General features: G+C 64.5%; 60 protein-coding genes and 2 tRNA genes (2 of these 62 only partly in view). 32 read left to right on the top strand and 30 right to left on the bottom strand.

Annotated features, from left to right (window positions below; genetic code table 11):
- The 7 genes from M0209_RS03690 to smpB all read right to left on the bottom strand — a co-directional run.
- Positions 1-540 carry the 5' portion of a Xaa-Pro peptidase family protein gene (locus M0209_RS03690; RefSeq protein WP_258886953.1) on the bottom strand. It extends 687 nt beyond the left edge of the window, so the window shows 540 of its 1,227 coding nt (coding positions 1-540); it begins with the start codon at positions 538-540; its stop codon lies beyond the left edge, outside the window.
- The gene (locus M0209_RS03685; RefSeq protein WP_258886952.1) at positions 537-1,373 is read right to left on the bottom strand and encodes an arginase family protein; all 837 of its coding nucleotides are present in this window, start codon (positions 1,371-1,373) and stop codon (positions 537-539) included. The genes M0209_RS03690 and M0209_RS03685 overlap by 4 nt, the downstream gene beginning before the upstream one ends.
- Complete coding sequence (locus tag M0209_RS03680; RefSeq protein ID WP_258886951.1) at positions 1,370-2,218, bottom strand: trans-aconitate 2-methyltransferase; 849 nt, start codon at positions 2,216-2,218, stop codon at positions 1,370-1,372. The genes M0209_RS03685 and M0209_RS03680 overlap by 4 nt, the downstream gene beginning before the upstream one ends.
- 160 nt (positions 2,219-2,378) lie before the next feature.
- On the bottom strand, positions 2,379-2,720 hold the full coding sequence (locus M0209_RS03675) for a VOC family protein (RefSeq protein ID WP_258886950.1): 342 nt from the start codon (positions 2,718-2,720) through the stop codon (positions 2,379-2,381).
- A gap of 3 nt (positions 2,721-2,723) precedes the next feature.
- On the bottom strand, positions 2,724-3,800 hold the full coding sequence (gene recA, locus M0209_RS03670; protein ID WP_258886949.1) for a recombinase RecA: 1,077 nt from the start codon (positions 3,798-3,800) through the stop codon (positions 2,724-2,726).
- Between the two features lie 857 nt (positions 3,801-4,657).
- On the bottom strand, positions 4,658-7,039 hold the full coding sequence (locus M0209_RS03665) for an ATP-binding protein (protein ID WP_258886948.1): 2,382 nt from the start codon (positions 7,037-7,039) through the stop codon (positions 4,658-4,660).
- On the bottom strand, positions 7,036-7,515 hold the full coding sequence (gene smpB, locus M0209_RS03660) for an SsrA-binding protein SmpB (RefSeq protein ID WP_258886947.1): 480 nt from the start codon (positions 7,513-7,515) through the stop codon (positions 7,036-7,038). Before smpB ends, M0209_RS03665 begins: the two co-directional genes overlap by 4 nt.
- A 137-nt stretch (positions 7,516-7,652) precedes the next feature.
- On the opposite strand from smpB, the gene M0209_RS03655 reads away from it, so the two are divergent.
- Entirely contained in the window at positions 7,653-8,087 is a 435-nt protein-coding gene (locus M0209_RS03655; RefSeq protein ID WP_258886946.1) for a hypothetical protein, read from the top strand.
- On the opposite strand, the gene dapA is transcribed toward M0209_RS03655, so the two are convergent.
- Positions 8,084-8,959, bottom strand: a complete 876-nt coding sequence (gene dapA, locus M0209_RS03650; RefSeq protein ID WP_258886945.1) for a 4-hydroxy-tetrahydrodipicolinate synthase — start codon at positions 8,957-8,959, stop codon at positions 8,084-8,086. The genes M0209_RS03655 and dapA overlap by 4 nt on opposite strands.
- Positions 8,960-9,065: 106 nt before the next feature.
- Here dapA and M0209_RS03645 point away from each other — a divergent pair, with 106 nt between their 5' ends.
- Complete coding sequence (locus M0209_RS03645; RefSeq protein WP_258886944.1) at positions 9,066-11,045, top strand: lytic transglycosylase domain-containing protein; 1,980 nt, start codon at positions 9,066-9,068, stop codon at positions 11,043-11,045.
- Positions 11,046-11,055: 10 nt separating this feature from the next.
- On the top strand, positions 11,056-11,526 hold the full coding sequence (locus M0209_RS03640; RefSeq protein WP_258886943.1) for a GreA/GreB family elongation factor: 471 nt from the start codon (positions 11,056-11,058) through the stop codon (positions 11,524-11,526).
- Positions 11,527-11,551: 25 nt separating this feature from the next.
- Here the strand turns inward: M0209_RS03640 and M0209_RS03635 are convergent, their stop codons facing one another.
- Entirely contained in the window at positions 11,552-12,322 is a 771-nt protein-coding gene (locus M0209_RS03635; RefSeq protein ID WP_258886942.1) for a polyphosphate kinase 2 family protein, read from the bottom strand.
- A gap of 47 nt (positions 12,323-12,369) precedes the next feature.
- On the opposite strand from M0209_RS03635, the gene M0209_RS03630 reads away from it, so the two are divergent.
- Complete coding sequence (locus M0209_RS03630) at positions 12,370-12,735, top strand: DUF393 domain-containing protein (RefSeq protein WP_258886941.1); 366 nt, start codon at positions 12,370-12,372, stop codon at positions 12,733-12,735.
- A gap of 4 nt (positions 12,736-12,739) precedes the next feature.
- Here M0209_RS03630 and M0209_RS03625 read toward each other — a convergent pair whose 3' ends face one another.
- Entirely contained in the window at positions 12,740-13,459 is a 720-nt protein-coding gene (locus M0209_RS03625; protein ID WP_258886940.1) for a sterol desaturase family protein, read from the bottom strand.
- Positions 13,460-13,586: 127 nt separating this feature from the next.
- Between M0209_RS03625 and M0209_RS03620 the strand changes: the two genes are divergently transcribed.
- Positions 13,587-14,165, top strand: coding sequence for a Uma2 family endonuclease (locus M0209_RS03620; RefSeq protein WP_258886939.1), 579 nt, complete (start codon positions 13,587-13,589; stop codon positions 14,163-14,165).
- A 23-nt stretch (positions 14,166-14,188) separates the two neighbouring features.
- Here the strand turns inward: M0209_RS03620 and M0209_RS03615 are convergent, their stop codons facing one another.
- Positions 14,189-14,776: an energy transducer TonB gene (locus M0209_RS03615; RefSeq protein ID WP_258886938.1), complete on the bottom strand. Its 588-nt coding sequence runs from the start codon at positions 14,774-14,776 to the stop codon at positions 14,189-14,191.
- Between the two features lie 27 nt (positions 14,777-14,803).
- Complete coding sequence (gene ettA / locus M0209_RS03610; RefSeq protein WP_258886937.1) at positions 14,804-16,483, bottom strand: energy-dependent translational throttle protein EttA; 1,680 nt, start codon at positions 16,481-16,483, stop codon at positions 14,804-14,806.
- Positions 16,484-16,766: 283 nt separating this feature from the next.
- Here ettA and M0209_RS03605 point away from each other — a divergent pair, with 283 nt between their 5' ends.
- The 4 genes from M0209_RS03605 (at position 16,767) to M0209_RS03590 (ending at position 19,308) form a co-directional block, all read left to right on the top strand.
- On the top strand, positions 16,767-17,354 hold the full coding sequence (locus M0209_RS03605; protein WP_258886936.1) for a hypothetical protein: 588 nt from the start codon (positions 16,767-16,769) through the stop codon (positions 17,352-17,354).
- A 110-nt stretch (positions 17,355-17,464) separates the two neighbouring features.
- Positions 17,465-18,859, top strand: coding sequence for a M20/M25/M40 family metallo-hydrolase (locus M0209_RS03600; RefSeq protein WP_258886935.1), 1,395 nt, complete (start codon positions 17,465-17,467; stop codon positions 18,857-18,859).
- Positions 18,860-18,923: 64 nt separating this feature from the next.
- Complete coding sequence (locus M0209_RS03595) at positions 18,924-19,181, top strand: hypothetical protein (RefSeq protein ID WP_258886934.1); 258 nt, start codon at positions 18,924-18,926, stop codon at positions 19,179-19,181.
- A 50-nt stretch (positions 19,182-19,231) separates the two neighbouring features.
- A tRNA-Pro gene (locus tag M0209_RS03590) sits at positions 19,232-19,308 on the top strand.
- Between the two features lie 105 nt (positions 19,309-19,413).
- On the opposite strand, the gene M0209_RS03585 is transcribed toward M0209_RS03590, so the two are convergent.
- The gene (locus M0209_RS03585) at positions 19,414-19,797 is read right to left on the bottom strand and encodes a hypothetical protein (protein WP_258886933.1); all 384 of its coding nucleotides are present in this window, start codon (positions 19,795-19,797) and stop codon (positions 19,414-19,416) included.
- 175 nt (positions 19,798-19,972) lie between these two features.
- On the opposite strand from M0209_RS03585, the gene M0209_RS03580 reads away from it, so the two are divergent.
- From M0209_RS03580 to M0209_RS03570, 3 genes are read left to right on the top strand one after another with little or no spacing between them, the layout of a single operon-like run.
- A complete protein-coding gene (locus tag M0209_RS03580) occupies positions 19,973-21,865 on the top strand; it encodes a DUF3604 domain-containing protein (RefSeq protein ID WP_258886932.1) in 1,893 nt (630 codons plus the stop codon).
- Positions 21,862-22,677: a peptidylprolyl isomerase gene (locus M0209_RS03575; RefSeq protein ID WP_258886931.1), complete on the top strand. Its 816-nt coding sequence runs from the start codon at positions 21,862-21,864 to the stop codon at positions 22,675-22,677. Before M0209_RS03580 ends, M0209_RS03575 begins: the two co-directional genes overlap by 4 nt.
- Entirely contained in the window at positions 22,677-23,657 is a 981-nt protein-coding gene (locus tag M0209_RS03570; protein ID WP_258886930.1) for a HupE/UreJ family protein, read from the top strand. The genes M0209_RS03575 and M0209_RS03570 overlap by 1 nt, the downstream gene beginning before the upstream one ends.
- 184 nt (positions 23,658-23,841) lie before the next feature.
- On the opposite strand, the gene M0209_RS03565 is transcribed toward M0209_RS03570, so the two are convergent.
- From M0209_RS03565 to M0209_RS03540, 6 genes are all read right to left on the bottom strand, one after another.
- Complete coding sequence (locus M0209_RS03565) at positions 23,842-24,654, bottom strand: sterol desaturase family protein (RefSeq protein WP_258886929.1); 813 nt, start codon at positions 24,652-24,654, stop codon at positions 23,842-23,844.
- Complete coding sequence (locus tag M0209_RS03560; RefSeq protein ID WP_258886928.1) at positions 24,651-25,310, bottom strand: 2-hydroxychromene-2-carboxylate isomerase; 660 nt, start codon at positions 25,308-25,310, stop codon at positions 24,651-24,653. The genes M0209_RS03565 and M0209_RS03560 overlap by 4 nt, the downstream gene beginning before the upstream one ends.
- Complete coding sequence (locus M0209_RS03555) at positions 25,307-26,215, bottom strand: haloalkane dehalogenase (RefSeq protein WP_258886927.1); 909 nt, start codon at positions 26,213-26,215, stop codon at positions 25,307-25,309. The genes M0209_RS03560 and M0209_RS03555 overlap by 4 nt, the downstream gene beginning before the upstream one ends.
- Positions 26,216-26,296: 81 nt before the next feature.
- Positions 26,297-26,920 (bottom strand): TetR/AcrR family transcriptional regulator, encoded by a 624-nt coding sequence (locus tag M0209_RS03550; protein WP_258886926.1) that lies wholly within the window; start codon positions 26,918-26,920, stop codon positions 26,297-26,299.
- Between the two features lie 39 nt (positions 26,921-26,959).
- Positions 26,960-27,036 (bottom strand) — tRNA-Ile (locus M0209_RS03545).
- Between the two features lie 55 nt (positions 27,037-27,091).
- Positions 27,092-28,738, bottom strand: coding sequence for a HAMP domain-containing sensor histidine kinase (locus tag M0209_RS03540; protein ID WP_258886925.1), 1,647 nt, complete (start codon positions 28,736-28,738; stop codon positions 27,092-27,094).
- Between the two features lie 182 nt (positions 28,739-28,920).
- On the opposite strand from M0209_RS03540, the gene M0209_RS03535 reads away from it, so the two are divergent.
- A complete protein-coding gene (locus M0209_RS03535; RefSeq protein ID WP_258886924.1) occupies positions 28,921-29,406 on the top strand; it encodes an Lrp/AsnC family transcriptional regulator in 486 nt (161 codons plus the stop codon).
- A 16-nt stretch (positions 29,407-29,422) separates the two neighbouring features.
- On the opposite strand, the gene M0209_RS03530 is transcribed toward M0209_RS03535, so the two are convergent.
- Entirely contained in the window at positions 29,423-30,664 is a 1,242-nt protein-coding gene (locus M0209_RS03530) for a hypothetical protein (RefSeq protein WP_258886923.1), read from the bottom strand.
- A gap of 115 nt (positions 30,665-30,779) precedes the next feature.
- Between M0209_RS03530 and M0209_RS03525 the strand changes: the two genes are divergently transcribed.
- The 5 genes from M0209_RS03525 to M0209_RS03505 all read left to right on the top strand — a co-directional run bounded on the left by M0209_RS03525 (position 30,780) and on the right by M0209_RS03505 (position 36,745).
- Positions 30,780-31,460 carry an SDR family NAD(P)-dependent oxidoreductase gene (locus tag M0209_RS03525; RefSeq protein WP_258886922.1) on the top strand — a complete coding sequence of 227 codons (681 nt, stop codon included), beginning with the start codon at positions 30,780-30,782 and terminating at the stop codon, positions 31,458-31,460.
- 100 nt (positions 31,461-31,560) lie between these two features.
- Positions 31,561-34,350 (top strand): DNA gyrase subunit A, encoded by a 2,790-nt coding sequence (gene gyrA, locus M0209_RS03520; protein WP_258886921.1) that lies wholly within the window; start codon positions 31,561-31,563, stop codon positions 34,348-34,350.
- Positions 34,347-35,282, top strand: coding sequence for a cation diffusion facilitator family transporter (locus tag M0209_RS03515; protein ID WP_258886920.1), 936 nt, complete (start codon positions 34,347-34,349; stop codon positions 35,280-35,282). Before gyrA ends, M0209_RS03515 begins: the two co-directional genes overlap by 4 nt.
- Entirely contained in the window at positions 35,279-35,584 is a 306-nt protein-coding gene (locus tag M0209_RS03510) for a DUF952 domain-containing protein (protein WP_258886919.1), read from the top strand. The genes M0209_RS03515 and M0209_RS03510 overlap by 4 nt, the downstream gene beginning before the upstream one ends.
- A 30-nt stretch (positions 35,585-35,614) precedes the next feature.
- Positions 35,615-36,745: a DUF3089 domain-containing protein gene (locus tag M0209_RS03505; RefSeq protein WP_258886918.1), complete on the top strand. Its 1,131-nt coding sequence runs from the start codon at positions 35,615-35,617 to the stop codon at positions 36,743-36,745.
- Here M0209_RS03505 and M0209_RS03500 read toward each other — a convergent pair.
- On the bottom strand, positions 36,742-37,383 hold the full coding sequence (locus M0209_RS03500) for a lysoplasmalogenase (protein ID WP_258886917.1): 642 nt from the start codon (positions 37,381-37,383) through the stop codon (positions 36,742-36,744). The genes M0209_RS03505 and M0209_RS03500 overlap by 4 nt on opposite strands.
- 74 nt (positions 37,384-37,457) lie before the next feature.
- Here M0209_RS03500 and M0209_RS03495 point away from each other — a divergent pair, with 74 nt between their 5' ends.
- The 7 genes from M0209_RS03495 to trmFO all read left to right on the top strand — a co-directional run bounded on the left by M0209_RS03495 (position 37,458) and on the right by trmFO (position 43,684).
- On the top strand, positions 37,458-39,200 hold the full coding sequence (locus M0209_RS03495) for a DEAD/DEAH box helicase (protein WP_258886916.1): 1,743 nt from the start codon (positions 37,458-37,460) through the stop codon (positions 39,198-39,200).
- Between the two features lie 6 nt (positions 39,201-39,206).
- Positions 39,207-39,659, top strand: coding sequence for a YaiI/YqxD family protein (locus tag M0209_RS03490; RefSeq protein ID WP_258886915.1), 453 nt, complete (start codon positions 39,207-39,209; stop codon positions 39,657-39,659).
- A gap of 182 nt (positions 39,660-39,841) precedes the next feature.
- Positions 39,842-40,612, top strand: a complete 771-nt coding sequence (locus M0209_RS03485; RefSeq protein WP_258886914.1) for a ceramidase — start codon at positions 39,842-39,844, stop codon at positions 40,610-40,612.
- 114 nt (positions 40,613-40,726) lie between these two features.
- Positions 40,727-41,221, top strand: a complete 495-nt coding sequence (locus M0209_RS03480) for a GbsR/MarR family transcriptional regulator (protein WP_258889552.1) — start codon at positions 40,727-40,729, stop codon at positions 41,219-41,221.
- Positions 41,222-41,303: 82 nt separating this feature from the next.
- Entirely contained in the window at positions 41,304-41,684 is a 381-nt protein-coding gene (locus M0209_RS03475; RefSeq protein WP_258886913.1) for a hypothetical protein, read from the top strand.
- A 29-nt stretch (positions 41,685-41,713) separates the two neighbouring features.
- The gene (locus M0209_RS03470; RefSeq protein WP_258886912.1) at positions 41,714-42,094 is read left to right on the top strand and encodes a hypothetical protein; all 381 of its coding nucleotides are present in this window, start codon (positions 41,714-41,716) and stop codon (positions 42,092-42,094) included.
- Positions 42,095-42,319: 225 nt separating this feature from the next.
- Complete coding sequence (gene trmFO / locus M0209_RS03465; RefSeq protein ID WP_258886911.1) at positions 42,320-43,684, top strand: methylenetetrahydrofolate--tRNA-(uracil(54)-C(5))-methyltransferase (FADH(2)-oxidizing) TrmFO; 1,365 nt, start codon at positions 42,320-42,322, stop codon at positions 43,682-43,684.
- On the opposite strand, the gene M0209_RS03460 is transcribed toward trmFO, so the two are convergent.
- Both M0209_RS03460 and M0209_RS03455 read right to left on the bottom strand, forming a co-directional pair.
- Positions 43,629-44,123 carry an EF-hand domain-containing protein gene (locus M0209_RS03460; RefSeq protein WP_258886910.1) on the bottom strand — a complete coding sequence of 165 codons (495 nt, stop codon included), beginning with the start codon at positions 44,121-44,123 and terminating at the stop codon, positions 43,629-43,631. The genes trmFO and M0209_RS03460 overlap by 56 nt on opposite strands.
- Before the next feature lie 44 nt (positions 44,124-44,167).
- Positions 44,168-44,779: a squalene/phytoene synthase family protein gene (locus M0209_RS03455; RefSeq protein ID WP_258886909.1), complete on the bottom strand. Its 612-nt coding sequence runs from the start codon at positions 44,777-44,779 to the stop codon at positions 44,168-44,170.
- 107 nt (positions 44,780-44,886) lie between these two features.
- Between M0209_RS03455 and M0209_RS03450 the strand changes: the two genes are divergently transcribed.
- Genes M0209_RS03450 through M0209_RS03440 form a run of 3 tightly spaced genes read left to right on the top strand, consistent with a single transcriptional unit; the run spans position 44,887 to position 48,247 of the window.
- Entirely contained in the window at positions 44,887-46,893 is a 2,007-nt protein-coding gene (locus tag M0209_RS03450; RefSeq protein WP_258886908.1) for a TadE/TadG family type IV pilus assembly protein, read from the top strand.
- Complete coding sequence (locus M0209_RS03445; protein ID WP_258886907.1) at positions 46,890-47,507, top strand: TadE/TadG family type IV pilus assembly protein; 618 nt, start codon at positions 46,890-46,892, stop codon at positions 47,505-47,507. Before M0209_RS03450 ends, M0209_RS03445 begins: the two co-directional genes overlap by 4 nt.
- Entirely contained in the window at positions 47,504-48,247 is a 744-nt protein-coding gene (locus tag M0209_RS03440) for a TadE/TadG family type IV pilus assembly protein (protein ID WP_258886906.1), read from the top strand. The genes M0209_RS03445 and M0209_RS03440 overlap by 4 nt, the downstream gene beginning before the upstream one ends.
- A 3-nt stretch (positions 48,248-48,250) precedes the next feature.
- On the opposite strand, the gene M0209_RS03435 is transcribed toward M0209_RS03440, so the two are convergent.
- From M0209_RS03435 to eno, 4 genes are all read right to left on the bottom strand, one after another.
- Positions 48,251-49,597 carry a pyruvate dehydrogenase complex E1 component subunit beta gene (locus M0209_RS03435; protein ID WP_258886905.1) on the bottom strand — a complete coding sequence of 449 codons (1,347 nt, stop codon included), beginning with the start codon at positions 49,595-49,597 and terminating at the stop codon, positions 48,251-48,253.
- Positions 49,597-50,664 (bottom strand): pyruvate dehydrogenase (acetyl-transferring) E1 component subunit alpha, encoded by a 1,068-nt coding sequence (gene pdhA, locus M0209_RS03430; protein WP_258886904.1) that lies wholly within the window; start codon positions 50,662-50,664, stop codon positions 49,597-49,599. The genes M0209_RS03435 and pdhA overlap by 1 nt, the downstream gene beginning before the upstream one ends.
- A gap of 101 nt (positions 50,665-50,765) precedes the next feature.
- On the bottom strand, positions 50,766-51,077 hold the full coding sequence (locus M0209_RS03425; RefSeq protein WP_258886903.1) for a septum formation initiator family protein: 312 nt from the start codon (positions 51,075-51,077) through the stop codon (positions 50,766-50,768).
- 31 nt (positions 51,078-51,108) lie between these two features.
- Complete coding sequence (gene eno / locus M0209_RS03420; RefSeq protein ID WP_258886902.1) at positions 51,109-52,395, bottom strand: phosphopyruvate hydratase; 1,287 nt, start codon at positions 52,393-52,395, stop codon at positions 51,109-51,111.
- 159 nt (positions 52,396-52,554) lie between these two features.
- On the opposite strand from eno, the gene M0209_RS03415 reads away from it, so the two are divergent.
- From M0209_RS03415 to M0209_RS03400, 4 genes are read left to right on the top strand one after another with little or no spacing between them, the layout of a single operon-like run.
- The gene (locus M0209_RS03415) at positions 52,555-53,028 is read left to right on the top strand and encodes a hypothetical protein (protein WP_258886901.1); all 474 of its coding nucleotides are present in this window, start codon (positions 52,555-52,557) and stop codon (positions 53,026-53,028) included.
- Positions 53,029-53,031: 3 nt separating this feature from the next.
- Positions 53,032-53,412, top strand: a complete 381-nt coding sequence (locus M0209_RS03410) for a phage holin family protein (RefSeq protein WP_258886900.1) — start codon at positions 53,032-53,034, stop codon at positions 53,410-53,412.
- 4 nt (positions 53,413-53,416) lie between these two features.
- On the top strand, positions 53,417-53,710 hold the full coding sequence (locus M0209_RS03405; protein WP_258886899.1) for a hypothetical protein: 294 nt from the start codon (positions 53,417-53,419) through the stop codon (positions 53,708-53,710).
- A gap of 16 nt (positions 53,711-53,726) precedes the next feature.
- A complete protein-coding gene (locus M0209_RS03400; protein ID WP_258886898.1) occupies positions 53,727-53,945 on the top strand; it encodes a DUF4170 domain-containing protein in 219 nt (72 codons plus the stop codon).
- Here M0209_RS03400 and M0209_RS03395 read toward each other — a convergent pair.
- The 3 genes from M0209_RS03395 to carB all read right to left on the bottom strand — a co-directional run.
- Positions 53,942-54,547 carry a rhomboid family intramembrane serine protease gene (locus tag M0209_RS03395; protein WP_258886897.1) on the bottom strand — a complete coding sequence of 202 codons (606 nt, stop codon included), beginning with the start codon at positions 54,545-54,547 and terminating at the stop codon, positions 53,942-53,944. The genes M0209_RS03400 and M0209_RS03395 overlap by 4 nt on opposite strands.
- Before the next feature lie 20 nt (positions 54,548-54,567).
- A complete protein-coding gene (greA, locus tag M0209_RS03390; RefSeq protein ID WP_258886896.1) occupies positions 54,568-55,044 on the bottom strand; it encodes a transcription elongation factor GreA in 477 nt (158 codons plus the stop codon).
- Positions 55,045-55,124: 80 nt separating this feature from the next.
- Positions 55,125-55,543: the 3' end of a carbamoyl-phosphate synthase large subunit gene (carB, locus tag M0209_RS03385; RefSeq protein ID WP_258886895.1), read on the bottom strand. 2,917 nt of this gene lie beyond the right edge of the window; 419 of the gene's 3,336 nt are visible here — the last part of the coding sequence; its start codon lies off the right edge, out of view; its stop codon occupies positions 55,125-55,127.

Raw genomic sequence — 55,543 nt, 5'->3', positions numbered from 1 at the left:
CATCCGGCACCCGCGCACAACGGGGTTGGCGGAGACAAGCTTCGCGGCGGGGAGCGCGTGCGCGAGGCCATCGCTGGCGAAATAGCGCACGGTTTCCTCGATACCGATGGGCCGCTTGGCCAGCCCGCGCGATTTCAGGAACGCGGCGACCAGCGCGACGGGGCTTTCATCCTCCTGCCAGACCTTCACATCCGCAGACACCCCAAGCGTTTCGTGAATCGAGGGTTCCTCGAAAAACGGCGTTACGATGCAGGGCGTCCCCTCGACAGGGATGACGACGCAGGTCAGCCGCTCGCTGCGCCACCATTGCACACCAGTGAAATAATCGAGGCTCGACCCCGCCTCGATCAGGATCGCGCCAATGCCCGCGCGCCGCATCAGGCCCTGTGCCTTGGCAATCCGCGCCGCGCGATCGGCGGGGCCGATGCGGGGGACGTCACCGGTAATCGACGCGAGTTCGGGTGCGGCGGCCCATGCGGGGAATGCGGCAAGCGCCAGCCCTGCCCCACCCGTTGCCAATATCTGTCGCCGGTTGATCATGAGCCACCTCCGTTACGGACATAGAGCGCCGCGAGTTCGCGCACCAGCTTGGCAGCGAGGATCGCGGTGACTCCTGTCGGGTCGCGCGGCGGGCACAGCTCGACGATATCGGCTCCGACCAACGGCGCGGTCTGGCGGTCGAGCACCGCCAGCACTTCGCGCACCGTCAGCCCGCCGGGTTCGAGGTGGGCGACGCCGGGCGCGACGCTCGGGTCGAACCCGTCCATGTCGATGCTGATGTAGAGCGGGCCGTCGAGAATGGGGACGGCATCGACCGAAAAGTGCCGCATCTCGATAACCTCGACACCGAAACGCGCCGCTTGCTCGCGGCAGTGGCGGTTCAGCGTGCGGATGCCGACTTGCACGAGGCGCTTGGCGTGTCCCGCCTCCAGAATGCGCGCGAACGGCGACGCGTGGCTGCGCGGGTCATCGCCGTAACTGTCATAGAGATCGGGGTGCGCGTCGAAGTGCAGTATAGTCAGCGGACCATGCGCGGTATCGAGCGCGGCCACGACCGGAACCGTGATGGCATGGTCGCCGCCGAGCACGAGCGGCATCGCATTCGCGGCCATTGCGTCGATGACCGCGTTGAACAGCAACGCGTCGTCGGTGGCGGTCGATGCCAATGTGTCGGCAAGCGGCACATCGCTCCGGTCGTCGATCTGCAGGTCTATACCGAGTTCGACGCCCGATTCAGCGGCGGCATTGCCATGATCGCTGGAGAGCGCCGCGCGGATCGCTGCCGGCGCCAACGCGGCGCCGCGAATGAAGGACGAGTGGCAGTCGGTCGGTGCACCGATCAGCGCGACGACCGGTAACGAAAGTGACGTCATGCCGTCGCACGCCACAGCCACGCCGATGCAGGGAAACGGACTTCCCCGCCTTCGATATGCCCTTGCAGCCAAGTTTTGAGACGCGGTTCCAACGCTTGGCGCGCCGCCACGTCGAGCGTTGCGATATGCCGCGCAGCAGGTCCGATCCGCATGAAGAAATCGAGCGCGTCACCGACCGGATCGTCCCCGCCACCCGCGACATAGCGATAGTCGATCCGTTCGGATGTCGCGTTCTGCCAGCCCGATGCATCGAGTATCGCGTGCACACGATCCGCCTCGGCAAAGGCAAACGGCCCGGGTGCATAAGGATCGACCGGCAGCGGCGCGCCGATCAGTTCGGCAAGCTCGCTAGCCCAAAAATTATCCGCGCGCGCCGCGAAACAGGTGAAGGCAAGCGGGGCGTGCGGAGCCATAAGACTGCGGAGGTGGGTGAACGCCGCCACTGGGTCGTCGAAGAACATCACGCCGTGACGCGAGAGCGCGGCGTCGAAGAGAGCAGCGCCCTGCCAGTTGCTTGCATCACCTGTGGCGTAGGACAGATTGGACTGCCCCGCACCACGTTCGCGCGCTGCCGCAACCAATTCGTCCGACAGGTCGAGGCCGGTCACATCGAGATCGGGCCGCTCGCTCGCGAGCCGCAACGCGGTTTCACCCGCACCGCAACCTATATCGAGGACACTGCGCCGCGTCGTAAGGGCAAGCGGTGGGAGGGTGCTGCTAACGGCTTCGACGAGATGCCCGGTCAGTTCGGCAAAGCTGCGGTCGGTGCGGACCCATTCGGCAGCCCAGCTTCCGCCGACGCGCCCGCGCCATTCTTCGCCTGCCAGATTTTCGACCGATGTCATTATGGCTGCTCCCTCTGGAGCCGACGCCTAACACAGATCGGCGTGTTGGGCAGAGAACACGACCGCTATCGTTTAAAGGTCTCGTCATTGCGAGCGCAGCGAAGCAATCCAGCGCCTCTCGCGACGAAGTGGGTTGCTTCGCTGCGCTCGCAATGACGAGTTATTCGGTAACCCAGACCGCAAGTTCGCAGCCGCCGGGTTCGCGGAAGTGAAAGCGCCGCCCGCCGGGGAAAGCAAAGATATCACGGGTGAGTGTTCCGCCTGCCGCAATAACGTCGCTGCGAGATGCTTCGAGGTCGTCGACGCGGATTACCGCGAGCGGCGCGGTGGCGGATTCACCCGGGTCGCTGTCGAGACCGATATCGGTGTCGCCGGTTGTCGTCGCGGCATAGCTTGGACCGAATGCCGTCAGCGTCCAGCCGAACGCCGCCTCGAAGAAAGTCTTCGAGGCCGCGCAATCGGTGACCGGAAATTCGACGTAATCGAGGCGAGCTTTGCCCATGACCTAGGCGTCGTCGTCGGCGCTGGGACCGACCATCAGCGCTTCGGCAACGTCGTCGGTCTTGCTGCGGATCGCCTTTTCGATGCGGTCGGCAATCTCGGGGTTCTCGGTCAGATAGACCTTCGAATTCTCGCGGCCCTGCCCGACGCGGATCGAGTCATAACTGAACCAGGCGCCCGATTTCTCGACGATTCCGGCCTTGACGCCCAGATCGAGGATTTCGCCGACCTTGGAGATGCCCTGCCCGTACATGATGTCGAATTCGACCTGTTTGAACGGCGGCGCTACCTTGTTCTTGACGACTTTCACGCGCGTGGTGTTGCCGACGATGTCCTCGCGGTCCTTGATCTGGCCGGTGCGGCGGATGTCGAGGCGAACGCTCGCATAGAATTTGAGCGCATTACCGCCGGTCGTCGTCTCGGGCGAGCCGTACATCACGCCGATCTTCATGCGGATCTGGTTGATGAAGATGACGGTGCACTTCGACCGGCTGATCGACCCGGTGATCTTGCGGAGTGCCTGGCTCATCAGGCGGGCCTGCAGGCCGACATGGCTGTCGCCCATCTCGCCCTCGATTTCGGCGCGCGGGACGAGCGCGGCGACCGAATCGATCACCAGCACATCGACCGCGTTCGAACGGACGAGCGTGTCGCAAATCTCGAGCGCCTGTTCGCCGGTGTCGGGCTGCGACACGATCAGCTCGTCGATGTTGACGCCGAGTTTCTTGGCATAGACCGGATCGAGCGCATGTTCGGCGTCGATGAACGCGGCGGTACCGCCCGCCTTTTGCGCCTCGGCAATCGCGTGCAGCGCCAGCGTGGTTTTGCCCGAGCTTTCCGGCCCGAAAATCTCGACGATACGTCCCTTGGGCAAGCCGCCGATGCCGAGCGCGATGTCGAGGCCCAGCGACCCGGTCGACACTGCCTCGATCTGCATCGCCTCACGCGAGCCCAGCTTCATCGCCGAGCCCTTGCCGAACGCGCGGTCGATCTGCGCGAGCGCCGCTTCCAGCGCGCGCTGCCGGTCGGTGGGTGCTGTTGTTGCCATATCGCCGCTGATTACCTTGAGCTGAGCCGCCATTGCCGTTCCTCCTAACCGGTCGGCGCATCGGGTCAACGCGCCATTTCGGTCGTGTATCGCGTTTGTTCTTGCGGAACAAGAGGGGAACTCGGATTTTTGTGCAGCGTGATCTGCAGCGGTGCCTAGCTGCCCCTCTCGCCCTAGTAAAAACTATGCCCCCGATTGTCGGGAAGCAGAATTTTATGGATCGACGCCGGTCGTACCTCCTCGGCTTCGAGTTCCAATCTGGCCAACCCGTTTGCGATCCAGCCGGTTTGTCGATCCAGATTCTCCCGCACGCGACGGAACGCCGTCATACTGGCCGACTGTTCGGTCCGGGCCATAATATACCTGTGGCAGTAAAATCCGGACGCGCGACTTGCGCCGGATTCGACCGCATCGGCAATCCATTCCAGTTTTCCGTGAACGAATACGTAAAAACAGCGCATTTTCAGTATCTCAACGAGTGCGGCGATGTCCGCAGGCAGATCGAAGCATCGTCTTCCTTTGCGCCTTACCTTCTTCTTTGCGTCTTCGCGTTAAATCGTTGCTCTCCTTCGGGCGAGCACCGGTGCTGCGACGGTGCGCCGTTGTTTCACGCGAAGGCGCAAAGAAGAAGGAAAAGACGCGAAGAGGAAGGGGGCTTCGCCCGGACCAGCCGCACCGGGTCGGGTTTCACAAAACGGGGCGAGGCAGCCGTTGCAGCAGGGTGGGGTTCACCCGAAGCCCCTGAAAATTCAGTTCTTGCCGCTTCATTCCCGCGAAAGCGGGCACATGGCTCGTGCCGGTCCTTCGGGAGTTGGGTTCCCGCTTACGCGGGAATGACGGGGGACGGGCTGCCCTTTTCGGGGCTTCGGGTGAACCACCCTTCTTCCCTTCTACAACGCCAGCGTCGCCTGCACCGCTTCGGCCAGCGCCTTCACCGAGAACGGTTTCGGGATGAACCCCATCCGGTCGAGGTCGATCGTTTTCCGCAGCTGTTCCTCGGCATAGCCCGACATGAACAGGATCGGCAGGTCGGGGAACTCCGCCCGCGCCGCGCGGCCCAGCGTCGGGCCGTCCATCGTCGGCATGACGACGTCGGAGACGATCAGGTCGATCTTCGTGCCGGTGCCCAGGATCGCCATCGCTTCCTCGCCGTGCGCGGCGGTGAGTACCGTGTAGCCGTGGCGCACGAGCGCGCGTTCGGCGACCGCGCGGACCATGTCTTCGTCCTCGACGAGCAGGATCGTGCCGGTGCCCCAGAGCTCGGCGGGCTTGGCGGCGGGGGTGGCGACGGGCGCGGGTTTGGCTTCGGCCTCGAAATGGACGGGCAGGAACACCGAAAAGGTCGTGCCCTGCCCCAGTTCGGAATCGGCGAAGATGAACCCGCCCGATTGCTTGACGATGCCATAGACGGTGGAGAGGCCGAGGCCCGTTCCCTTCCCCACGTCCTTGGTCGTGAAGAAGGGTTCGAAGATTTTCGAAAGGTTTTCGGGTGCGATGCCGGTGCCGGTGTCGGACACGCTGAGCGCGGTGTAATCGGCGACGGGCAGGAAGTCGCTGTCGAGCTTGCGGACTTCGTCGGCGGTGACGCGGTAGGTCTTGAGCGTCACCTTCCCGGCCTTGTCGCCCTTGGCCTGAATGGCGTCGCGGGCGTTGACGACCAGATTGACGATGACCTGTTCGATCTGGCCCGGGTCGGCGCGCACCGCGCCCAGCGCGCGGCCGTGGTTGATGACGAGGTCGACGGTCTCGCCCAGCAGGCGCTGGAGCAGGTTCGAAACTTCGGACACTACGTCAGGTAACTGAAGCACTTGCGGGCGTAACGTCTGTTGCCGTGAGAAGGCGAGCAATTGCCGCGTCAGCCCCGCCGCGCGGTTCGAATTGTTGCGGATTTGCTGGATATCGTCGTAATCGCTGTCGCCCGGCGTGTGGCGCATCAGCATCAGGTCGCAATGGCCGAGGATGCCGGTCAGGATATTGTTGAAATCATGCGCGACGCCGCCCGCGAGCTGGCCGACCGCCTGCATCTTGGTGGCTTGGGCGACTTGGCGCTGGAGTTTCGATTCCTCGCTATTGTCCTTGAGGCTTAGCAGCACTGCCGCCTCACCCAGCCCGCGCGCGCCCGCGATAGTCAGCGCGACGGGGTCGTCGGGCCGGTCCTTCAGACGCACCGCAATGTCGCCCGAAACCGCTTGTCCATTGGCAAAGCGGCGCACGGCGTCGGCGACGGCGGCCTTGTCCTCGCGGATGACGAGGTCGCCGGGATAGACGGGGGTGGCATTGGGTGCGACGCCCGCCGCGCGAACGAAAGCGTCGTTCAGATAGAGAAACCGCCCGTCGCGGTCGGCAAGCGCCAACCCGAGTGGGAGCATCGACAACAGCATCTGCAGTGGAACGTCGGTGCCCGTGCCGCTGCCCCCCTCATCGTCGATCAGCACGATGATGCGGTCGCCGTCCTCGCGGCCCGTATCGAGCGGAATCTGGAGCAGCCGCAGCGGCAGGCCTGTCAGCCCTTCCTGCGCAAACCGGATCGCGCCGTCGCTCGACGAAGTCAGCAGGGTCACGAAATCGCGGCCCGCAATCGGGGCATCGGTGCGGCCGGTGGCACGCAGGATCATCACGCGATTGGCGGCGCGCACCCGCCCCTCGCCGCCGATCAGCGCAATCATGATGCCCGCCGCGCCCAGCCTGTCGCCCCAGCCGGTGTCGAGCAGCGCGGGCAGAGCGGCGGCGGGATTGCCTTCGACCCCCTCGCGGAACCGCCAGACGAGGCAATCGTCGCCCTGCCCGCTGCGCGCGATGTCGAGCGTGACATTGCGGGTGGCGATGCGGGCGGTGAGCGCGAGATGCCCGTCACGCCACGCCGCGCGGCCTGCGCCGACGAGATCGGCCCGTTCGGCGCCCAGGTCAGTCGGCACCGCGCTGCCAAACCACTGGTCATAGAGCGCATTCGTGCACACCAGTCGCCCGTTGCGGTCGATGACGGCCAACGCCGTTTCGCCATTGTCGGCGGCGTCGCGGACCAGCGCCCAGTCGGTCATCCGCTCGGCGCGCGCGGGTGGGGGATAGAGATGGCGGGCGAGCAGGAGCAACACGCCGAGCGCGATCACCGTGCCGCCGAACGCGGCGGCAATGGCTGGCTGGCCGACCGCCTTGAACACGATCCAGCCCGACAGGATGGCCCCGCCCGCGACCGCCGCGCCGACGAGTCGGTCGGCAGTCTGCGCGGGGATGCGCGCGGCGATCTTGGCGAGCTGGGCGGGGGCAGCGTTCATCCGCGATCCCGCAAAATGCGCGCGGATTCGCGTTTCCAGTCCTTTTCCTTCTCGTATTCGCGCTTGTCCTGATGCTTGCGGCCCTTGCCGATGGCGAGCTCGACCTTGGCGCGCCCGCGACCGTTGAAATAGATCGACAGCGGGACCAGCGTCATCCCCTCGCGCGAAATCGCCTTGTGCAGTTTCTCGATCTCGCGCTCGTTGAGCAGCAATTTACGCGGGCGTTTCGGTTCGTGGTTTTCGCGGTTGCCGTGGCTGTATTCGGGCACGTTGGAGTTGACGAGCCACACCTCGCCGCCCTTCACTTCGGCGTAGGATTCGGCAATCGACCCCTCGCCGAAACGCAGCGATTTCACCTCGGTGCCGGTCAGCATGATCCCCGCTTCATAGGTGTCCTCGATGGCATAGTCGTACCGCGCGCGCCGGTTCTCGGCGACGGTCTTGGCTTTCACTTGTTCGGGACGGGGGCGGGCCATAGCGTGGCGGCATTTAGGGCGCTCGCGGCATTATTCAAACCAATCCGCCACGGTCGATTTATGGCGCCCGCCGGTTGATCGTGTTATTGTATTATGTCACTAATACACACTGTTCATAAACATGGCGGGGAAAACGCATGAATCCGGATCGCGAGATCGCACTGCCACCGGTCGCCCTATGGCGCATCAATGCCATGCGTTTCCTTTTTCTGCTCATGGCACTGGTCATGGGCAGCGTCGTCTGGACGCAATTGCTGTTCGAATCGACCGACTGGCCTGTGATGCGCGGACTGGCCAAGTCGATGCTTGCGGCACTGGCGCTGCTCAGCCTGCTCGGCGTCCGCTATCCGATGCAGATGCTGCCCCTGATGCTCTACGAAATCGCGTGGAAGACGGTCTGGCTCACGCTGATCGCGTTGCGCGCCTGGCTCACCGGCCATTGGACGGCGGACATCGAGTCGCTGTTCGTCGACTGCATCGGCATCGTGATCGCCTTTTTCATTGTGCCATGGCGATATGTCTGGGCGTGCTACTTTGCTCGCCCGATGGAGCCACTGCGCCGCGTCGGTTAGGCGAGACCGGCCCAGTCGAGTGCCGCATCGATAGCGGCGCGCGACGCCGCCGACGGCGGGGTCATCGGCAGGCGAAGTTCGTCCGTCATCCAGTCGACCAGTCTGGCCATCGCGTATTTCGTCGGCCCGGGCGAGGCATCCGAAAACAGCGCATCATGAAGCGGATAGAGTTTGTCGTTGAGATCGCGTGCGAGCACATAATCGCCCGCCGCGCATGCCGCCTGAAACTCGGCACAGAGTTTCGGTGCGACGTTCGCCGACACCGAAATACACCCGACGCCGCCCGCCGCATTATAGGCGAGCGCCATGTCGTCATTGCCCGACAATTGGCAGAAATCTGTTCCGCAGCTCAGCCGGTGCGCGGCGATGCGCGCCATATTGCCGCTGGCATCCTTGATACCGATAATCGTCGGAAGTTCGGCGAGCCGCGCCATGGTTTCGGGCTGGATATCGGTTACCGTCCGCCCCGGCACATTATAGACGACAATCGGCAGGTCGCTGAGCCCCGCGAGATGCGCATAATGCGCGAACACGCCGTCCTGATTGGGACGATTGTAATAGGGTGCCACGACGAGTGCCGCAGCTGCGCCCGCAGATTTCGCGAATTCCATATGGCGCACCGCCGTGGCGGTATCGTTCGACCCGCAGCCCGCGATGACCGGCACCCGGCCCGCCGCCTGTTCGATGCACAATTCGATGACGCGATAGTGCTCGTCATAGCTCAGCGTCGCGCTCTCCCCGGTCGTGCCGCAAGGGACGAGCGCCGACGAACCGTTGTCGATCTGCCAGTCGACCAGCGCGCGAAACGCCGCCTCGTCGACCTTGCCGTCCCGAAACGGCGTCACCAGTGCCGGAATCGAGCCGGAAAACATGATCTTCTCCCTTCACGCACCTGTTGCGCTGCGGCATAGCGAGCCGATGAACCGAATTTACCCCCGCCCGCACCGTTCAGCGCCTGATAAGGACGCATGTCGCAGCATGTCCAGCATGACGTATCGCTTTGTCGCCTCCGCCCTGCTCCTCGCCGCGCCCGGGATCGCCGCCGCACAGGACTTGATGGCCGCGCCGCCGACGCGCTCGCTCGCGGTCGTCAACGATTCCGCGCTGGGCGTGGCGATTTCGGAATGGAATGCGGTGCGCCAGTCCGACGCCCTGCCCTTTTCGTCCTATGCCCGCTTCCTTGTCGCGCACCCCGGCTGGCCGGGCGAAGCGGCGATCCGCAAATCGGCTGAGCGCGCGCTCCGCACCGATGCCGAAGACCCGCAGCTCGTTGCAGCCTATTTCGGACGGTTTGCGCCCGCGACGGCGACGAGCGGGCTGCGCTATGCCGAAGCGCTCGATGCCATAGGCCGTCGCGACGAAGCAAAACTTGCCGCCAAACGCGCCTGGACGATGGGCGCGCTGTCGGCCGACGACGAAAGCCGCTTTGTCACGCGCTGGCCGGGCCTGCTGTCGACCGCCGATCACGACACGCGGATGGAGCGCTTGCTGTGGAGCCGCGCGACCAGCCTGGCCGCGCGCCAACTCTCGCTGACCAGCCCCGTGCGCCAGCCGCAGTTCGATGCGCGCGTGGCGATGCAGGCGAAAGCGCCGGATGCGGCGACCAAATTGTCCTATGTCGCCGCCAGCGCCACCGGCGATCCCGGCTTCCTGCTCGACCGCGTGACGTGGTTGCGCCTGTCGGGACAGGAATATGCCGCGCAGAGTCTGCTTGCCGCACCGCGGCGCCTCAACGCGCCGCCGCTCGATGCCGAAAAATGGCTCGATGTGATCGTCGCCGTCGCGCGCAACGCGGCGGCACAGGGACAGCTCCAGACCGCGTACGACATCGCGCGGCAGGTCGACGACACTTACCCCGCAGGCACGGTCGTGCGCGACCGCCCCATCGGCGAGCGCGACGAATATACCAACGCGACCTGGCTCGCGGGCACGACCGCGCTCAACAAGCTGGGCCGCCCCGCCGACGCAATCCGCATGTTCGACCTGTACGCCAAGGCCGCACGCTCGCCGCAGACGCGCGCCAAGGGGCTGTACTGGGCAGGGCGCGCCGCCGAGGCATCGGGCCGCCAGAGCGATGCGAACCTCTATTACGCCAATGCCGCGACCCTTTTCGACCAGTTTTACGGACAGCTCGCCGCCGAACGCATCGGGCGCGCACCTGCCATCCCGCCGATGACCGCGCGGATCGAGATTTCGCAGAACCAGCGCGCCGCCTTTTTCGATCAGGAAATCGTGCGCGCGGTCCAGATCCTGGGCCAGCGCGGCGACCATCAGACGCAGACCTTGTTCGTCCGCCAGATTGCGCAAGCCGCGACCAGCGACGCCGACCATGTGCTGGCGGTGGAGCTCGCGAGCCGCATCGCGCGGCCCGATCTGGCGGTGATGGTCGGGCGCAGTGCCGGGATCAACGGATACAATGATTACGTCCGCGCCGGATTCCCGGTGGTGCCGGTCCCTGCCGAGGCCGCCGGCAACTGGACGATGGTCCATGCGATTTCGCGGCAGGAAAGCCAGTTCGACCGTGCGGCGCTCAGCCGGGCGGGCGCGCGTGGCCTGATGCAGCTGATGCCGGGCACCGCGCGGGACACCTCGGTCAAGATCGGCGCGAGCTACGACCTGGGCGGGCTGACTGCCGACCCGCAGTATAACATCCGGCTGGGCAGCTGGTATTTCTCGCGACTGATGGACACCTACGGCGGCAGCTATCCGCTCGCGGTGGCGGCGTACAACGCGGGGCCGGGCAATGTGAACAAGTGGCTGCGCGCCAATGGCGACCCGCGCAACGGCAGCATCGACATCCTGCAATGGATCGAGGCGATCCCGCTGACCGAAACGCGCGGCTATGTGCAGCGGGTGCTGGAGAATGCGGTCGTGTACGACCTGATCGACCCGACCAAGGCGCGGGTGCGGAGCACGACGCCGCTGTCGATGTATCTGGGCAAACGGGTACCCGGTTGAGGCACGCGGGTTGAGCGACCCCATCACGCCCGCCGGGTTCGAGGCCCTTCGCGCCGAATATACGCAACTCATGTCGGTCGAGCGCCCCGCGACCGTCGATATCGTCAGTTGGGCGGCGGGCAACGGCGACCGCAGCGAGAACGGCGATTACATCTACGGCCGCCAGAAACTGCGCGCCATCGACCGGCGTGCGGGCTTTCTTGCCAAGCGGATGAAGGCGGTGACCGTGGTCGACCCCGCCGCTCAGACCGACCACAGCCGCGTCTGGTTCGGCGCGACGGTGACCTATGCCGACGCGGACGACAACGAACGCACCGTCACGCTGGTCGGCACCGACGAAGGCGACCCTGCGGCAGGCCGGATCGGCTGGACCAGCCCCATGGCGCGGGCATTGCGTGGCGCGGCAGTCGGCGATGTGCGGCGGGTAGCGTTGCCGGGCGGCGAGATCGAGGTCGAGGTCGTCGGGATCGACTATCCTTAAGCCCCTCCCCTTGAGGGGAGGAGCGTTAGACGCCCGCCGCCTTTGCCAGCGCCACCACCTCGGGATCGGCCTCCTTCGGCGTCATATCCACCGCCGCCTCCAGCCGGTCCGCGACATAGGACATCACCGCGATTCGCGCGGCTTTCTTGTCGTTCGCATCGATCACTTTCCACGGCGCCCAGCGGGTGTCGGTGCGCTCGAACATGGTGTGATAGGCCTTGAGGTAGTCGTCACGGCGCGCGCGATTGCGGTAATCGTCTTTCCCCGTCTTCCACCGCTTCCACGGATCGTCGAGGCGGTCGCGGAACCTTTTGTCCTGTTCCTTTTGCGTGATGTGCATAAACAGCTTCACCACGGTGACATTATTGTCCTTTTGCTGCGCCTCGAACTCGTTGATCTCGTCATAGGCGCGCTTCCAATCGGTCTCGGTGCAATAGCCCTCGACCCGCTCGACCAGCACGCGCCCGTACCAGGTGCGGTCGAAGATGTTGATCTCGCCGCGTCCCGGCAGCCGCTTCCAGAAGCGCCACAGGAAATGGCGCACGCGTTCTTCCTCGCTGGGGGCGGCAATCGGCCAGACCTCGTACCAGCGCGGATCCCAGCTCGCGGTCAGCCGCTGGATCGCCCCGCCCTTGCCCGAAGCGTCCCACCCCTCGACCGCAATGATCGCCGATTTGCCGTGGATGATATGCGCGGCCTGAATGCGCTCCAGCCGCGCCGACAGCTTCGCCAGATCGGCGTCATAGTCGCCGGCATAGTCCGCGCCGGTCTCGAAGTCTTTCAGATCGATAGCCATGCGCGACAGCCTAGCGCGGTGCCGGTTAAGGTTCCATATCGTGCGGCATGGCCGCTGTAACAGTCTGGTACGATGGTGCCTGCCCGCTGTGCATCCGCGAGATCGCGCTGATGCGGCGGCTCGACCGCGCGCGGGCCATCGCGTTCGTCGATGTCGCGCCGGAGGGAGCGGCCTGCCCCATCGACCGCGACCTGTTGCTTGCACGGTTTCACGCACGCGAGGGTAGCGGCCCGATCCTCGACGGTGCCGCCGCCTTCGCCGCGATGTGGCGCGCGGTCCCGCTGTTGCGTCCGCTGGGGCTGGTGGCGCGGAACGGCGTCGCGCTGGCGGCGCTTGAGCGGCTGTATCTCGCGTTTCTGAAAGTCCGGCCCGTGCTGCAACGCTGGGCGAAACGAGAACGCGACGCCCGCTGACCCGTCAGCTGATCTTTCGGAACGCCAGCATCGCCGGAATTTGCGTCGTCGATCCGTCATGGAACCCATTCTCGCCCTCCCACGCGCGCGGGTTTTTGAACGTGCCGAAGATCATATCGGGCAGCGGAATGTCGCCGTAGTTGTAAGCATGCACGCCGCGCTGGTGGTGGATCAGGTGGCTTTCGGGACGCTGGATAAAGTAGCCCAGCCAATGCGGCGTCCGCATATTGATATGCTGGAAAATGCCCGGGATCGTCGTCAGCACCGCGACGATCAGCGCCGCCTCCGCGCTCAGCCCGAAGATCCAGACGAGGCACAGCGACCCGAGTAGCGACCAGCCCAGCATGTCGAGCGGATGGAAATAATAGGCGCCCCAGATGTCCACCCGCTCGGCGCTGTGGTGCATCTGGTGTGTCGCGCACCACAACGGGTCCCAGCCGTGCATCGCGCGGTGCCAGAAATAAATGCCGAACTCGAGGATCAGGAACCCGCCGACGACCTGCGCCCAGAACGGCAGCACCGAGCCGTCGATCAACTGGTGCGCGCCGAAAAACGCGTCCCACACGAACGGCGCGAAGGTCGCGATAGTGAAATAGAGGATGGTCGAGACGACACCCATGATGCGCCAATAGCGGATATCGGGGAATTGGGTGCGCCGCCCAACGAAATCCGCCAGCGCAAAGAGGGCGAACAGGGCGATGACGATGTAATGGTAGGTGGTCATCGACGCGTTCCCCGACAGGCCGGTGGTTGGCGCAGACTATCATCACGGGGGCGGCTTCACAATGTGGTCAAACCTCAACCGCTGCCATCCCCCTTACATAGCGAGCGCGATGTGATAGGTTTCCGGCATGAATGCGCCCTTCAGCCCGCCAACCGCGACCGCCGAGCCGTTCCGCTTTACGGTAGATCAGTTCATCGCGCTGCACGAACAGGGACTGTTTGACGACTATGCGAAGAGCGAGCTGATCGAGGGGGAGATCGTCGTCATGAACGCGCAGTGGAGCCGCCACGCGCGGGTGAAGACAGACTTGGCATTCGAACTAGGCAAGGCGTTGCGAGACATGGGATCGCCGCTGCGTCCGCAAGTCGAAGTCTCGATCCGGCTATCCGATGGATCGCTGCCCGAACCCGACATCACGCTGACCGATTATCGCGGCGACGGCGCGGTGCCCTTGGCGCATGTCGCGCTGGTCATCGAAGTGTCGGACTCGACGCTCGAAACCGATCTGGGCCGGAAATCGGACCTGTATGCGGCGGCGGGAATTGCGGAATATTGGGTGATCGACCTCAACGAGAACCGCGCACTGATGCACGAAAATCCTGACGCGGACGGGTATCACGGCCAACTCGACGTTTTGCTCGGCGAGCGGCTGGTGTCTGCAACCATCGAGGGGCTGGAGGTCGATACCGAGACGTTGCTCGATTGAGCGTTGCGGGGTTAGCTTGAGCGCTATTGGTCTCTGATTTCCAGTTCGTGGCGTATAATTAGCACCTTCGGCACCGGGCGACCGGCAGCATCAACATAAGGTTTGATTGGTTTACTCGCGAGAATGTCGCGACACGGGCCGGTGTTTTCGCGAATGCCCGGTGGCGATAGCGTTTCACACTTCGTGATGGCACCCTCGGCGCTGACCTCGATACGCATAGTGAAAAGATAGGGTTCGCCCACGGTACCGACAAACGGAATTATCGGGGCATTTTTCATGATGCTCCAACGGAATCTCGACGAATACTCTCCACCGAACGGTCGACCTTTAGCGTCATAGCCCGGCAGAAATTTAGCGCGCTCCATCATCAGGGAACAGGTTTTATCGTCCAGAATGGACGATCCACTGGAGGCGGTAACTGTGCAGGAAGTTACCTTGCCCGCGCGATCGACACTCAACTTGAATCCAACAACGCCCTCGATGCCTGCTCTTTGAGCGGAAGGTGGATAGTCAGCGTTGGAAACCCATGTGCCCGGACTCTCGGCCGGCCTGATCTTCGATGGATCTGCTACCAACGGTGCAGACTGTAACAACATCGCAAGAATCATCATGTCTCTCCGACAGTATCAAGCTGAATACTATCGAGTGAGTTTTTTATAAGCCAACGCCGTCGGCCGATCCGCCGCATCGCCCAGACGGCGCCTTTTGTCCTCTTCATACGCGTCGAAGTTCCCCTCGAACCACTCGACATGGCTGTCGCCCTCGAACGCCAGGATATGCGTCGCCAGACGGTCGAGGAAGAACCGGTCGTGGCTGATCACCACCGCGCAGCCGGCGAAATTCTCGATCGCTTCTTCCAGCGCGCCGAGCGTTTCGACGTCCAGATCGTTGGTCGGTTCGTCGAGCAGCAGCACATTGCCGCCGCGTTTCAGCATCTTGGCGATGTTCACGCGGTTGCGTTCGCCGCCCGACAGTTTGCCGACGTTCTTCTGCTGGTCGCCGCCCTTGAAGTTGAACGCACCCACATACGCCCGCGTCGACTGGTCGTGGCCGTTGACCTTCATATAATCGAGCCCGTCGGAGATTTCCTCCCAGACGTTCTTCTTGTCGTCGAGGTGGTCGCGGCTCTGGTCGACATAGCCCAGCCGCACCGTGCTGCCCATGTCGATGCTGCCGGTGTCGGGCTTTTCGCTGCCGATGATCAGCTTGAACAAGGTCGATTTGCCCGCACCGTTCGGCCCGATAACGCCGACGATGCCGCCCGCGGGCAGCGTGAACGACAGATTCTCGAACAGCAATTTGTCGCCGTACGCCTTCGAGATATTGTCGACCTCGATCACCTTGCCGCCGAGCCGCTCGGGCACCTGGATGACGATCTGCGCCTTGCCGGGGGTGCGGTTCTTCTGCTGCTCGACGAGCTGGTCGAACTTGGCGATACGCGCTTTCGACTTGGTCTGGCGTGCTTTCGCGCCCTGCCGGATCCATTCGAGCTCGTTCTTGATCGCGGTCTGGCGGCTCGAATCCTCGCGGTCTTCCTGCTCGAGCCGCTTGGCTTTTTTCTCGAGATAGGTCGAATAATTGCCCTCGTACGGGAAATAGCGCCCGCGGTCGATTTCCAGAATCCAGCCGACGACATTGTCGAGGAAGTAACGGTCATGGGTGATCATCAGCACCGCGCCCGCATATTCCTTGAGGTGGTTTTCGAGCCACTTCACCGACTCCGCGTCGAGGTGGTTGGTCGGCTCGTCGAGCAACAGGATCGACGGCTTCTGGATCAGCAGCCGGGTGAGCGCGATGCGGCGCTTTTCACCGCCCGACAGGTTTTCGACCGGCCAGTCGCCCGGCGGGCAGCGCAATGCCTCCATCGCGACGCCGAGCTGGCTGTCGAGCGTCCAGCCATCGACTGCGTCGATCTTTTCCTGGAGCGTGCCCATCTCCTCCATCAGCGCGTCGAAATCGGTGTCGTCCTTGGGGTCGCCCATCTCGGCCGAGATCGCGTTGAAGCGGTCGACCAGATCGGCGGTCTCCTTCGCGCCCATTTTGACGTTTTCGAGCACCGTCTTGGTCGGGTCGAGCTGCGGCTCCTGCTCCAGATAGCCGACAGTGATGTACTCGCCCGGCCACGCCTCGCCGGTGAAGTCCTTGTCGACGCCCGCCATGATCTTCATCAGCGTCGATTTGCCCGCGCCGTTCGGGCCGACGATGCCGATCTTGGCGCCCTGATAGAATTGCAGGTTGATGTTGTTCAGCACCGGCTTGGGCGCGCCGGGGAAGGTCTTCGTCATGTCCTTCATGACATAGGCGTATTGCGCGGCCATCGGTCGGGTCTTTCGGGTCTGGGTGTTGCGGAGGTTGCCGCGCCGATAGCGTTTGGCTCATGCGAAGGGAAGAAGGGGTTTAACGCAAAGACGCAAAGGAGGAGGATAAGACGCGAAGATGTGCACACCGGCGCGACCGCGCCTCTTCAGATTCAAGCACGGGATTGGGTGCCGCTATCGCGGCGTAAAGCAACGCCTTTGCGTCTTATCCTTCTCCTTTGCGCCTTCGCGTTAAACCAATCATGCCCTCGCCACGTGACAAAAGCGGCGGTAGCTTGACCCCATGGGACGCGAGGCGATCTGTACGGCGACTTGGCAAGGCGCGACTTCCGAGGCGAAGGTCTTGCTCGAATCGACCGAAATCATCCTGCGCGGCGATTTGCGCGCGCGAATACCCCGCACGGCAATCACCGGCGTGGTGGTCGAGGGCGGTGATCTGGTCGTCGATGTCTCAGGCGCGCCGCTGACGCTCGAACTCGGGGCGGCGGAAGCGGCGAAATGGGCGGCGGCGCTGCTGAAAGCGCCACCGACACTGGCCGAAAAGCTTGGCCTTGCGGACGGCAAGCGCGCGTTTGTGCTCGGCACGGTCGAGGACGACGCACTCGCGACGGCGCTCGGCGGCGCGACTGTCGGTGCGCCTGCCGATGCCGACATGATCGTGGCTGTTCTGTTCGATGAGGCCGGTCTTTCCGCCACACTCGACGCCGCCCGCGCCGCCGCTCTCCCCGTCTGGCTGGTCGCGGGCAAGGCCAAGTTCGCGACCGTCGCCGACGGCACGATCCGCGGCTTCATGCGGTCGAACGGGTATATCGACACCAAGGTCAGCGGCATTTCCGACCGGTGGACGGCGACGCGCTATTCGCCTCGCTAATTCGTCATTCCCGCGAAAGCGGGAATCCAGCTTCTTCTTCGACAAGAATGCCAAGAAAAGAAGCTGGATTCCCGCTTTCGCGGGAATGACGGGCGGGTTAGGCAGGTCGAATGAAAAGCATCGTCCTCCCCATCGCGCTCGCCGTAGCCCTCGCCACCCCGCTCGCCGCCCAGCGGCCGACACCTCCAGCCCCTCCCCCGCTCGACCCGCAGGTGGCGGCGATGCGCGATGCCGCGCTGGCAGGAGACACGGTCGCCTGGGACATCGTCGAGGGGATCACGACTGAAGTCGGACCGCGCATGGCCGGGACCGAGGCAGAGGCGCGCGCCCGCGCCTGGGGGCTGGCCAAGCTGACCGCGCTCGGCTTCAAGAACGTCCGGATCGAGACCACGAAGATGCGGACCTGGGTGCGCGGGGGCGAGACCGCCGAAGTTATCAGCCCCTTCCCCCAAAAACTCCGGCTCACCGCGCTCGGCAGTTCTGGAGCCACCCCGCCTGAGGGTCTGACGGCGGAGATCGTCTATTTCCCCACCTTCGGCGACCTGCAGGCCGCGCCTGACGGCAGTCTCAAGGGCAAGATCGCGTTCGTCTCGAACGCCATGGTCGCGACACAGGACGGATCGAGCTACGGCAGTTTCGGCTCCGCACGCTTCGTCGGCCCCAATCTCGCCGCCAAAAAGGGCGCAGCGGCGATGATTATCCGCTCGATCGGCAGCGACCACGGGCGCGGGCCGCACACGGGCCAGACCAATTTCGAAAAAGGCGTGACGCCCATCCCCGCCGCTGCACTCTCGACTTCGGACGCCGACAATCTGTCGCGCATGGTCAAGCGCGGCAAGCCGGTCACGCTGCACCTGACGCTGACGCCCCGCGATCTGGGTATGACCGAAACCGGCAATGTTATCGGCGAAGTCCCCGGTACCGATCCGGCGGCAGGCCTGATCGTCGTCGGCGGGCATCTCGACAGCTGGGATCTCGGCACCGGTGCGATCGATGACGGTGCGGGCATCGCAATTACGGCGGCGGCGGCCAAACGCTTCCTCGACGGCCCGCCTCCACGGCGCACGATCCGTGTTGTCTGGTTCGGCGACGAGGAAACCGGCGGCGCTGGCTCCGACGCCTATTTCGCGGCGCACAAGGACGAACCGCACGCGCTTGCTGCCGAATCCGATTTCGGCGCGGATCGGGTGTGGCGCTTCGCGGTTGCCCTGCCCGACGGTGCGAAAGCGGTCGGCGACCGCTTGCAGGTCGCGCTCGCCCCGCTCGGCATCGTGCGCTCGAAGGAGAAGGCGGGCGACGGCGCCGACATCGAACCGTTGGTCAAGGCGGGCGTGTCCGTCGTCGATCTCAACCAGTCGGGCACCCGCTATTTCGACTATCACCACACGCCCGAAGACACGCTGGAGCGCATCGATCCGGTGCAGCTGCGCCAGAATGTGGCGGCTTGGACAGCGATGCTCGCCGTGGTGGCGAACGCGCCGGAGGCACTCGTCAAGCCGAAATGATCGACGCGATTGACTGGCGAATTGTGGCCGCTATGTGGCAGTCAAATATTTTCGGGACGCCAACATGACCAAGACCGCCACTGCTGTTGCCACCGGCCTTGCTGCCGCTGCGCTGCTCATTCTCGCTGGCTGTGGCAAGGCGCCGGATGCGACCAATGTCGCGGACACCGAGAACAGTGCCGGGGCCGCGCTCGAGAATTCGGCGGCGGAACTTGAGGCGACGACCGACAATCTGGCCGAAAACGAAGTCGCCAACGCCGGTGCCGAGGCGAACAGTGCGGCGCTCGAGGGCAATGCCAGCGGGAATGCGGCGGCCAAGTAAGGCGCGTTGCCTGTTGCTTCTGCGCCCGCTATGCGCGGCGCGTCCGGTGTCGGGGAGTGGCGCAGCCTGGTAGCGCATCTGCTTTGGGAGCAGAGGGTCGCAGGTTCGAATCCTGTCTCCCCGACCATTGGACCGGGTAACCGGTCCTACTCGGTTTTATCGGGCAATTGTGGCGGATGCTGTAGTGATGCGCGGCGCACCCGAGCGCGCATTTCGGTTCCGCAGAGGACGATCAGTAGATCGCCTTCAGGAACACGCGACGCGCCAACAGCACGACAACGATCATCAGGGCTTCGGCGATCATCGGGGGTAAGGTCGTAGCCACCATGCCGTCGATTGCGATGCTTACAAAGCGACCCGTCAGCGCCACGCCCAAGAGCACCAGCGGGACAAGCAGCGGTTTTGAGTCCGCGCGCCACGCACCGACCAGCGCGAAGACTCCCCCGGTCAGAAAGAACGCCGGGAAGTCTGCGCGGATTGTTGCCAGACCCTGAGTCCCAATCGGGGAGAGCGCAAATCGTGCGGCCAGTTCGACAGGGTCGAACAGGAAACCCAGCCCCAGCACGACGTTGAACAAGCCGACCAACGCGACCGCGACACGCATCGTTACCCTCACATCCGTTCCCCCGTTCAGCCTGTCTGGATCATCATATTGGCATTGCTAATGCCATTACAGGGCGCGATAGTCGAACCGCATCGATAAAAGACGATTATGCAGTCGCGGAACAAGCCGATTATAGGGTTGGTCAGTATCCTCCCGTCAGCGGAGGCGCGCGAATGGGGGGCAAAAAATGAAACTGCCGATGAAGACGTCGCTGGGCCTTAGCATCGCCCTGCTCGCGCTCGCCGCTTGCCAGCGCACCGGCAGCATGAACGGCAAGACCGATGCCGATGTGAAGCTGACCGCCTATCCCGAGCGGGTCTATTGGGGCGACACGCATCTCCACACCAGCAATTCGGTCGATGCGTTCGCTTTCGGGGCGAAGCTCGGTCCGGAAGACGCACTCCGCTTTGCGCGGGGCGAGGAAGTGACCGCGACCGGTGGCCTCAAGGCAAAGCTCGACCGCCCCCTCGATTTCCTCGTCATCGCCGATCACTCGGGCGGGCTGGGGGCGACGCAGGCGTTGTACGATGCGCCGCGCCTGTTCATCCGCGACCCGACCCTGCTGCGCTGGCACGATACGATGCACGAGGGACCGCAGGGGCGACTGAAAGTCACCGCCGAGCTCATCGACCTTGCGGGGCGCAACGCGCTACCCGAGGCCTTGCGCGATGTCGAAGCGCAAAAGAAGCGCACGACCAAGATCTGGACGACGCACAGCAGCATCGTCGAACGCTATAACGAGCCGGGCAAGTTCAGCGCGTTCATCGGCTTCGAATACACGCTGATGCCGCGCGGCGACAATTTGCACCGCGTCGTTATGTTCCGCGACGGCAAGGAACGGACGGACAAGGTGCTACCCTATGATCCGGGTCAGGGCGACACGCCGGTCAGCCAGCTATGGGACTATATGGACGCCTATACCAAGGCGACGGGCGGGCAGGTGCTCGCCATCCCGCACAACAGCAATGTGTCGAACGGCCTGATGTTCGAGATGGTCGGCCCCGGCGGCGGTCCGATGACAGCGGCCTATGCGCGTAGGCGTGCGGCGCACGAGCCGTTGGTCGAGGCAACCCAGATCAAGGGTGACAGCGAGGCGCATCCTTTCCTCTCGCCCAACGACGAGTTCGCCGATTTCGGGAAAGCCGGGTGGGACATCGGCAATCTGACGATGCAGCGCAAATCGACGCCCGACATGCAGGCCGGCAATTATGTCCGCGAAGCGCTGAAGCGCGGCCTTGCCATCGAGGCGCGTACCGGCGTCAACCCGTACAAGTTCGGCCTGATCGGTTCGACCGACAGCCATACCGGGCTTGCCACCGGCGACGAGAACAACTTCTTCGGCAAACATTCGGGTGTCGAGCCCGGACCTGCCCGCGCCTCCGCCCCGCAGAATTTGGGGAACACGCAGGGGCGCTTCGGCTGGCAATATCTGGCGGGCGGCTATGCCGGGGTCTGGGCGCGGGGCAATTCGCGCAGCGCGATCTTCGACGCGATGCTCCGCAAGGAAACCTATGCCACCACCGGCCCGCGCATGACGGTGCGCTTCTTCGGCGGCTGGGATTTCGGCAAGGACGCGCTGAAAGGCGACTGGGTGAAGGCGGCCTATGCCGCAGGCGTACCGATGGGCGGCGACCTGACCGGTCCGAAGGGCGCGCCGAAGTTCATCGTCTCGGCGCTGAAAGACCCCATCGGCGCGAACCTCGACCGTGTCCAGATCGTCAAGGGCTGGATCGACGCGGGCGGCAAGCTTCACGAGAAAATCTTCAACGTCGTGTGGAGCAGTCCCGAAACGCGCAAAGCTATCGGCGACAGACTGACACCGGTCGGCGATACCGTCGACATCGCGACCGCCAGCTACAGGAACACCATCGGCGCGCCGCAACTGGCGACGGTGTGGACCGACTCCGAATTCAATCCGGCGCAAAAGGCGTTCTACTATGTCCGCGTGCTCGAAATCCCGACACCGCGCTGGGTGCTGTTCGACGTGCTGCGCTACAAGGCGAAATTGCTGCCCGGCACGCGTCTGAAGGATCAGGAGCGCGCCTATAGCTCGCCGATCTGGTATCACCCTAAGGGATGATGCTGATTGAACTGGCCAAACGGCTTGTACGCGAGCCGCTGGTCCATTTCCTCGCGGCGGGTGCGCTGATCTTCGCGGTCTGGGGCGGTGGCAGTGACGTCGCCGACCGCACGATAACGGTGACCGAGGCGCAGGTCGGTGGGCTGACCGGACAATGGGAACAGCAATGGCACCGCCAGCCGACACCTGCCGAAGTCGACGGCCTGATCCGCGACCTGATCAAGGATGAGGTCTATTACCGCGAGGCGGTACGGATGGGCCTCGACAAGGACGACATCATCATCCGCCGCCGGATGCGGTCGAAAATGGAATTTCTGGTTGCGGCGCAGGCGGAAAACGAGGTGCCGGGCGACGCGGCACTGCAAAGCTGGCTCGACACGCACCGGCGCGACTATGCGACGGCTCCAGCGCTGAGTTTCGACCAAATCTACGTCGGGAGCGATCCCGAACACGCGCGGCTGGCGCTCGCGCAGCTAAACAAGGGCGTGGACCCGGCGACATTGGCGCAGACACTGTCGGTGCCGTCAAAGCTCGATGACGCGCCGTCCGGCGATATTGACCGCCAGTTCGGCGACGGCTTTGCCAAGGCCCTTGCCGCACTGCCGCCGGGGCGCTGGGCAGGGCCGGTGACGTCGGGATTCGGCCAGCACCTCGTCCGCCTGCGAAAGCTGACCCCCGGCGCGGTGCCGCCGCTCGCCAGCGTGCGGAAAGCAGTCGAAAACGACTGGCGCGAGGCGAACCGCGTCGCGCGCGAGAACGCCGCCTATCAGGCGCTGCTCGACGGCTATACCATCCGGATTGCCAAGCCCTGATGCGCCGGTGGCTGTGGATCGCAATGATCGCGGCGTTCGCGCTGGCCGGGCCAGCCAGGGCCGACGAACTCCGGCCCGGCTATCTCGAGATCACGCAACAGGATGCGCGCATCTGGCACGTCCGGCTAAAGGCACCGGTAAAGGGCGGCCTTGCGGCGAACGCTAACCCGGCGATGCCCGCCTATTGCAAGGCCGCGCCACCGGCCCGTCACCTCGATGAAGGCTGGCTTTATTCGGACTGGCGCTACGACTGCGCGCAGTCCTTGGTTGGCGCGAAAGTCGGCCTATCGGGCCTCGACAGGACCGTTACCGACGCACTGGTCCGGATCGCGCCGCTCGGCCGCCCGGTTCAGGCCGCGCGGCTTACAGCCACGTCGCCGATGACAGAAGTTGCGGCCCGCGCGGGGTCGGCACAGGTTGCGGGCACCTATTTCGTGCTCGGCATCGAACATATCCTCAGCGGCTACGACCATCTGCTGTTCGTGCTGTCGCTGGTGCTGCTGCTCGGCGGCGGCTGGGTCGTGGCGCGCACGGTGACGGCGTTCACCATCGCGCATTCGATCACGCTGGCGGGTGCGACGCTCGGCTTCCTCGGCGTCAGCCAGCGACCGGTCGAAATCTGCATCGCGCTGTCCATCGTCTTCCTCGCAGTCGAAGTGGTGAAGCGCGACCCCTTGAAGCCACGACTCTCCGAACGCATCCCCTGGGTCGTCGCTTTCCTGTTCGGCCTGCTCCACGGCTTCGGCTTTGCCGGGGCACTTGCCGAAATCGGGATGCCGGAAGGCGAAGTCCCGGTGGCACTACTGACCTTCAATCTCGGCGTTGAGGCGGGCCAGCTCGCCATCGTCGTCGCCGCACTCGCCGTGCTCGCCCTTATCGCCCGTGCATCAGTCCCGGCGCTGGCGATGTTCCGCCGTGCCGCCGCCTACCCCATCGGCAGCATCGCCGCCTTCTGGATGATCGCGCGGATGGTGGGGTGAGAGGCGTGTAGATGGCTCCTCTCCCCTTGCGGGAGAGGAAAGCGAAGCTTGGCAGCTTGCTGCCTAGCGCAGCTTGGAGAGGGGGGCGGCGCTGCGCGCCGCGCGCGGCATGGCCGCGCACCCCCTCTCCCCGCCGCGCTGCGCGCGTGTCGCCCTCTCCCGCAAGGGGAGAGGGAAGTCGCCGTCAGCTCACCCGCGTCGCCGACGACCGGAACAGCGGCCACGCCAGTTGCTCGGCGGCGGTCACCGGCGGCAAATTCTCGACGCCGATCTCCGCCGGGTACCGCCGCGTGATCTTGGCCGTGCCGAACAACACGTCCCAGAAGAACAGCAGATTGCCGAAATTGCCTTTGTAGTTGGTGATGCCGTCCGACGCATATTTGCCGTGGTGCGCGCTGTGCGTCGCGGGCGTGGAGATCGTCCGTTCGACCAACCACATCACCGGCGACAGCCATTTGACGGCATAGAGCGGCCGGTCCCAGCGCACGTCCGAATGCGCAGCGATGATGACCAGCATCTTCACGCAAACATAGGGGATATAGACCGCCCCCAGTCCGAGGTAGATCAGCGCGCCCGAGAACCACAGGCTGGGCATGGTCAGATAGTAGAAGAAGTTGTTCCGGTAGACGATCCGCACCGACATATATTCGCCGCTGTGGTGCGCGCGGTGGAGGTTGTAGAGCCACGGAAAGCTGTGCGACGCGCGGTGCCACCAATATTGCATCATGTCGTCGAACACGAGGAACAGCGCGACCTGTGCGAGGATCGGCAGTCCGGCCCACGCGCCCGCCGCGTCGGGCACGACAAGCGCCATCAGCGTGTAGGCCATCAGAAGGATCGCAGGTTGCGTCACGGTCAGCAGGACGACCGAACCCACGACTTCGACCCAGGCATCGCCGCGCGTCTGGCCCGGCTTGTGGAAGAAATCGGTCCGCCACATCTCGACCAGCGCGAAGGCGAGAAAGATGCCGGGTACGATGAGCGCCTCGACTCTCATGCCGCCTCCCTCCGCGCCAGCCCCTTTTGTGCCATCCGCCATTTCATCTGGTCGAAGCGATCCTGCCCGAAAAAGGGCTCTTTGTCGAAAACCATCAGCGGCACGCCGTAATGGCCGCCGAGACGCTGGGCATCCTGACTGGCCTTGATAGCACGGTCGTAGCGGTTGGGGTCAGACGCAATCTGCGCGTCGAGCGTTGCGAGATCGAGGCCCGCGCGTTCGGCGGCGTGGGCTAAGTGATCGCCCAGATGCCAGTCGCGCACCGCTCCGCCGAAGATCAGCGAGCTGACCTCGTCGAGGAAGGCAAGTCCCCTGCCCGCTTCCGTCGCCGCCTGCCCCAGTTGCGTCAGGCGATAGATATAGGGCTGCTCCTTGGGGTAGGTCCGCGTCGCCATGTCCATCACCACCGGATCGGGGCTCGGCCAGCCGAACGGCAGCCCCAGGAACTCGGCACAACGAAAAATGTCGCGCATGAAGTACGGCAGCCACAGCGGATCGTTCTTGTCGAAGAATTCGGGCTGGCGAACCGCGATCGGATAGACGACGCGCACGTTGCAGGTCACGTCGAAGTCGCGTTCGAGCGCCACCAGCCGCTTGGTCACGAAATAGCTGTAGGGCGAGCGGAACGACCAGTAGAGATCGTAGGAAAGCGTCATGCGCCTGCCCCCGGCTTGGCGACCTTCAGGATGCAATCGACGAACCCGGCGGGATCGTCTTCCTGGATGAAATGCCCGCCCTTGAGCGTCGTGTGTGGCTGTCCGGCCGTCCCCGGCACCCGCCCCACGAACAGAGCTTCGCCGCCGCGCGTGATCGGGTCGCTGTCGCTGAAGCAGCACAGGAAGGGCTTGTTCCAGCGGTCGAGCACTTCCCATGCCTTCAACTGGTCGGACACCGCGACATTCGGCCCCAGCGGCACAAAGGTCGGGAAGATCCGCGCGCCTGCCTTGTAGCGACCGTCCGGGAAAGGCGCGTCATAGGCGGCGACTTCGGCGTCGGACAGGCCGCGTCGCGTCCCCGTCTTCACGATCCGGCCGATGGGGAAGAGTGGGCTGTACTTCGAGAAGGCGCGCCAGATCGCAAAGGCGCGGGGCGCGGGCTGGCCCGCCGGCAGGCCGCCGTTGGACAGCACGACGCCATTGAACCGCTCGGGCATCTCGGCAACCAGCCGGAGGCCGATCAGCGATCCCCAGTCCTGGCAGGCCAGCGTGATATTCTGGAGGTCGAGTTGCTCGATCCAGCGCCGCATCCACGCGACATGCCGCGCATAGCTGTAGTCGCCCTTGCGCGCCGGTTTGTCCGACCGGCCGAAGCCGATGAGGTCGGGCGCGACGACGCGCAGGCCCGATGCGGCGACGGGGCCGATCATGTGCCGGTAGAGATACGACCAGGTCGGCTCGCCGTGCATCATCAGCACGACCGGGGCATCGCGCGGCCCCTCATCGACATAATGAAGGCGCAAGACCGTGCCGTCGCGCGGGTCGCCGATATCGGCATAATGCGGCGCGAACGGAAAATCGGGGATCGCATCGAAAGCAGCGTCGGGCGTGCGCAGGACTTTCACCGGACACTCCCGATCCGCCAATCTATTGGCATATCCAATGTCATTTCATCGCTGCGTGGTCAACTCGCACGACCACCGCCGCTAGCCTTCGGGCAGGTCGGCGAGCGCGTTGTGCAGCAGGCGATGGACCACGGCCTGTGCCTTATCGACCGCCAATTGCTGGTCGTGGCGCAACAGGCGCCATGTCTGGAAGCTGAGGATCACACTGAGTCCGCTGGCCGCTGCCTCGTCCTCTGCCACCGATGCAGGCAACTGGGCTTCGACCGCCGCAGTCTCGAGACTCAGCATCCGCCGATAGTCCTGCATGAGAAAGGCCGATTGAAAGCGCTTCAGATTGGCCGATATCCGGTAAGGAAGGATCGTCTCGAAAACCTTGGCGCGCCGCTCGGCGATATCGAACAGTCGCTGCTTCCAGGTCGCGCCGACCGGTGCTTCCGCAATGATCGGCCGGACGCGGGCCTCGATCACTTCACCCATCTCCCGGTAAAGCGCGTCCATGTCGTCGAAATGGCGAAAGACCGAGCGAAGGCCGACTTCCGCCTGCTCTGCGACCCGCGCGGCACTGGGGTTCACATCGCCGTTGCCGACAAGGTCGAGCATGGCCGCCACGATTTTCGCGCGGCTCGACCGGCTGCGCTCGAACCGCCCGTCCGACCGGCGCTCGTGGTCGCCGCGCTCCGTTCGATGGGCCTTGCCGTTTGTCATTTCGTCCAATGTCACGGCAAATCGCCGGTATGACAAGCGTGGTGGGCCCGGCAGGACTCGAACCCGCGACCTAGCCGTTATGAGCGGCCAGCTCTAACCAACTGAGCTACAGGCCCACACACCGGGACGCGCTAGCGGAAGAGCGTCGCCCCTTGCAAGCGACGTGCAGGTTCAGGCGGGTTGCACCTCGGCACGCGCGGCGACTGCGGGAAGCGCGAGCGCGAACCGGTCGGGCAGGATAACCAGACTGCCCCCTGCCTGCGCCGCCAGCCGGGCGACGAGCCGCAGGGTAAAGCCCAGCCCGAGCAACGGGGCATCGGGCCAGTCGCCGTCGGGTCCGTAACCGGGGTCGAGCAACGTCGCCTCTTCACGTCCCGCCAACGCCGCCGGACGCGATACCGCAAACACGACGTCGGCGGCGCGCGCCTCGACGTCGGCACTCACGCTTTCGCCCGGCGTCGCCACGGCACTTGCGGCAGCGAGCAGTCGCGCGATCATGCGCTCGACAAGGGTCGATGCTGCCGCCACCGGTGCGGCAAAGGCGGGGCCGCGCATAGCCAGATCGACGCCCCGCGCCGACAGTGTCGGCCGGTGCTGCGCGCAAACCCGCGCCGCGATGCCCGCGACATCGGCTTCGTCGGGCGCGTCTGCCGCGAGCCGCCCGCTATCGAGCCGTGCGCTGGTGTCGAGGTCGTCGACCATCGCCACCAGCCGTTCGGCCTCGCTCATGATCGTGCGTGCGCGCTCGCGGTACCTGAGCGCCGCCGGACCCAGCATCTGCTTGTCGATCATTTCGGCAAAGCCCTGGATCGCGTTGAGCGGGGTCCGGAGTTCGTGAACCAGCTGGCGCAGCGAATCGGGCGCGATACCGCCGACCCGGCTGGGGCCGTCGGCACGTTCGTCCTGGCGCGGGCGGCGCGCCGTGCCACGATAACCGCAGAAGCGCCCGTCAGCGGGATTGAACAGCGGGGCGCCCGAGATCAGCCAGTCGCCGCCTGCCCCGCCGAGTCCGGCGACCACCAGCCGCGCGTCGTGGAACGGTGCGCGGCGACGCCACGCACCCGCCGCCTGTCCGTCGACACCGGCAATGCCGAACGTCGCGGCATCGGCGATGCTCATGCCGACAATGGCTTCGCGGCTCGCACCGTCGATCCAGTCGATGGTCCCGTCGGGCATGGTTTCAAAAACAAAGCCGTCGGAATGTCCGGCATCGCCCTGCCCGACCTGCGGTTCGCCGGAAACCGGCTCGCCCAAATCCGGGTCGCCCGCCTGGGGCATCGGGACGCGCTGGCGATAGGCGGCAATGCGATCGACAAGCTCGCGAATCTGGGTGACGCCCGGCGCGGCCTCATCGACCTTTGCAGCGACTGTCGAGGGCGGCAAGGTGAGGTCTGCCGCCGCGAACCGCCCGAGCATCGTCACCGCCGCCTCGGGCAGGTCGCGGCGATTGCGCAGGATGTTGCGCGCGGCCGCAGGCATCGACGGGATCGCCTGTTGCCAGTCGACGGGGCCGAGGTCGGCACGGGCCAGGAACGGGGCGGCGACGGCAGGCTCGTCGCGGGCGAACAGGACCGCCAGCGCGGGGTCGGCGGTCCGTCCGGCGAGACTTGCCGCGGTCATCCGCCGGTCGGCCACCGGCACCATGTCGCGCAACGCCGCCAGCCGTTCGAACGCCGCGCCGCGCGCATCATGGTCGAGCGCCGTACCGGCCTGCGCGACGATATCCACGATCTGGCGCCATGACGCCGCACGCGCGCCGGCATCCCCGTCGGCCAGCCGCATCGCCGTGGTCAGCATCGTATCGAATCGCCCGGACATGCGCGGCCTGAAATCCCCGAAATTCGCGCACGACAAACCCATGCCGAAACCGGATTCCCTAATGGCTGTGCCCGCCCGCGCAAGCGTCCAAAATGGCACGTCACAAGCTGGGACAGGCGCGATGCGCGAGCAACAATATTATCCTATAGCCATGTCGCGCGGAATCTTGATACAGGCACGCCATGGCACGCCCCCTCGATCCGATCGACCGACAGATTCTGCGCGAGTTGCAGGTCGACGGTCGCATGACCAACGTCGAACTTGCCGGCCGTGTCGGCCTGACCGCGCCCCCCTGCCTGCGCCGTGTCCGCACCCTGGAAGAGGAAGGAACGATCCGCGGCTATCATGCCGAACTCGACGCCGGACGGCTCGGTTACGGGATCACCGTGTTCGCAATGGTGAGCCTGAAAACCCAGGCCGAAGCGGATCTGAAGGCGTTCGAAGCCCATGTCGCGGGCCTCGACCCGGTCCGCGAATGCCATATGCTCAACGGCGAGATCGATTTCATGCTGAAAATCGTCGCGCACGACCTGCAGGAATTCCAGGCGTTCCTGACGACGCACATCACCCCCGCACCCAATGTCGCCGGGGTAAAGACGTCGCTGACGATCCGCACGGCAAAGTCGCTGTCGGGCGTTCCGGTCCGCGCCGAGGACACGTACCGGTAACGCCCGACGTTCGGCTTCAGGCGGTCGTGGCCGGCACGTCCAGGTAAATCATCCACAGACCGGCGATTTCGGCACGCGGCCCCTTTACCGCGGAAAAGGCAGCGCGTGCGCCTTCCTTGTCGCCGCTCAGCGCCAGTGCGATCCCCAGCCGAGTGTTGATCGTGTCGGCATCGGCACCCGTCTTGGTCAGCGCCGAGCGATAGAGCGGCACCGCCTTGGCGTACTGGCCATAGCTCATATAGGCGTCGGCGGTGCCCATCGACGGCCGCGCTGCGGCCGAAGCAGCGGCGGTTCTTTCGCTGGCGGGCAGGCTTGCCATATCCGCCGTAATCTTTGTCGCGGCCGCCGAGCGCAGTTCCGCGAGATTCTTGCTGGTTGCGAGCTTGGCATCGCTGCTCACGGCCAGATCGACGACCGCCTTGGTCTCGCCCGGCAGACCGCGCTCGCTGGCGATCGCGGCATAGTCGAAATAGTCGCGCTCGCCCGCAATGCTCTTCGACGCGCGCATCAGGCGATAGAGATCGAGCGTAATCTGCCCGTCCATCTGCTTGCTGTCGCGATAGAGCACCAGCACGCTGCGCCAGTTGCTTGCCGTGGGATAGGCCTTGACCAGCATCCCGCCCCATTTGACCAGCTCGGGACCGTTCTTGGCGTTATAGGCGGCACCGAGCGCCCGCTCATACCAGTCTTGCGGCACCGGCTGACCTGACGCCTTTTGCGCGGCAATCCCCTGTTCGGCATAGGCGAGGCCGGGCACATATTGTTTCTGTTTGAAGCTGATATCGGCGGCCATGATGAGCAGCTCGGGCGGCTTGTTACCCAGCCGGATCGACTCGTTCAGATAGGCCAGCGACTTGACGTAGTCCTTGGCGAAATAGGTTTCGCGGCCCAGAAGATAATTGACCTGGCCTGCCTGTTCCGGCGGTGTGGCACCGCTTGCCAGCATCGCTTCGGCACCGGCGATCGACCCCGGCGTGTCCTTCAGGTTCGCGGCGATCTGATAAGCGAACAGCCCCGCATAATATTTGTCGTCGGGCGTCGTGGCGGCGGCCTGCGCGGCACCGAGCACCGCCCTTGCGCCGGCGAAATCCTTGGCCGTCATCGCTTTTTGAACCGGCTGCGCGGCAGCGCGGAATTCCTTCGACAGGTTCGGCCCCTTGACGGGCGCTGCGGCGGGCTTTTTCTGCGCCACAACCGGGGAGGCAACGACACCGAGCGCGAGGACGGCAGCAATCGCCAGACGGGAAACGGGTTTCACTCTTCTCTCCTTGCCTTGTCCGATACGGGGCAGACTCCCCGATTACTCCCCGCGCCGCACCGACACAAGCCAAGTGCACCTTGCGGAGCCTCGGACGAGCGCTAGGGACAAGCTGATGAACGAATACCGAACCGCAAAATCTTTGGTGGTGGGCGCGGGGGGCATCGGCCTGGCGCTCGCCGACCAGTTGCGGATGCGCGGCGAAGTGACAATCTGGAGCCGATCCAGCGGCATCGACGTCACCATCGAATCCGACATTGCGGCAGCGGCGCAATTATTGGCCGGCGATCTGGCAACCGTGTTCGTCACCACGGGCATGCTCCACGACGCGACCCAGCGCCCCGAACGCGCGATGCGCGAGCTCGACGCCGGACAGCTGGCGCGCAGTTTCCTGGTCAACACCATCGCACCCGTGCTGGTCGCCAAGCACGTCCTGCCCCGCCTGCCCCGCGACCGGCGCGCCGTATTCGCGGTGCTCGGCGCGCGCGTGGGGAGCATCGGCGACAACCGCACCGGCGGCTGGCACGGCTATCGCGCGTCGAAGGCGGCGCTGGTAATGCTCGTCAAGACGCTCAGCATCGAGCTGAAGCGCACGCACCCGCACGCGGTCTGCGTGGCGCTGCACCCCGGCACCGTCGACACCGCCATGAGCAAGCCGTTTCAGGGCAATGTCGCGCCCGATAAGCTGTTCACTGCCGAATTTGCCGCGGAACGTCTCCTTGCCGTGGCTGACGCCCTGACGCCTGCGGACAGCGGCGGGCATTTCGCATGGGACGGTACGCGGATCGCCCATTGACCGGCCCCGCGCGCCCGCGCGCATGCGAGGCTGGCGTTGGCCGGATGGGACCGTTAGGGCGATTGTCATCCAACCGTAACCCGAAAGATTCGCGCGTTCCATGAGCGACGACACACCTATCGCCGACCCTTCCGATATTTCGCCGATCAACATCGTCGACGAGATGAAGTCGAGCTATCTCGACTATGCCATGTCGGTCATCGTCGCGCGCGCCTTGCCCGATGTGCGCGACGGGCTGAAACCCGTGCACCGCCGCATCCTGTGGGCCTCGCAAGAAGGCGGCTTCGTCGCGGGCAAGCCGTACCGCAAGTCGGCCAAGATCGTCGGCGACGTGATGGGCAATTACCACCCGCACGGCGATTCGGCGATCTACGATGCGCTCGCACGCATGACGCAGGACTGGTCGATGCGGCTGCCGCTGATCGACGGCCAGGGCAATTTCGGGTCGATGGACCCCGATCCGCCTGCCTCGATGCGTTATACCGAAGCTCGACTGGCCAAGGTCGCCAATTTCCTGCTGGCGGACGTCGACAAGGAAACGGTCGATTTCCAGCCGAATTACGACGCGCAGCGTGAAGAGCCGCAGGTGCTGCCCGCGCGCTTCCCCAACCTGCTCGTCAACGGCGGCGGCGGCATCGCGGTCGGCATGGCGACCAACATCCCGCCGCATAATCTGGGCGAAGTCATCGACGCCTGTTTCGCCTATATGAACGACAGCAGCGTCACGTCCGAAGACCTGTATGCCATTGTCCCCGCCCCCGATTTCCCGACAGGCGGCTTGATCCTCGGCACCCACGGCGCGAAGTCCGCCTACACGACCGGACGCGGCTCGATCATCGTGCGCTCGCGCCACATCGTCGAGGAAGGGCGCGGCGACAAACGCGCGATCGTCCTCACCGAAATTCCGTTCCAGCTCGGCAAGAACGGCCTCGTCGAAAAGATTGCCGAAGCGGTCAAGGACAAGCGCATCGAAGGCGTCGGCGAAATGCGCGACGAATCGAACCGGTTCGGCGTGCGGATCGTGATGGAGCTGAAGCGCGACGCCAGCGTCGATGTGGTGCTGAACCAGCTGTGGCGGCACACGCCCGCTCAGTCGAGCTTCCCCGCCAACATGCTGGCGATCCGTGGCGGCCGTCCGGAAACGCTGACCTTGCGCGACATGATCGAAGCGTTCGTGAAGTTTCGTGAGCAAGTCATTACGCGCCGGTCGAAATTCGAACTCGCCAAGGCGCGAGAGCGCGCGCATTTGTTGCTCGGCCTCGTCGTTGCCGTGTCGAACGTCGACGAAGTCGTGCGGATCATCCGGGGTTCGGCCAGCCCTGCCGTCGCCCGCGACGCGTTGCTTGCCCGCGAATGGCCAATCGACGAGATCTTGCCCTATATCATGCTCGTCGAGGCGATGGAGCCGCAGGCCGGCGCGTCGATTTACAAGCTGTCCGAACTGCAGGTCAAAGCGATCCTCGACCTGCGTCTCGCGCGCCTGACCGCGCTCGGCCGCGAAGAAATCGGCGATGAATTAAAGGTACTTGCGGGCAGTATCTCGGAATTGCTCGAAATCCTTGCCGACCGCATCAAGCTCTATGCCGTCATGCGCGAAGAGTTGCAGGCGGTGCGCGACGAATTCGCGACGCCGCGCCGCTCGGAGATTACCGCCGCCTTCGACGGCATCGACGACGAAGCGCTGATCGAGCGCGAGGAGATGGTCGTCACCGTCACCATGGCGGGCTATATCAAGCGTACCCCGCTCGAAGCCTTCCGCGCGCAGCGACGCGGCGGCAAGGGCCGCGCCGGTATGGCGACTAAAGACGAGGATGCGGTCACTGAATTGTTCGTGACCAGCACCCACACGCCGGTGCTGTTCTTCTCTACCCACGGCAAAGTCTATCGCAAGAAGGTCTGGCGCTTGCCCGAGGGTGGGCCGAACACGCGCGGACGACCGATGGTCAACCTGTTGCCGCTGGCCGAGGGCGAGACGATTTCGACCGTGCTGCCATTGCCCGAGGACGAGGACAGCTGGTCGGACCTGCATGTGATGTTCGCGACTGCTAAGGGAAATGTCCGGCGCAACTCGATGGATTTGTTCGCCAATATCCCGACGGCAGGCAAAATCGCGATGAAGTTCGAGGGCGACGATGCCGACGACCGGCTGATCGGGGTCGCGCTGCTGACCGAGGAAGACGATGTCCTGCTCGCCACGCGTCAGGGTCGTGCGATCCGTTTCAAGGGCGACGACGTCCGCGAGTTCCAGTCGCGCAACTCAACTGGAGTGCGTGGGATGCGGTTAGCTGACCGCGACGGAGTAATTTCGCTGTCGATCCTGCATCGTTCGGGGGCCACGCAGGAAGAGCGGGAAGAATACCTACGTCATGCACCTTGGAAAGAGCGTCGACCCGACCTTCCGCCATTGCCACAGCGTGAAATGTCGGACGAAATGTTCGACCGGATGCGCGACAATGAGCAATTCATCCTGACTTTGGCCAGCAACGGCATGGGCAAACTATCCTCGGCCTACGAGTATCGGCGAACCGGTCGCGGCGGCCAAGGCATCTCCAACATCGATATCAAGGGCGAAGTTGAGGTTGTCGCCAGCTTTCCTGCCTCTCATGGCGACCAGCTCATCTTGGTCACGGACCAAGCAAAGATGATCCGGCTTGACATCCAACTCCGTCACCTGCGGATTGATGACGAAGGATTCCGCGTCATAGGGCGCGGTACGGCGGGCGTGAAGCTGTTCGACGTGGCGAAGGACGAACATGTCGTGAGCGCCGCACGGATCGAGGAGAGCGAAGCCGAAGCCGTGCTGGTGGAGGGCGTCGAGTTCGAAACCGCGCCAGACGACGGCGCAACGATCGGCGACGACGCGGCGGAAGGGCCTGAGGACGGGCAGTGAAGCCCGGCAACAATCGCGTCCTGATCATCGCGCTCGCCGCCAATATCGGCATCGCTGTCGCCAAGTTCGTGGCTGCCGCAATCACCGGATCGTCGGCGATGCTGACCGAGGGCGTTCACTCCCTCGTCGACTCCACCAACCAGCTCCTGCTGATGTATGGGCAGAAGCGCGCGGCCAAGGCACCCGATGCCATGCACCCCGCAGGCTATGGCCGCGAGCTGTATTTCTGGAGCTTCGTCGTCGCGCTGCTGGTGTTCGCGCTGGGTGCGGGCGTGTCGGTTTACGAGGGGGTGCTGCACATCCTCGAACCGGAAGACGCCGTTTCGCCGCTTATCGCCTATGCCGTCCTTGCAATTGCCTTCGCCCTCGAAGCCGGATCGACCTTGGCAGCCTTCCGCGAATTCAATGCGGCGCGCGGGCCCAAGAGCTGGTGGCGCGCGCTCACCGACACCAAGGATGCGACGATCGTTATCGTCCTGCTCGAAAACGGCGCCGCGATGGCGGGGATTCTGCTCGCCGCCGTCGGACTCGGCCTTTCGCAAATCACCGGCGACCCGCGCTTCGATGGCATAGCGTCCGTCCTGATCGGCGTCCTCCTCGCCGTCGTCGCGATCTTCCTCGCGCGCGAGGCCAAGGGCTTGCTGATCGGCGAGGCGGCGGACCCCGAACTCGTTCTCGGCCTGCGCCGCGCAGCCACCCGTGAGGGCGTAATGGGCATCGGCGAGATCATGACGCTCCATAATGCGCCCGAACAGATCGTCGCCGCGCTCAACGTCGATTTCGACGACCGCCTCACCGCAGGCGATGTCGAGCGCATCGTCGACGAAATCGAGACAGCGGTTCAGGCGGAATTTCCGAGCGTCACCCGCGTCTATATCCGCCCGCACGAGGATGCTGGAATGAAATTCGGGCCGACGCGAGGGCGGCTGTGAACCCGATAACCGCCTACAAAATCCTCACAGCAGACCAATGGGCGACGTTCGAACGTGACGATGTGTTCACCGGTGCACCGGTCGATCTTGCCGATGGCTATATCCATATGTCGACCGCCGATCAGCTCGACGAGACGCTGGCCAAACATTTCGCGGGGCAGACAAACCTCACGATCGCCGAGATCGATCTGACCGCGCTGGGCGATACCGTCCGCTGGGAGGTGTCGCGCGGCGACCAGCTGTTCCCCCACATCTACGGTGTGTTGCCCATGACTGCGGTTCGCGGCACAGTCACCCGATAGCGGCGCGCAGCCGCACGAGGGGATAAGTCTATGATCGCTACGCTTTTGCTCGCCGCCGCCGCTGCCGCTGCCGCGACACCTGCTCCGAACGATTACAACCTCGGCCAAAACTGGCTTTGCCGCCCTGACCGCCGCGATGCCTGCACGATCCCGCTCGATGCCACCGCGATTACGCCCGACGGCACAATGACTGTGACCCCGTTTGTGCGCGCCAAAGCGCCCGAGGCCGATTGCTTCTACGTCTATCCTACCGTCTCGTTCGACCGCACCGGCAATAGCGACATGGTCGCGAACGAGGAGGAGCGCAAAGTCATCGAGGCGCAGTTTGCGCGCTTCGGGTCGCAGTGCCGGACCTTCGCGCCGCTCTATCGTCAAGTCACGCTGTCCGCGCTGCAATCGGTAATGTACGGCAGCCCGATCCCGCTCGACCGCGAGCTAGCCTATACCGACGTCCGCGCGGCGTGGCGGCATTATCTGGCCAACGACAATCAGGGTCGCCCGTTCGTCCTGATCGGCCACAGCCAGGGCTCGGGCGTGCTCAAGCGCCTGATTGCCGAGGAAATCGACGGCAAACCGCTCGCCCGCCAGATGTTGTCGGCGATATTGGCTGGCAGCAACATCCTCGTCGCCAAGGGCAAGGACACCGGCGGCGATTTCAAGACAACACCGCTATGCCGCAAAGCGACGCAGACCGGCTGCATCGTGACCTATGTCAGCTTTCGCGACACCGCTCCGCCGCCCGCCAAATCGCGCTTCGGCAAAAGCGACAAACCCGATCTGGAGGTCGCCTGCACCAACCCGGCGGCGCTCGGTGGCGGCAAGGCAGAGGCGCACAGTGCCTTTGCGGCAGGCCGCTCATGGGAAATGGCGCGCGACACCGGCCCGTGGAGCAAGACCGGCGCCGCCAAGACCGCGTTCGTCACCCTGCCCGGCCTGATCACGGCGCAATGCGCCAGCACCGACGGCGCAAACTATTTGTCGGTTCACGTCAATGCCGACCCCGCCGACCCACGCACCGACGATGTGCCGGGCGACGTTGCGGTGGGGAAGACCGTGCTCGCCGATTGGGGCCTGCACCTGATCGACGTCAGCCTCGCCTATGACGATCTGGTCGCACTGGTCCCGCAGCAGCTGGCGGCGTGGAAGGCGGGCAAACGCTAGCGCCGGTCCTGCGCCAATGTCTGGGTGATACCCCGGGCGATCAACACCTGTCCGCCGAAATACAGCGGCCAGATCAGCAGCCCCGGCACCGGCGACCCCGCCAGCGGGCCGAGCTTTGCAAAGATCAGCAGGTCCGACGCCACGAACATGACCGCGCCCAACCCCACGCGATAGCGCGGAAAGCGGCTGACCCAAGCCGTCGCCGCCATTATGCCGAGCCAAAATGCATAGGGGACGATGTCGATCCTGTAGGTAAGCACCCAAGCGATCAGCGGCGTGGCCAAAGCGAGCGTAACGGCGAGAGCCCGCTGCGTGCGGGTCCACACCGGGCGCTGATTGCGCCCATAAAGATGGGCAGCAATTAGATGCCCGAACAGGAACGCGAAGGCTCCCGCCGTCAGCCCGACCGCCTCAAGCAACACATCGCCCAGAGCCCCGAACGCCATGACGGCGGCGATCAGCCAGCCGTCGCGGTCCCTCGCCTGCAACGCGCACCATAATGCCAGCAACGCGACACCCGCGCCCTTCCACGCAATCGCCACTGGACCCGCGACGCCCAGCGGACCGGCGAGCAGATAGCTCGTCCCCGCGACCAGCGCCGCCGCGAAAATCCGGCGCAAGACCCGTTCATTCCCCATCGCCCACCCCTGCCCGCCACCCTGCTGCAACGCAACAGGCGACAAATTCGCAAAAGCCGTCTATGCGCGCCGCCATGACCTCCTTCAGCACTGTTCCCGCGCTTCTCGGCGAAGCCCTCGCCGCGCATGGCTATACCGCCCCCACCCCCGTGCAGGCCGCCGTGATCGAGCCCGAAGCCGACGGGCGCGACTTGATCGTCTCCGCCCAGACCGGCTCGGGCAAGACCGTCGCCTTCGGTCTTGCCATGGCCGCGCAACTGCTCGGCGAGGACGGCAAGGTGCCCTTCACCCTGCCGCCGCTCGCGCTGTGCATCGCGCCGACGCGCGAACTCGCGCTGCAGGTCAGCCGCGAACTGATGTGGCTCTATGGCAAGACCGGCGCGCGCATAGCGACCTGCGTCGGCGGCATGGATGCGGGCAAGGAACGCCGCAACCTCCAGCACGGATCGCATATCGTCGTCGGCACGCCCGGACGCCTGCGCGATCACCTCGAACGCGGCGCGCTCGACCTGTCGGCGCTGCGCGTCGCCGTGCTCGACGAGGCCGACGAGATGCTCGACATGGGCTTCCGCGAGGATCTCGAACAGATTCTCGACGCGACGCCGAATGTGCGCCGCACCCTGTTGTTCTCGGCAACGATGCCCAAGCCGATCGTGGCCCTTGCCAAGCGTTATCAAAGCGATGCGCTGCGTATCTCGACGGTGGGCGAAGATCGCGGGCACGGCGATATCGCCTATCAGTGCGTCACCGTGGCTCCGTCGGATATCGAAAACGCGGTTGTGAACCTGTTGCGTTTCCACGAAGCGGATTCGGCGATGCTGTTCTGCGCCACCCGCGACAATGTCCGCCATCTCCACGCGAGCCTCATCGAGCGCGGGTTCGCCGCCGTCGCGCTGTCGGGCGAGCACAGCCAGAACGAGCGCAACGCGGCGTTGCAAGCCCTGCGCGACCGCCGCGCCCGGGTCTGCGTCGCCACCGATGTCGCCGCGCGCGGCATCGATCTGCCGACGCTGACGCTCGTCATCCATGTCGAAATCCCGCGCGATCCCGACGCGCTCCAGCATCGTTCGGGCCGCACCGGGCGCGCAGGCAAGAAAGGCACCGCCGTCCTTATCGTGCCCCACCCGCGCCGCAGGCGGGTCGAGGCCATGCTCCGCGACGCCCGCGTCACCGCCGACTGGATTTCGATGCCGACGCCCGAGGCGATCCGCGCTCAGGACCACGAACGCCTGCTCCACGCCCTCCTCGAACCCGTGGAGACCGACGACGAGGACAAGGCGCTGGCCGCCCGCCTGCTCGCCGAACGCAGCCCCGAAGACATTGCCGCCGCGCTCGTCCGCATGCACCGCGCGAAAATGCCGCAGGCCGAGGAACTGATCGACGCGCGTCCGGCGAAAGCCCCCGGCCCGCGCGAGGGTTTCGAGGACACAATCTGGTTCAAGATGGACTGCGGCCGCCGCCATAACGCCGACCCGCGCTGGATTTTGCCGTTGCTTTGCCGCCGCGGCCATATCACGCGCGGCGAGATCGGCGCGATCCGCATTGCGGCGTCCGAAACCTATGTCCAGGTCAAACGCAGCGCCGCCGACAAGTTCGCCGACGCGCTGAAACGCACCAAGGGGACCGAAGGCGAGGACGGCATCCACATCGCCCCGCATCACGGGCCCACGCCCGGCGTCGATGAAGGCGGCGGCGGTCGTCCGCAGCGCAACGGCGCCAACCGCCCTGCCCGCCCGACCCTTTCGCGCGGCGCGCCCGGACCCGGCGGCGGCGGCAAGCCGCCCTACAAGGGTAAACCGCGCCACGCGTCGCGCTAACCGGTCATGGCGCTCGTCATCCTCGTCGACGCCGATGCCTGTCCGGTAAAGGACGAGATCTACAAGGTCGCGCTGCGCCACGAGGTCGCGGTAAAGATCGTCAGCAACTCACCCTTCCGCGTGCTCGTCCATCCGCTCGTCGAGCGCATTGTCGTCGGCAGCGGCTTCGACGAGGCCGATGACTGGATCGCCGAACGCGCAAACGCGGCCAGCATCGTCATAACCGCCGACATCCTGCTCGCCGACCGCTGTGTAAAGGCAGGCGCGACGGTCATTTCCCCGACCGGCAAGCCGTTCACCGCCGCCTCGATCGGCGGCGCGGTCGCGACGCGCGCGATCATGGCCGATCTGCGCGCAGGCGGAGATATCGTGGGCGGCCCGGCCCCCTTTGCCAAGGCCGACCGCTCGCGGTTCCTGCAAGCGCTCGACACCGCACTGGTGAAGCTGAAACGGGGCTGAAGGCGTCCTTCTCCCTGAAGGGGAGAGGGACAGCGCGGCGTTGCCCGCCGCGCAGGGTGAGGGCATGCGTGATTTCACAACCCCTCACCCTCGCTCGCTACGCTCGCATTTCCCTCACCCCTTCAGGGAGGGGGGCATAGAGCCTTGCCGCTGATGAGCGACCGGCCCAATGTTGTCGAAGGATGCCCGCAAAACTCGCCCTCACTGCCCTCCTCACCGCCCTCACGGCGCTCGCAACCTACGCGCTCGTCGCTACTCTCGGCCCCGACTGGACGCGCTTCCTCCCCGCGACCTGTCTCGCCACCCACTGCTTCTGCGAAGTCCCCCGCGCCGGAGAATTGATCCTCCAACCTGCCAACAGTTGGTCGTCGTTCGGCTTCGTCGCGGTCGGCTTCTGGATCATCCTCGTCGCAGGGCGCCCCAGCCCCCGCACGCCCTTTGCGGCCTTCCCCGCGATCTGGTTCGCGCTGACCGCCATATTGATCGGCGTCGGCAGTTTCCTGCTCCACGCCACGCTCACGCTGTGGGGCCAGTTCTGGGACGTCGTCGGCATGTATCTCTTCAGCGCCTTCACGCTGACATACGCCTTCCGCCGCTGGCGCGCGCTGGGCGATAGTGGCGCAGTCCTGCTCTACCTCGCGCTCTGCGCCGTCCTCATCGGCTTCCTGATCGCGATCCCCGAAACCCGCCGCTGGCTGTTCGCCGTCGTCCTCATCGCAGATATCGCCATCGAACTCACCTTCGCCCGCCCCAAACGCCCCGGCATCGAAGTCCGCTGGTATCTCTACGGCATCGCCCTGCAAGCCGCCGCCTTCGCCATCTGGATCGCCGACCTGACGCGGGTCTGGTGCGACGGCAACAGCCTGATCCAGGGGCACGCCCTCTGGCACTTGCTCAACGCGGCGGCGGTGTGGTGCGGGTATCGCTATTACCGGAGCGAGCGCCGCAGTTGACGTCGCCGTTTAAGTCTGTCATTTCTGTTTTTACAGAAATTACTGCCGAGTCGTGATCCCGTGGATATCGAACGTTTCCCCGAAGTCGAAGCCTTCATCCTCCACTGGGGCGAAATGGGCACGCAATGGGGCGTCAACCGCTCGGTCAGCCAGATTCACGCGCTGCTCTATCTCAGCGACCGGCCGCTCCACGCCGAGGAAATCGTCGACACGCTGAAACTTGCGCGTTCGAATGTGTCGACCGGCCTCAAGGAATTGCAGGGTTACGGCATCGTCCGTCGCACCCACGTCACCGGCGATAGGCGCGATCATTTCGTCGCCGAGACCGACCTGTGGGACATGCTGATGCGGATCGTTGCCGAGCGCAAGAAACGCGAGATCGACCCGACAGTGGCGCTGCTCGGCGAACTCGCCGCCCGTGCCCAACTCAACGACGCGCTGCCCAAGCACGTCCGCGAACGCATCGGGCGGATGCACGAATTCCTCGGCACGCTGTCGGGCTGGTACGAACAGGTCCGCAGCCTGCCCAAGCCGACGCTCGTCGCGCTGATGAAGCTGGGCAGCAAGGTCGCGCGGTTCATTCCGGGCCGCACCAAACCCCAAGACTGACGGGAGGACGCCATGACATGACACCAAAGCCATATCTCGCAACTTCTCTAATTACAGAAATGACGGAATGAAAGGGAATACAATGGTCGAAACTGCCTATGCCCTGTATCTCGCGATCACCATTGCGATCACGATCTGGGTCGCCCGCACACTGTCCAAAAACGGCGAGGTCTTTCTCATCCAGTGCTTCGGCCACAATGCCGACGTCGCCAAATCCACCAACCACTTGCTCGTGGTCGGTTTCTACCTCGTCAATATCGGCTTTATCACGCTGACGCTCAGCCTCGGCGCAGAACCGGTTACGATCACCGACACGATCCGCTTCCTTAGCAACAAGGTCGGCCTTGCCGTCATGGTGCTGGGCGCCATGCACTTCTTCAACATGGGTGCAGTCGCGCAATTCGGGCGCAAGGTGAACAGCTGGCTCTACGAACAGGGCTTGGCACAACCGGTTGCCCGGTGATGCGAAGGGGACACTATAGGGCGGGGGCGATGTTCGCATCGCTCGCCGCCGGCCCGGCATTTCTCGCGTCGTACGCGCTTGCCGCTTGGGCGACGGAAATGCCCGCGACCTATAAATTCGGCGCCAGTGCTGATGTCGCTGGCGGTGTGATCATGATGGTCTTCGCTTCGACCCTGTTCGGCTTCGTACTTTCGGTGGTGCCCAATCTGATCGGTACCTGGTTCATGCACGGTATCGGCATCGGCAATTTTGCCTTGCGGTTCCCGGTTGCCTGGGCGCTGGCCGGGGCCGGTTCGGCGGGGCTACCGTTCGCATTCATTCCCGACGCGTCGGGAATGTTCGGAGCTGCCTTTGCAATGACCGGCGCAAGCTGCGCTCTGGTGGCACACCGCCTGACGACATGGGAATAGTGCCTGGGAAAGCTTTACCCCGTCTTTCCCGTCCACGCGAAAATGACGAGGCTGGCAACAGCCCCTGTCCTACACGCAAGGTTCTTGCCATGTTCCCCTCGCGGTCGATTCGCTTAGGCGGGTCGAATTGCGATTTACAGGGTCGATGTGGGTGAGGTTGGTAATGTTACGCACGATCGTTCAAAGCTATCTGGTGCATTCCCGCAAAAATATCGGACCCGATTTTTGACTCACGACATCCACATCATCGGCGGCGGCATGGCGGGGTCGGAGGCGGCTTGGCAGCTGGCGCAAGCGGGATACCGCGTCCGCCTGTCCGAAATGCGCGGGGGTGCAGGCGGTGACGTCACCGCCGCCCACCGGACGACCGACCTCGCCGAGCTGGTCTGCTCGAACTCGTTCCGTTCCGACGATGCCGAGTCCAATGCGGTCGGTCTGCTGCATCAGGAAATGCGGACCCTGGGGTCGCTCATCATGCGAGAGGCCGACGCGCACCGCGTGCCGGCGGGGTCGGCGCTCGCGGTCGACCGCGACGGCTATTCGGGTGGGGTGACGGCGGCGATTGCAGCGCATCCCAATATCGACCTGATCCGCGAACGGGTCGACACATTGCCCGCCGGACCCGCCATTATCGCTACAGGGCCGCTCACCGCGCCGTTGCTCGCCCAAGCTATCGGTGCGGAGACCGGCGAGGAAAGCCTCGCCTTCTTCGACGCACTCGCCCCCATCGTCCATCACGACAGCATCGACATGGACATCTGCTGGCGCGCCGCGCGCTGGGACAAGGGGGGCGCGGACTACATCAATTGCCCGATGACCAAGGACGAATATCTCGCCTTCCACGCGGCGCTGATCGCGGGCGAAAAGACCGAGTATAAGGAATGGGAAAACGTCCCCTATTTCGACGGTTGCATGCCGATCGAGGTGATGGCCGAACGCGGCCTCGACACCTTGCGCTTCGGGCCGATGAAACCGGTCGGGCTCGACAACCCGAAGACCGGGCGCTGGCCCTGGGCCGTGGTGCAGCTGCGGCAGGACAATGCGCTCGGCACACTGTGGAATATCGTCGGGTTCCAGACCAAGCTGAAACATGCCGAACAGGTCCGCGTGTTCCGGATGATCCCGGGGCTGCAGAACGCCGAATTCGCGCGACTGGGGGGCTTGCACCGCAACACCTTCATCAAGTCTCCGGTGCTGCTCGACCCGACCTTGCGCCTGAAATCCGCGCCGCACATCCGCTTTGCCGGCCAGATCACCGGGTGCGAGGGGTATCTGGAGAGCGCCGCCATCGGTCTGCTCGCGGGGCGGTTCGCGGCGGCGGAGCTGGCCGGTGACGTCATTTCCCTGCCCCCGCCGACGACCGCGTTCGGCGCGTTGCTGGCACACATCACCGGCGGGGCGGACGTCGCGACCTATCAACCGATGAACGTCAACTTCGGCCTGTTCCCCCCACTGGAGCTGACCAAAAAGACCGGCAAAGCCGACCGCAAGCGGATGTATTCCGCCCGCGCGCGCGAACATCTGGGCGAATGGATCACTGCTCTTCCGGTGCATCCTCGGCAGCCGGTGCCGCAGCCGGAGTCCGTATAGCGGGCTTGCACGCGCATTTCGGCGCAGACTTGCGAACCACACGGGTCAGCGCGAATTCCGCCGGACCCAGCGCGCCGCTCTTGTCCTTGTCGGCGGCAGCGAATTTGGCGACTGCTTTTACGGCATATTCCTCGAACCCGAGCCGTCCGTCGCCATTGAGGTCGAGCTTGGCGAAATTCTTGCGCCGCGCGAGCAGATATTCCTCGCGCGCAACGGCCCCGTTTCTGTCCTTGTCGTACCGCGCGAACCGTTTCTCCTCACGCGTGCGTTCGCTGGCGGCAGGCGGTCCGGCGAGATCGGCAAGACCCATCGGCGCTTCTGCAGGGGTGGCTGCAAGCGCTGGTATTACCGTCCCGCGATCCGCCTGAGCGCGCCAGATGAAGAAGCCGCCCGTGACGAGCAACAATGCCGCCGCAACACCTGCAAGAAACCGCCCCATTCGACTCGCCCCTTCAAAGACAAGGCTAGGCGCGTTTGAAGTGGCTAGGCAACACTCCGCAACAATTTCCACCGCGACCGGACGGTTTTCTTGCCTGCGGTAACATCGCCCTGCGCCAACCGTACCAGAATCCGTAACGGTCGCGACAGTCGTCGGGGCTCGGCGGTTGCGAGGATTTCGCGTGCCAGGCCCAGCGCGCGCGATGACGTCACCGGATCCGAACAACGGAACCCGAAATCGGCCAGCGCCCACCCTGCCCCTGCTTCGGCTGGACAAGTGACGTCACAAATCTGTGCGGTCAGTGCAAATAATTGTGTCCCGCGTTGCGCCGCATAGGCCGCCAGTTGCGCCTCCGACAGCGGGAGCGGTTCGAGCAGTTCTTCCCATCCCTCGACGATCGTGCCGAGCGCTTCGGTGTCGATCCCGCAGGCCCGAACTGACGTCAGTTCGGCCAGCAAAGGATGGCCGGAAACCCCGGAAATCAGCACTTCCCGCCACCACAAGAGGCGCATCTGCCCGACCATCGGCTGGGTCGTCGAGGCGACGATCTGTCCCAGTTGTTCGTCAAGCGCCCACAGCGCCGCAACGGCTGCACGCTGCGCCCCCGGCACATGCCCCAGCGCAAAGGCGCGGTCGGGATCGGTCGGTTCGATCATGCAACAAAACAGGGCAAACCGGGAGTTAACCCTTTCGCTTCAGCCACCCTTATCCCTGATCGTCGCATCTGACGCCAAATACAGCTAATCCAGATGGGCTCAGGGGCATGAAATTCTCTCCGGCGACACAGGGCGTGCCACGCGAATACAGCGGGATATTGACCCGCCTGCGTCGCGACACAAGCGGCAATACGCTCGCGATGATCGCGATGGCGACGATTCCGCTCGCGGGCATGGTCGGCTCTGCCGTCGACATCGGCCGGTCGTACCTCATCAAGTCGCGCCTGCAGCAGGCGTGCGACGCCGGTGTCCTCGCGGCGCGGCGCTCGATGGCGGGCGCAACGCTCGATTCGAATTCGTCGCAACTGGGCAGCAAGTTCTTCAACACCAACTTTGCTACCGGCACGGCAGGCGCGACCAACATCGCATTCACCCCCGCAGCGACGTCGGACGGGCAGGTCGAGGCCACCGCGACCGCGCGAGTGCCAATGACGATCACGAAGATTTTCGGCACCGAATACATCGATCTGGCCGTCCAGTGCGAGGCCAAGCTCGAGATTTCGAACACCGATGTCATGATGGTGCTCGACGTCACCGGCTCCATGGCGAACTGCCCCGACGACAGCAATTGCGGTTCAGGTCCGGGTTCCAAGATTGTCGGGCTGCGCTCGGCAGTGCTCGATTTCTATGACACGATCAACAACGCGACGAGCAGCGACGCGCGCTTCCGGATCGGCTTCGTGCCCTATTCCGCCGCAGTCAACGTCGGACTCGATCCGTTCACCAACCAGGAAATCCTGCCGCTGAACTGGATGGTAGACAATTGGACCTACCAGTCGCGCACCGCGAACATGACGACGCCGGGCTACCACCCGACGACGACCTATAACGGCTGGACCAACCAGAACTACGGCAGCACGATCAGCAACACCAACTGCACCGCCTATGGCAACAACCTTGCCTTTTCGGGATTCAGTCCGAATCCGGCGGGCAATCCGACCTTGCCGACGAACGACGTATTCCAGCAGAGTGGTGCACCGGCGACGGTGACGCAGGTGTTCTACGAGCGCGTCTCGAACACTTACAGCGGCAACCAGACCTGCACGCGTCGCTATCGCACCGCGACGACCAGCTATGCGCTCAACGGCCGCTACGGCTTCACAAGCTGGGACTATAAGCCGGTCAGCTACGACGTCTCGACGATGCGGACGGGCACCGTCGTCAACGTCTACGCCGCCAATGCGACACCGACGGGATCGGTGCCGAATTCGGGCAGCTATGACATGGTGGCGCTAGTCAACACGCCGGGTTCGACGGTACCGGGTCAGTCCTCGGTTTATGACGGTTGCGTCGAGGAACGCGATACGGTCGCGCAGGCGACCTATGCGACGATCCCGTCGGGTGCCTGGGACATGGATATCCTGACCACGCCGTTCAACAATGCCACGATGTGGCGTCCGATGTGGCCCGAGCTGGTCTACGACCGCGACACGACCGCCACTGTCCTCAACACCACGACGAACCGCCCCGCAATCAGCGAATACGGGTCGGCTCAACCCAATCCGTGGCGCAGTGTGGCGACATGGTGCCCAGTCGCGGCAAGCAAGCTGGCAGTGCGCGCACGGGCAGATGTACAGAACTACGTCAACTCGCTGGTTGCCAACGGCAATACATTCCACGACCTCGGCATGGCATGGGGCGCGCGATTGCTGTCGCCGACAGGCATGTGGGCGAGCGAGAACACGACCGCACCCAATGGCAAGCCGATCAGTCGCCATCTGATCTTCATGACCGACGGCGACATGGTGACGCCGCCAAGCATCTATAACGCGCACGGCTTCGAGGAAATCGACCGGCGCGTGTCGGGTTCGGGCAACACGCCGTCGCAGAGCGACCTGATCAACCGCCACAACGCACGGTTCGTGGCGATGTGCAACGCGGCGCGGGCGAACAACATGACCATCTGGACGATCGCGTTCGGGACAAGCAATCCGCCGAACCTGGTCAGCTGCGCGGACAGCGGCAAGTCCTATGTGGCGACCGACACCGCCTCCTTGCGCGCACAGTTCCAGGCCATTGCGTCGCAGATCGCCGAACTGAGGCTCGCCCGATGAACGCGCTGATCAAACGGCTACGCGCCGACAAGCGGGGGGCGGCGCTCGTCGAATTCGCGCTGGTTGCTCCTGCCCTGCTGCTCGTCATCATGGGCCTGCTCGACATGACCTACCGGCTTTACGCCAAGGCCATGTTCGAAGGGGCCGTGCAAAAAGCCGCGCGCGATGCGACGCTCGAATCCGGCTCGGTCGCGACGGTCAGTGCCGCGCTCGACGAGAAGGTCAAGAACTCGTTCCGGCAGGTGAATGCGTCGGTGACCGACAGCAACTTCACCTTCACCCGGCGCAATTTCAAGGACTTTTCAAGTTCGGGCAAGATGGAACCGTCGACCGGCCCGGGCGGCCAGTGCGCGGCTCCTTCAGGCGGCACGACCTATACCTATGTCGACGTCAACAACAGCAACAGTTGGGACGATGGCGCACAGGCGGGCCAAGGCGGGGCGGACGATGTCGTGCTCTACACAGCCCAGGTAACCTATCGCTCGCTGTTCCCGGTCAATTCGCTGTTCGGCGCGTCGCAATATCAGACGATCAAGTCATCCACGGTGCTGCGGAACCAGCCCTACAACAACCAGGCCGCACGCACGACCGGCCCGACGAGGAACTGTACGTGACCGATATCGCCGCCTCGCTGCACCGCCGTTCCGGCGGCTTGCGCCCCCTGATGCGCGCGCTGCGCCGCGACGCGTCGGGGCTGGCGCTGATCGAATTCGCCTATGGCCTGCCGGTGCTGCTGGGCATCGGTCTGGGCGGGGTCGAGATCGCCAACCTCGCCGTCACCCGCATGCGCGTCAGCCAGATCGGCATGATGGTCGCCGACAATGCCGCGCGCGTGGGCGAGAACAACGGCCTTGCGCTCAAAAAGGTCTATGAAGGCGACATCAACGACACCTTCGAGGCGGCGCGCATCCAGGGCGCACCGATCGACATGCAGAACCGCGGTCGTATCATCGTGTCGAGCCTGCAGCAAAACAGCGCCGGCGGTCAGTGGATCGCGTGGCAGCGCTGCTGGGGAAACAAGTCGTGGAACTCGTCCTACGGGACGGCCGGCAACGGCAAGACTGGCACGTCATTCACCGGCATGGGCCTCGCGGGACAGCAGGTGCAGGCCCCGGCGAGCAACGCGGTCATCTTCGTCGAAGTCGCCTATGACTATGACGCGATCGTCGAGCCGTTCGCGCAGGGACTCCAGTACTTCGGGCTACGCGTCGACAACCAGGTCATCACCTATAAGGGCGCATTCATCGTCCGCGATCCGCGCCAGCTGGGCGTCTCGACCGTTGCGGCAACGACGTCCGCCGAGGATTTCGGACTGTTCCAGAACACGCCTGCCGTTACGCGGCGGACCTGCTGAGCCTCAGCAGTAGCAGACCGCCTTTGCCGCCGCGACGATGCGGTCGGCGTTGACCAGCATCGCCTTTTCGAGATTCGCGGCATAAGGCATCGGCACGTCCTCGTTGGTGACGCGCATCACCGGCGCGTCGAGGTCGTCGAAGCCCTGCTCCATCGCGACCGTGCAGATTTCGGACGCGATCGAGCACACCGGCCAGCCCTCCTCGACCACAATCATGCGGTTGGTCTTTTTGAGGCTCGCCAGCACCGTCGCGGTGTCGAGCGGACGCAGCGTGCGGAGATCGATAACTTCGGCATCGATGCCCTCGCCGGCCAGCCTTTCGGCGGCTTCGAGCGCGAGACCGACGCCGATCGAATAGCTCACGATGGTCACGCTCTTGCCGGGACGCATGATGCGCGCCTTGCCGATGGGGACGACGACATCGCCCTCCGGCACGTCGAAACTGCGTCCGTAGAGCAGCTCGTTTTCGAGGAAGACCACCGGATCTTCGCAGCGGATTGCCGCCTTCAGCAGCCCCTTGGCATCGGCGGCATCATAGGGCGCGATCACGATCAGACCGGGGACGCTGGCATACCACGGACCGTAATTCTGGCTGTGTTGCGCACCGACCCGCGCGGCGGCACCATTGGGACCGCGGAACACCACCGGACAGCGCATCTGGCCGCCCGACATATAGTTGGTTTTCGCGGCCGAATTGATGATGTGGTCGATGGCCTGCATCGCGAAGTTGAAGGTCATGAACTCGACGACGGGACGTAAGCCCCCCATCGCGGCCCCCGTGCCGATGCCGGCGAACCCGTATTCGGTGATCGGCGTATCGATAACGCGTCGTGCGCCGAACTCCTCGAGCAGCCCCTGGGTGACCTTGTACGCGCCCTGATATTCGGCGACTTCCTCGCCCATCACGAACACGCGGTCGTCGGCGCGCATTTCCTCGGCCATGCCGTCGCGCAGCGCTTCGCGGAGGGTGACTTTGACGGTCGGACCCGAAGGGACTTCCGGTGCGGCCACGACCGGCGCAGGGGCCGCGACAGGCGCAGGCACCGGAGCCGCAACAGGTTCAGGCGCCGCCACCGGTGCAGCGACGGCAGCAGGAGCCGCCGTTTCGCCTTCGCCCGCCATGGTTGCGATGACCGTGCCGACCTTCACATTGTCGGTGCCCTCTGCAACCAGAATGGTCGCAATCGTCCCCTCGTCGACCGCCTCGAATTCCATTGTCGCCTTGTCGGTCTCGATCTCGGCAAGGATGTCGCCCGATTTGACCGTATCGCCCGCTTTCACGAGCCATTTCGCCAGCGTCCCCTCTTCCATCGTCGGCGACAGCGCGGGCATTTTCAGTTCGATTGCCATTAATATTGCCCCACCAGCACGTCGGTATGGAGTTCGCTCAAATCCGGCTCGGGCGATTGTTCGGCGAAATCGGCAGCTTCGGCGACCAGCGTACGGATTTCCTTGTCGATGGCCTTCAGCGCATCGTCCGTGACGCCAGCCGCCTCGAGCGTTTTTTTCAGGCCCTCGATGGGATCGTGCTGGTCGCGCATCGACTGGACCTCGTCGCGGCTGCGGTATTTCGCCGGATCGGACATCGAATGTCCGCGGTAGCGGTACGTCTTGAGCTCCATCAGCACCGGCCCGTTGCCGTCGCGCACCCATTTGAATGCCGCCTCGGCGGCACCGCGTACCGCGAGCACGTCCATCCCGTCGACCTGGATGCCGGGAAGGCGGAAACTCTCGCCGCGCCGGTGGAAATCGGTTTCGGAACTGCCGCGCGCGGTGCTGGTGCCCATGGCATAGCCGTTGTTCTCGATGACGAACACGATCGGCAGCTTCCACAGCGCTGCCATGTTGAAGCTCTCGTAGACCTGCCCCTGGTTCGCAGCACCATCGCCGAAATAGGCAATCGCGATGCCGCCATCGCCCCGGTATTTATGCGCGAAGCCCAGGCCCGCGCCCAACGACACCTGCGCGCCGACAATGCCATGCCCGCCGTAAAACCCCTTGGCGACGTCGAACATGTGCATCGACCCGCCCTTGCCGCGCGATATGCCCGCCGCACGGCCGGTCAGCTCGGCCATGACCACCTTCGGTTCGATATCGCAGAGCAGCATGTGGCCGTGGTCGCGATAGCCGGTGATGACCGAATCCAGCCCGATGGTCAGCGCCGACTGCAGACCGACCGCAACCGCCTCCTGGCCGATATAGAGGTGACAGAACCCCCCGATCAGGCCGAGGCCGTACAGCTGACCCGCCTTTTCCTCGAACCGGCGGATGAGCAGCATCTGCCGGTAAAACAACATCATTTCTTCGGTAGTTGCCTGGTAGCGCTGCGGCTCTGGCGGACGGGCGATAGCGGATGTTTCTGCCTTGGCGGCGGCTTTTGCCACAGACGAGCCTTTCCCGGGTGCTGTTATCGACATTGCTATAAGCGCCCCGGCGATGACCGCGCAAGTTGACGCTACGGTAAAGGCGATAGTTTTCGTATCTGGCGTATTAGAAAAGTGTCAGGAAACCGTATCGGTTATTTCCAGCGAATAACCCGTTCGCCCGGTTCGACCAGCCCCAGATCGCGGCGCACCAATTCATCGGCAAGGTCGCGGTCGGCATGACGTCCGTCGAGCAACGCGACACGGTTGGCCAGTTCGCCCCGCGCCTTTTCGACGCGGTCGAGCTGGGCATTGCGTTCCTTGAGCTGGCGCGAATAATCGCCCCATGCCAATGCGCCATTGGGCCCTAGCAACGCATATCCGCCGAAAAAGGCGACGACAATCAGCGCTGCCGCCGGGGCAGCCGCTGCGCGCAGATTGATCCAGAAGGTTTTAGACTTCGCCACCAACCCCTTGAATCACAGCCGATTCGCCGAATCAACCCTGTTTCGTGGAAAAAATGGCACGGCCTGCATATTCGGCCTGCCCGTCGAGTTCTTCCTCGATGCGGATCAGCTGGTTGTACTTGGCCAACCGGTCGGACCGCGCCAGCGACCCCGTCTTGATCTGCCCGCAATTGGTCGCGACCGCGAGGTCGGCAATCGTCGCATCCTCGGTCTCGCCGGAACGGTGCGACATGACGGCCGTGTATCCGCTGCGCTGCGCGAGCGACACCGCAGCAAGAGTTTCGGTCAGCGTCCCGATCTGGTTGACCTTGACCAGCAACGAATTGGCGAGGCCCTTCTCGATGCCCATTGCCAGCCGGTCGACATTGGTCACGAACAGGTCGTCGCCGACCAGCTGGACCTTTCGCCCGATAAGATCGGTGAGCGCCTTCCACCCCTCGAAATCGTCCTCGCTCATGCCGTCCTCGATCGAGGCGATGGGGTATTTGGCGCAAAGGTCGGCAAGATAAGCCGCATTCTCGGCGGGGCTGCGCACGACGCCTTCCCCATCGAACCGGTATGCCCCGTCGCGGAAATATTCGGTCGCGGCACAGTCGAGCGCCAGCACGACATCGTCGCCGGGCTTGTAACCCGCCGCCTCGACGCTCGCCATGATGAAGTCGAGCGCCTCGGGCGCGCTGGCGAGGTTCGGCGCAAAGCCGCCTTCGTCGCCCACGGCCGTCGCCAGCCCCTTGTCATGCAGCTTCTTCTTCAGCTTGTGAAAGATCTCGCTGCCCATGCGAACCGCCTCGAACAGGTTCGAGGCGCCCACCGGCATCACCATGAATTCCTGGAAATCGATGGGATTGTCGGCGTGCATCCCCCCGTTGATGATGTTCATCATCGGCACCGGCAGCACATGCGCGCCGACGCCGCCGACATATCGATAAAGCGGCAGGCCGCGCGCGTCCGCCGCAGCTTTCGCCGTGGCGAGGCTGACGCCCAGGATCGCGTTCGCGCCGAGCCGTGCCTTGTTGGGCGTGCCATCGAGGGCGATCATCGCCGCATCGACTTCGCCCTGGTCCTCGGCGTCGAGGCCGACGAGTTCGCCCGCAATATCGCCGTTAACCGCTTCGACCGCCTTTTCGACGCCCTTGCCCAGGAAACGCGTCTTGTCGCCGTCGCGCAGTTCGACGGCCTCATAGGCCCCGGTCGAGGCCCCCGACGGCACAGCGGCACGCCCGAAGCTGCCATCCTCGAGAAGGACATCGACCTCCACCGTCGGGTTGCCCCGGCTGTCGATGATCTGGCGGGCGTGGATATCGAGGATTGCGGTCATGGTCGGCTGGCTCGCTGCTGGCTGGGAGGGAACAAAGCGCCCGCGCCTCTAGTTGAGCCGCACACACAGCGCAAACCGTAACGATTGGGGACTGGCAGTTCTTGTGCGCTGCACTATCTTGCTTGCACCTGCCGCCTGCCAACCAAGGAGTTTCACTCGATGGCCCGTACCCCCAAAACGAAGGAAGCGGTCGCCGAGACCGCAAAGGAAATCGTTGCCGTTGCCACGCCCGCTATCGACGATGCCAAACTGAGTGTGGCGAAGGTCAAGGAGCAGGCGTCGGCGCTCGGTTCCGAAGCCATCGATTCGGCGCGAAAGGCCGCGACGCAGGGCAAGGACATGGCCGCCGAGGCGCTCGGCGAAATCTCGAAGCTCGCGGAAAGTGCGGCATCGGTTGTCGATGAGCGCGTCGGCACCCAATACGGCGACTATGCACGAAAGGCCGCCTCGACCGTGTCGAACGCGGCGACGACGCTGCAGAACAAGGATGTCGACGACATTGTGGCGGACACCACCGCCTTCGTCCGCAAGCGTCCTGCCATCGCGATCGGTGCCGTCGCTGCCATCGGCCTTTTTGTCGTGTCGATGTTCAGGGGTTCCGCCAAAAAATCTTCCGACGATACCGGAGCCTAGAACTTGGCCGGGGCGACGGTCGATCCGGTCGATGACAGCCCCGTCGTGAACGGCGACGCCGCCGGTCGCCAATCGGTGCCCGACCTGTTCGCCGAACTGGTCGACGACGGTCGCGACTGGCTTAATGCCGAGGCGGCTGTGTTTCGCGCCGAGGCCCGGCGGCGGCTGATCGTTGCGGCGATCGGGCTCGGCCTGCTGACGCTGTCGGCAACGCTGCTGGCCGGAACACTGGTCGCCTTGCTGGTCGGGGCAATGTTCGCGCTGACGCCCGTCGTCGGTGCCGGCTGGGCGACCGCAATCGTCGTTGCAGTGGCCGTCTTGGTGGCGGCGATCGCTGCCCAGGCGGGACGGCTGCAATTGCGTAAGCTGACCCGGGAAGGATAGGCCGATGAAGGAAACCCGCGAGCTCGAAGCGGCCACCGAGGCACGCGATTCGGCGCGACAGGCGATGATCGACACCTCGCACAAGTTGCGCGGGCGTCTGGCACCGCGTTTGCTGGTTGCAGAGGCCGCAGAATTGCTCGCGGCACGTGCCGGTCGCGTCCTGCTGAAGCGCGGTATTACCAAGCGGCGTCGTATAACCGCGGCAGTCGGCGGCGCAGCGGCAATCGCTTCGGCCATCGTGCTACGCGCCGCGCACCGGACCAGGATCAAGAAAAGCGGTGATTTGCCGTCGGAATGACGCTACGGCGCGGCGCATGAGCAAACTCCACCTCGTCTTCGGCGGCCGCGTGACCGACCCCCAAACCCTGGATTTCAAGGATCCGTCGAAACTCGACGTGGTCGGGATTTTTCCCGATTTCAAATCCGCCGAAAAAGCATGGCGCGGTGCGGCGCAAAAGACGGTCGACGATGCCGAGATGCGCTATGTCGTCGTGCACCTGCACCGGCTGCTCGAACCGGACATAACCGCCTAGCCGTAGCGATACCGCCATTCGAGTAGCGGATAGGCCAGCGCCAGCCCGGTCACGAACCCGCCAATATGCGCGGCGAATGCAATCGGCGAGGCGGTGCCGCCGCTGGCGAAGCCGATGCCCCATTGCAGGATCGTCCACGCCACCGCGAGCCACAGCGCACGCACGACGACCCCCGGCACCGGGCCGATGCGTTTGACCTGCCCGCGCCCGAACATCAGCGCGTATGTCCCGACCACTGCCGATATCGCCCCGCTCGCGCCGATCATCGGGCCGGTCGAGCCGGGATCGATCAGGAACTGTCCGAGCGCCGCACCGTAAGCGCCGACAATATACAGGATGACCAGCCGCAGCCCGCCGAGCACGCCCTCCACCTGCCGTCCGCAATAGACGAGCATTAGCAGGTTGAACCCGAGGTGGAGCCAGCCGCCATGCAGCAGTGTTGCAGTCAACGGCGTCAGCGCAAAGGGGACAGCGGTGAACGGCGCGACTTCGCTGAACCGCGCGGGAATGAATCCGCCCTGCAAAATGACATGCGGACCGGCGAAACCCTGCGCCACGAACGCCAGCGCCGTGACAACCGCGATGGCCGCCGTCGCCCGCAAGGGACGGGACGGCTGCACGTTCAGATAAACTCGATCTTCGACACCGAATAATAACGGTCGCCGGCGGGCACCGAGACTTCGATGTCGTCACCCGATTTGCGCCCGATCAGCGCACGACCGAGCGGCGAATTATACGAAATGCGGCCCGCCTTGGCATCGGCCTCGGTTTCGCCGACGATCTGGTATTTGACCGGCTTGTCGTCATCGTCGAGCAACGTCACCGTCGCGCCGAAGACGATCTTGTCGCCCGACAGTTCCTTCGGATCGATGATCGTCGCGCGGCTGAGCTTCGACTCGATATCGACGATCATCGCCTCGATCTGGCCCTGACGTTCCTTTGCCGCGTGATATTCAGCGTTTTCGGACAGGTCGCCGTGCGCGCGCGCTTCCTCGATGGCGTCGATCACCTCGGGCCGCTCGGCTTTCAGCAGCACCAGCTGTTCGTTGAGCATCCGCTGCCCCTCGATCAGCATCGGCATCTTGTCTACCGTCGCCATCTTCGCAAAACCCCTCGGTCAAAACCCTGTTGAGACCCCGGTAACGCACCGGAGCCTGTCATCGTCGCATCTGTCGGGAGTCAGCTTGCGAGCCGAAGATGATAAGACTGAAGAGGCCGAACTTCAAGGTCGCTGTTTTGCAGTGCAGCAATCGCCTGTACTGCTGCGACAGACGCCGATGCCGTGGTGAACTGCGGCACCTTGTTCATCAGCCCTGCCCGGCGGATACTTTCGCTGTCTTTCAGCGACTGCCAGCCTTCGGTCGTGTTGAAGATCAGCGCGATATCGCCATCAACAACGCGATCGACGATGTGCGGGCGCCCCTGGGCGACCTTGTTGACGCGCTCGACCGTGACGCCCTCGCCCGCCAGATAGCGCGCGGTACCGTCGGTCGCGATCACGGTGAATCCGAGGGCCGCGAGTTGGCGTACCGCTGGCAGGACGACCGGCTTGTCGGTGTCCTTGACCGAAACGAACAGCTTGCCCGAGGCAGGCAGGA

This window comes from Sphingomonas sp. SUN039 (assembly GCF_024758725.1).
Classification (GTDB): domain Bacteria; phylum Pseudomonadota; class Alphaproteobacteria; order Sphingomonadales; family Sphingomonadaceae; genus Sphingomonas_O.
This window is presented reverse-complemented; position numbering and strand designations above follow the sequence as displayed.

Coding starts and splice junctions, on each gene's coding strand:
- M0209_RS03685 (WP_258886952.1), bottom strand. CDS start 1,373: ATGACGTCACTTTCGTTACCGGTCGTCGCGCTGATCGGTGCACCGACC.
- M0209_RS03680 (WP_258886951.1), bottom strand. CDS start 2,218: ATGACATCGGTCGAAAATCTGGCAGGCGAAGAATGGCGCGGGCGCGTC.
- M0209_RS03675 (WP_258886950.1), bottom strand. CDS start 2,720: ATGGGCAAAGCTCGCCTCGATTACGTCGAATTTCCGGTCACCGATTGC.
- recA (WP_258886949.1), bottom strand. CDS start 3,800: ATGGCGGCTCAGCTCAAGGTAATCAGCGGCGATATGGCAACAACAGCA.
- M0209_RS03665 (WP_258886948.1), bottom strand. CDS start 7,039: ATGAACGCTGCCCCCGCCCAGCTCGCCAAGATCGCCGCGCGCATCCCC.
- smpB (WP_258886947.1), bottom strand. CDS start 7,515: ATGGCCCGCCCCCGTCCCGAACAAGTGAAAGCCAAGACCGTCGCCGAG.
- M0209_RS03655 (WP_258886946.1), top strand. CDS start 7,653: ATGAATCCGGATCGCGAGATCGCACTGCCACCGGTCGCCCTATGGCGC.
- dapA (WP_258886945.1), bottom strand. CDS start 8,959: ATGTTTTCCGGCTCGATTCCGGCACTGGTGACGCCGTTTCGGGACGGC.
- M0209_RS03645 (WP_258886944.1), top strand. CDS start 9,066: ATGTCCAGCATGACGTATCGCTTTGTCGCCTCCGCCCTGCTCCTCGCC.
- M0209_RS03635 (WP_258886942.1), bottom strand. CDS start 12,322: ATGGCTATCGATCTGAAAGACTTCGAGACCGGCGCGGACTATGCCGGC.
- M0209_RS03630 (WP_258886941.1), top strand. CDS start 12,370: ATGGCCGCTGTAACAGTCTGGTACGATGGTGCCTGCCCGCTGTGCATC.
- M0209_RS03625 (WP_258886940.1), bottom strand. CDS start 13,459: ATGACCACCTACCATTACATCGTCATCGCCCTGTTCGCCCTCTTTGCG.
- M0209_RS03620 (WP_258886939.1), top strand. CDS start 13,587: ATGAATGCGCCCTTCAGCCCGCCAACCGCGACCGCCGAGCCGTTCCGC.
- M0209_RS03615 (WP_258886938.1), bottom strand. CDS start 14,776: ATGATGATTCTTGCGATGTTGTTACAGTCTGCACCGTTGGTAGCAGAT.
- ettA (WP_258886937.1), bottom strand. CDS start 16,483: ATGGCCGCGCAATACGCCTATGTCATGAAGGACATGACGAAGACCTTC.
- M0209_RS03605 (WP_258886936.1), top strand. CDS start 16,767: ATGGGACGCGAGGCGATCTGTACGGCGACTTGGCAAGGCGCGACTTCC.
- M0209_RS03600 (WP_258886935.1), top strand. CDS start 17,465: ATGAAAAGCATCGTCCTCCCCATCGCGCTCGCCGTAGCCCTCGCCACC.
- M0209_RS03595 (WP_258886934.1), top strand. CDS start 18,924: ATGACCAAGACCGCCACTGCTGTTGCCACCGGCCTTGCTGCCGCTGCG.
- M0209_RS03580 (WP_258886932.1), top strand. CDS start 19,973: ATGAAACTGCCGATGAAGACGTCGCTGGGCCTTAGCATCGCCCTGCTC.
- M0209_RS03575 (WP_258886931.1), top strand. CDS start 21,862: ATGATGCTGATTGAACTGGCCAAACGGCTTGTACGCGAGCCGCTGGTC.
- M0209_RS03570 (WP_258886930.1), top strand. CDS start 22,677: ATGCGCCGGTGGCTGTGGATCGCAATGATCGCGGCGTTCGCGCTGGCC.
- M0209_RS03565 (WP_258886929.1), bottom strand. CDS start 24,654: ATGAGAGTCGAGGCGCTCATCGTACCCGGCATCTTTCTCGCCTTCGCG.
- M0209_RS03560 (WP_258886928.1), bottom strand. CDS start 25,310: ATGACGCTTTCCTACGATCTCTACTGGTCGTTCCGCTCGCCCTACAGC.
- M0209_RS03550 (WP_258886926.1), bottom strand. CDS start 26,920: ATGACAAACGGCAAGGCCCATCGAACGGAGCGCGGCGACCACGAGCGC.
- M0209_RS03540 (WP_258886925.1), bottom strand. CDS start 28,738: ATGTCCGGGCGATTCGATACGATGCTGACCACGGCGATGCGGCTGGCC.
- M0209_RS03535 (WP_258886924.1), top strand. CDS start 28,921: ATGGCACGCCCCCTCGATCCGATCGACCGACAGATTCTGCGCGAGTTG.
- M0209_RS03525 (WP_258886922.1), top strand. CDS start 30,780: ATGAACGAATACCGAACCGCAAAATCTTTGGTGGTGGGCGCGGGGGGC.
- gyrA (WP_258886921.1), top strand. CDS start 31,561: ATGAGCGACGACACACCTATCGCCGACCCTTCCGATATTTCGCCGATC.
- M0209_RS03505 (WP_258886918.1), top strand. CDS start 35,615: ATGATCGCTACGCTTTTGCTCGCCGCCGCCGCTGCCGCTGCCGCGACA.
- M0209_RS03500 (WP_258886917.1), bottom strand. CDS start 37,383: ATGGGGAATGAACGGGTCTTGCGCCGGATTTTCGCGGCGGCGCTGGTC.
- M0209_RS03495 (WP_258886916.1), top strand. CDS start 37,458: ATGACCTCCTTCAGCACTGTTCCCGCGCTTCTCGGCGAAGCCCTCGCC.
- M0209_RS03490 (WP_258886915.1), top strand. CDS start 39,207: ATGGCGCTCGTCATCCTCGTCGACGCCGATGCCTGTCCGGTAAAGGAC.
- M0209_RS03485 (WP_258886914.1), top strand. CDS start 39,842: ATGCCCGCAAAACTCGCCCTCACTGCCCTCCTCACCGCCCTCACGGCG.
- M0209_RS03480 (WP_258889552.1), top strand. CDS start 40,727: ATGGGCACGCAATGGGGCGTCAACCGCTCGGTCAGCCAGATTCACGCG.
- M0209_RS03475 (WP_258886913.1), top strand. CDS start 41,304: ATGGTCGAAACTGCCTATGCCCTGTATCTCGCGATCACCATTGCGATC.
- M0209_RS03470 (WP_258886912.1), top strand. CDS start 41,714: ATGTTCGCATCGCTCGCCGCCGGCCCGGCATTTCTCGCGTCGTACGCG.
- M0209_RS03460 (WP_258886910.1), bottom strand. CDS start 44,123: ATGGGGCGGTTTCTTGCAGGTGTTGCGGCGGCATTGTTGCTCGTCACG.
- M0209_RS03455 (WP_258886909.1), bottom strand. CDS start 44,779: ATGATCGAACCGACCGATCCCGACCGCGCCTTTGCGCTGGGGCATGTG.
- M0209_RS03450 (WP_258886908.1), top strand. CDS start 44,887: ATGAAATTCTCTCCGGCGACACAGGGCGTGCCACGCGAATACAGCGGG.
- M0209_RS03445 (WP_258886907.1), top strand. CDS start 46,890: ATGAACGCGCTGATCAAACGGCTACGCGCCGACAAGCGGGGGGCGGCG.
- M0209_RS03435 (WP_258886905.1), bottom strand. CDS start 49,597: ATGGCAATCGAACTGAAAATGCCCGCGCTGTCGCCGACGATGGAAGAG.
- pdhA (WP_258886904.1), bottom strand. CDS start 50,664: ATGTCGATAACAGCACCCGGGAAAGGCTCGTCTGTGGCAAAAGCCGCC.
- eno (WP_258886902.1), bottom strand. CDS start 52,395: ATGACCGCAATCCTCGATATCCACGCCCGCCAGATCATCGACAGCCGG.
- M0209_RS03415 (WP_258886901.1), top strand. CDS start 52,555: ATGGCCCGTACCCCCAAAACGAAGGAAGCGGTCGCCGAGACCGCAAAG.
- M0209_RS03405 (WP_258886899.1), top strand. CDS start 53,417: ATGAAGGAAACCCGCGAGCTCGAAGCGGCCACCGAGGCACGCGATTCG.
- M0209_RS03400 (WP_258886898.1), top strand. CDS start 53,727: ATGAGCAAACTCCACCTCGTCTTCGGCGGCCGCGTGACCGACCCCCAA.
- greA (WP_258886896.1), bottom strand. CDS start 55,044: ATGGCGACGGTAGACAAGATGCCGATGCTGATCGAGGGGCAGCGGATG.